Raw genomic sequence first — 57671 nt, 5'->3', positions numbered from 1 at the left:
GACCGCATGATCGCCACCAGCGAGCGCCCGGACATCAAGGTGATCGAGGCCAACGCCAACGTGCCGCTGCTGGCGGCCACCGGCAATGCCGCGCGCGGTGCGGGCAAGGTGGTCAACCCGCACACCTTCCTGTCGATCAGTGCATCGATTGCCCAGGTCAACAACATCGCCCGCGAGTTGGGCAAGCTCGATCCGGACAACGCCAAAACCTACACCCAGAACGCCCGCGCCTATGGCAAGCGCCTGCGCCAGATGCGCGCCGACGCCCTGGCCAAGCTGACCAGCGCCCCCAACCCGGACCTGCGCGTTGCCACGGTGCACGCAGCCTACGACTATCTGTTGCGCGAGTTCGGCCTGGAAGTCACCGCAGTGGTAGAACCGGCCCATGGTATCGAGCCAAGCCCCAGCCAGTTGAAGAAAACCATCGATGAACTGCGCGCCCTGGATGTGAAGGTGATCTTTTCGGAGATGGATTTCCCGTCCACCTACGTCGAGACCATCCAGCGTGAATCCGGGGTCAAGCTGTACCCGCTGTCGCATATTTCCTATGGCGACTACAGCGCTGAAAAATACGAAGTGGAAATGACCGGCAACCTCAACACCGTGGTCCGCGCAATCCAGGAGTCAGGGGCATGACCGCGGCGCAACAACTGAACGCCGTCAGCGTCGGCCCGACCCTGAACTTCGACCAGGTCTCGCTGACCCTGGGGCGCACCGTGATCCTCGATGACGTGAATTTCCAGGTACAGCCAGGCAGCATCCATGCGCTGGTCGGTCCGAATGGCGGCGGCAAAAGCTCGCTGATCAAGACCCTGCTCGGCCAAACGCCCCACCAGGGCCGTTTAAGCCTGGAGTGGCCGGCCGCGCCCGGCACCATTGGCTACGTGCCTCAGGCGCTGGAGTTCGACCGCGGCCTGCCGATGACCGTCGACGATTTCATGGCTGCCATGTGCCAACGGCGGCCTGCGTTCCTTGGCCTGTCCCGGCATTACGCAGCGGCGATCGGTGACGCACTTGAGCGCGTCGGCATGCACGACAAACGCAAGCGTCGCATGGGCGCGTTGTCCGGCGGTGAACGCCAGCGCGTGCTGCTGGCCCAGGGCCTGATCCCTGCACCGCAACTGCTGGTGCTGGACGAACCCATGTCGGCCCTTGATGAAGCCGGCATCCAGGTGTTCGAACGGCTGCTCAATGATTGGCGCCTGGCCGGGATCACCGTGCTGTGGATCGAGCACGACCTGGAAGCCGTCGGCCGCCTGGCTGACCGTGTCACCGGCCTGAACCGCCGCGTGCTGTTCGACGCCACGCCAAAAGAGGCGCTGACCCCAGACCGCCTGCTGACCCTGTTCTCCACTCACCCGCGGAGCCCGGCGCAATGAGTTATGAAGCCTTTCGCTTGATGGTCCAGGGCTGGGCGTCTTCCGGTTACCTGCCGGAAGCCCTGGCCTACGGGTTTGTGGTCAACGCCCTGCTCGCCGGCTTGCTGATCGGCCCGGTACTGGGCGGCCTGGGTACCCTGGTGGTGGTCAAGCGCTTTGCGTTTTTCTCCGAAGCGGTCGGCCATGCTGCGCTGACCGGCGTGGCCGTAGGCATCCTGCTGGGCGAACCCTACACCGGGCCCTATGGCAGCCTGTTCGGCTACTGCCTGCTGTTCGGCATCCTGCTCAACTACCTGCGCAATCGTACCGGCCTGGCGCCGGATACCTTGATCGGCGTGTTCCTGTCGGTGTCGCTGGCGCTGGGCGCCAGCCTGCTGCTGATCCTGGCCGGCAAGATCAACGTGCATATCCTCGAAAACGTTTTGTTTGGCTCGGTACTGACGGTCAACGGCAATGACTTGCTGGTACTGGCAATCGTCGGTTCGCTGGTCATGGCCCTGGCATTGCCACTGTACAACCGCATCATGCTCGCCAGCTTCAACCCGCAACTGGCAGCGGTGCGCGGTGTGGCGGTGAAGACGCTGGACTACCTGTTCGTGATCCTGGTGACGCTGATCACCGTGGCTGCGGTCAAGGTGATCGGCGCGATCCTGGTCGGTGCGCTGCTGGTGATCCCTGCCGCCGCGGCGCGCCTGTTGAGCCAATCGCTCAAGGGCTTCTTCTGGGTCTCGGTGCTGATCGCCACTGTGAGTACCCTGTGCGGCATCCTGCTGCCGATCATCTTCGACCTGCCGATCCCGTCCGGCGCCGCAATCATTCTGGTTGCCGGTATCGCCTTCGCCTTCGCCGCCATCGCCCGCGGCACCGTGCCCAGCCTCAAAGGGAATCTTGGATAATGCGCACTGTCTTTCGCCCAATGGCCCTGGCCATCGCTTGCTTGATCAGTACATCGGCACTGGCTGCCGTTGATGGTTTTGACCCGAAGGAATTCAAGGCCAATCACGGCCTCGGCCATGCCGCGCTGACCAAGGCCAAGTCGGTCAAACCGGTCAAGGTGCTGGCCTCGCTGCCCATTACCTACGGTTTGGCCGAAGTGCTGCTCAAGGATACCGACGTGCAACTTGAACGCGCCGCGCCAGCCAACCTACCTGGCTCGCGGCAGGTGTCCTACTTCACCGGCCGCGGCGCGGCGGCACTCAACACCTTGGCGCAGGACGCCGACGCCGCCATCGGCTTGCGCTCGCTGTGGGCCGATGATCCGCTGTACCCCGTGGCACGGCGCAGCAATATCCGCATCGTTGAAGTGGACGCTGCACGCCCGGTGGACGGTGGCTTGCCGGGCATTGCGGTACAACCGGGTGTCACCGATGGCCTCAACAGCCAACCCTGGCAATCGAGCAACAATCTGGGCCGTATGGCCGATGTATTGGCCGCCGACCTGAGCCGTCTCGCCCCAGGCGCCAAACCAAAGATCGATACCAACCTGGCGGCACTCAAGCAACGCCTGCTCAAGCTCACCGCCGACAGCGAGGCGCGCCTGGCCAAGGCCGATAACCTGAGTGTGGTCAGCTTGAGCGATCACTTTGCCTATTTGATCAGCAGCTTGAACCTGGAACTGGTCAGCACCGATGCTCGCCCAGACGCAGACTGGACGCCTGAAGCGCTGCAAAAACTCAGTGCGCAGCTCAAGGACAACGAAGTGGCGGTGGTGTTGCACCATCGTCAGCCGAGTGAAGTGGTAAAAGCAGCTGTCACTGCAGGTGGCTCCACACTGCTGGTGTTGAATGTGGACGGCGCCGAACCGGTAACAGAGTTGCAAACCAATGTGGATCAGGTGATCAAGGCGCTGACGCCATAACGTCTACCCCCACATGAATCGCATCATGGCGCCAGAACTCCAGGTCGCAGTCGATCAAACGCTGGTGCTGGTCATAGTTGACCCGGGCGATGCGCAAGCCCGGGCTGCCCACCGAGACGCGCAGCGCAGCGGCCGCTTCCACCGGCAGTGAGGTCGGCACAATCTCGAAACGCACCCGCCCGTAGTGCAAGTCATATTTGCTGGCATACAGCTCAGTCATCGACTGATTCAAATCACACGCCAGGATCCCCGGAAAATACTGCGGGTTCAGGTAGTGCTCCACGTACAACACCAGGCGTCCGTCAATCCTGCGGCCCCGGCAAATCTGGATCACGCTCGACAACGCCGGCAACTGCAACCACGCGCACACCGCCGCCGACGCCGGTTGCAAGCGTGCGGAAATGACCTGCGTGGAAGCCTCACGCCCCTGGTCGCTGACCATCGCGTGAAAGTGGCTGCGCTGCATCAGGTTATAGGCCAGCCGCGGTGGCGAGACGAACCAGCCCCGGCGCTCTTCGCGATAAATCTGTCCTTGGGCCTCCAGTTGTAACAAGGCTTCCCGCACGGTAATGCGGGTGGTACCAAACAACTCGCTGAGCTTGCGCTCGGCGGGCAATTTGCTGGCTGGCGGCAACAGGCCGTGGTCGATCTGCTCTTGCAGCGCCAGGCCGATGGAAGTTACCGCCTTGATTGCCTCATCCCGCATCAACGTTACCTATCTGGACTAGACCAGCACCGTTCAGGTGCACAAATCGCGCTCTATCTGGGCTTTTGCTGCTGCGAGCCAGCCTAGGCATTACAGATGACCGACAGATGACAGCCGGTATCCACCGCCTGCACCACACCCTGCAATACATCGGCCAAGTCCAGGGCCTGCGGGCTGTTGGGCATGGTCTACGCTAAGTCTGAACTGAGCGACACCCGTGCTTCAAAAACGACATCGACATGAAACTGTCATCCATCGGGCCTAAATTGGCTCAGGTATTGCTGACCTAGACCACACCCTCGCCAACGTTCGTATAAGACGCCGCGTGTAAAACGCCCAAAGGAGCTTCGGATGAAACAGCTTTTCCTGGCATCACTGTTAGGCTCGACCATTGCCATGTGCACCGCCGCCATGGCCGCTGATACCGATATAAAAACACTGGAAGCCGCCGCCAAGGCGGAAGGCGCCGTCAACAGCGTCGGCATGCCCGATGATTGGGCCAACTGGAAAGGCACCTGGGAAGACCTGGCCAAGACCTACGGCCTCAAGCACATCGACACCGACATGAGTTCGGCCCAGGAAATCGCCAAGTTCAAAGCCGAAAAAGACAACGCCAGTGCCGATATCGGTGACGTGGGCGCAGCCTTCGGCCCGATCGCGGTGAAGCAGGAAGTCACCCAGCCATACAAACCCTCCACCTGGGCGCAGGTTCCGGATTGGGCAAAAGACAAGGACGGTCACTGGGCCCTGGCCTATACCGGCACCATCGCGTTTATCGTCAACAAAAAACTGCTGCACGGCTCCGAAGTCCCGACCAGTTGGGCCGACCTGCAAACCGGCAAATACAAGGTGTCGGTGGGTGATGTAAGCACCGCAGCCCAAGCCTCCAATGCGGTACTCGCCGCCGCTATCGCCAACAAGGGCGACGAGAAAAACATCGCACCGGGCCTGCAGTTTTTCACCAGGATCGCCCAGCAAGGTCGCCTCTCACTGTCCAACCCGACCATCGCCACCATGGAAAAAGGCGAAGTCGAAGTTGGCATTGTCTGGGACTTCAACGGCCTGAGCTACAAAGCCAAGATGGCCAACCCGGATGACTACGTGGTGCTGATTCCATCGGATGGCTCGGTGAAATCGGGCTACACCACCATCATCAACAAATACGCCAAGCACCCGAACGCCGCCAAGCTGACCCGCGAATACATCTTCAGCGATGCCGGCCAACTCAACCTGGCCAAGGGCAATGCGCGTCCGATCCGTGCGGAAACCGACCTGAAGCTGCCGGCCGATATCGCCAAGAACCTGATCCCGGGCGAGCAATACACCAAGGCCAACCCGCAGCCGATCAAAGATGCCGATGCCTGGGAAGCGACGTCCAAGAAGCTTCCGCAGATGTGGAACGAGCAGGTCATCGTAGAGATGAAGTAATCGGTCTCTCTGATCGAAGTGCGGTCAGTGTGGGAGCTGGCTTGCCTGCGATAGCGGTCTGACATTCAACATTGGTGTCCACTGATACACCGCCATCGCAGGCAAGCCAGCTCCCACATTTGATCCGGTTTCAACCGAAAAAACGATATCTGCCCATCTGTCGCGGAGCCCCAGCCCCCATGAAGCACACTGTCATCCTTGTCGTGCTCGACGGCCTGAACTTCGAGGTCGCCCAGCACGCCATGGGACACTTGCAGGCCTACGTCGGCGCAGGACGCGCAGCCCTCTACAAACTGGAATGCGAACTGCCCGCCCTGTCCCGCCCGTTGTATGAATGCATCCTCACCGGCGTGCCACCGATTGACAGCGGCATTGTCCATAACAACGTCTCGCGCCTGTCCAACCAGCGCAGCATTTTCAATTACGCCACCGACGCCGGCTTGAGCACCGCTGCGGCGGCTTACCACTGGGTCAGCGAGTTGTATAACCGCACGCCCTTTCTCGCCGCCCGCGATCGTCACACCGACAACAAGGCACTGGCGATCCAGCACGGGCATTTCTACTGGACTGACCACTATCCGGATTCCCATCTGTTCGCCGATGCCGAGAGCCTGCGGCTCAAGCACGCGCCCAACTTTTTGCTGGTGCATCCGATGAATATCGACGATGCCGGCCACAAGCATGGCCTCGACACCCCGCAATACCGCAACAGCGCCCGTTCGGCCGACATTATCCTGGCCGACTACCTGCAAGGCTGGCTCGACGCCGGCTACCAGGTGCTGGTCACGGCCGACCACGGCATGAACAACGACCGCTCTCACAACGGCCTATTGCCGCAAGAGCGCGAAGTGCCGCTGTTTGTCCTCGGTGACGCCTTCAGCCTGGATGCTGACGCCGCGCCGAAACAAACCGATCTGTGCGGTACCGTCTGCGAGCTGCTTGGCGTGCCGCACGACAAACCGGTGTGCCGGGAGTTGCTCAAGTGAATTCGATGACCCGCGGCAAATGGCTGGCCCTGCTGTGCCTGGTGCCCTTCGCACTGTTCTTTATCGTGTTCGAGATCGCGCCGCTGGTATGGGTGCTGATCAACAGCCTGCAAACCGAAGAGGCCGGTTGGGGCCTGGAAAACTTCACACGGATCTTCAGTTCGAAGTTCTACCGGCAGGCGATTCAGTTTAGCCTGGAGATCAGTTTCTACTCCAGCATCTTCGGCATCGTCATCGCCACCTTGGGCAGTTATTCGTTGCGCCGGGTGGATTCGCCGCTGCGCAACTTCGTCACGGCCTTTGCCAACATGACCAGCAACTTCTCCGGCGTGCCCCTGGCCTTCGCGTTCATCATCCTGCTGGGCTTCAACGGCAGCATCACCATCATGCTCAAGCAGGCCGGGATCATTCAGGACTTCAACCTGTACTCCAAGACCGGCTTGATCATCCTCTACACCTACTTCCAGATTCCTCTTGGTGTGCTGTTGCTCTACCCGGCCTTTGATGCATTGCGCGAAGACTGGCGTGAGTCGGCTGCGCTGCTCGGCGCCAATGGCTGGCAGTTCTGGCGACATATCGGCTTGCCGGTGCTCACCCCTGCCCTGCTTGGCACTTTCGTAATCCTGTTGGCCAACGCCCTTGGCGCCTACGCCACGGTCTACGCCCTGACCACCGGCAACTTCAACGTGCTGCCGATCCGCATCGCGGGGCTGGTCTCTGGTGATGTGTCGCTGGACCCGAACATGGCCAGCGCCCTGGCCGTGGTACTGGTGGCGCTGATGACGGTGGTCACCGTGGTCCATCAACTGCTGCTCAAGAGGAGCTACCATGTCTCGCGCTGATGCCGGCCCGGCCTCCCTCTACCATCGGGTAGTGGTGTACCTGCTGTTCCTTATTCTGGTACTGCCGCTGATCGGCACCTTTGTCTACTCGATCTCCAGCAGTTGGTCGGCGACTATCCTGCCCGCCGGATTCAGCGTGAAATGGTACGTACAGCTGTGGAGCGACCCGCGCTTTCTGATGGCGTTCGGGCAATCGTTGCTGGTGTGTGTGGGCGCGTTGATCCTTTCGGTGGTATTGATTTTGCCGCTGCTGTTCGTGGTGCATTACCACTTTCCCAAGCTTGATGCGCTGATGAACATTCTGATTCTGCTGCCCTTCGCGGTGCCGCCGGTGGTGTCTTCAGTCGGTTTGCTGCAACTGTACGGTTCCGGGCCGTTGGCGATGGTGGGTACGCCGTGGATTCTGATCGGCTGCTACTTCACCGTGGCGCTGCCGTTCATGTACCGGGCGATCACCAACAACCTGCAAGCCATCAACCTGCGCGACCTGATGGACGCCTCGCAACTGCTCGGCGCCAGCACCTGGCAAGCGGCGATCCTGGTGGTGCTGCCTAACCTGCGCAAAGGCCTGATGGTGGCATTGCTGTTGTCGTTCTCGTTCCTGTTCGGTGAGTTCGTGTTCGCCAACATCCTCGTCGGCACGCGCTACGAGACCCTGCAGGTGTACCTCAACAACATGCGCAACAGCAGCGGCCACTTCACCAGTGCCATTGTGATCTCCTATTTCTTCTTTGTGCTGGTGCTGACCTGGGCCGCCAATATCTTGAACAAGGACAAAAGCCAATGAGCTTCGTCAGCGTCCAACATCTGCAAAAAAGCTACACCGGCACGCCAGTGTTCAGCGATATCAACTGTGAAATCGCCAAGGGCGAGTTCGTCACCCTGCTCGGCCCGTCCGGTTGCGGCAAGTCCACCCTGCTGCGTTGCATCGCGGGGTTAACCTCGGTAGACAGCGGCACAATCCTGCTGGATGGGCAGGACATCGTGCCCCTGAGCCCGCAGAAACGTCAGATCGGCATGGTGTTCCAGAGCTACGCGCTGTTCCCCAACATGACCGTGGAACAGAACGTCGCGTTCGGCCTGCGCATGCAAAAGGTCAACGCCGACGACAGCCACAAGCGCGTGCAGGAAGTGCTGCAATTGGTTGAGCTAACGGAACTGGCCGGCCGCTATCCGCACCAGATGTCCGGCGGCCAGTGCCAGCGCGTCGCCCTCGCCCGCTCCCTGGTGACCCGCCCGCGCCTGCTGTTGCTCGATGAACCGCTGTCGGCATTGGATGCACGTATTCGCAAGCACTTGCGCGAACAGATCCGCCAGATCCAGCGCGAACTGGGGCTGACCACGATTTTCGTGACCCATGACCAGGAAGAAGCCCTGACCATGTCCGACCGCATCTTTTTGATGAACCAGGGCAAGATCGTGCAGAGCGGCGATGCCGAAACCCTCTATACCGCCCCGGTGGATGTGTTTGCCGCCGGTTTTATCGGCAACTACAACCTGCTCGATGCCGACAAGGCCAGCCAGTTGTTGCAACGGCCAATCAAGGGGCGCATTGCCATTCGCCCCGAGGCCATCGAGTTGAGCCGCAGCGGCGAGCTCGATGCGCTGGTGCGCAGCCACAGCTTGCTGGGTAACGTGATTCGCTACCGCATCGAAGCCCGTGGCGTGGAATTGGTGGTCGACGTGCTCAATCGCTCGGCCGACGACCTGCACCCGGACGGCCAGCGCCTGGCACTTTCCATCGACCCCAGCGCCCTGTGTGAAGTAGCCTGACAGGCAGCGACCTATTGAGAGAGAACATGACGGATGGCATTGGTAATTTTTGATCTGGACGACACCCTGATCCACGGCGACTGCGCCACCCTGTGGAGCGAACAGATGGGCCGCCTGGGCTGGGTAGACCCTGAGTCTTTCATGCGCAGGAACAACGAATTGATGGACGCCTACAGCCGAGGCGAGTTGCGCATGGAAGACTTCATGGACTTCAGCCTGGAGCCGATGATCGGCCGCACCCCGGAAGAAATCGAGCATCTGGTGGAGCCGTGGGTTGAGGACGTGATCGAGCCGCTGATCTATAGCGACGCCACCAAGACCATCGCCCGCCACCGTGCGAATGGCGACCGGATCCTGGTGATTTCCGCCTCGGGCACTCACCTGGTCACGCCGATTGCGGCGCGTATCGGTATTGAAGAAGTGTTGGGGATTAACCTGGACGTCGGCCACGGCGTGTACAGCGGCAGCACCGTAGGCGTGCTGACCTATCGTGAAGGCAAGATCACGCGCCTGCTGGAATGGCTGGAGCAGGAAGGAGAAACGCTGGAGGGGGCGTATTTCTACTCGGATTCGCGCAATGACTTGCCGCTGCTGCTCAAGGTGGATCACCCGCAGGTAGTGAACCCGGACCCGGTGTTGCGCGCCCATGCCGAACAGGCCGGCTGGCCGATCCACCACTGGACCTGAATCAATAGAGATCAACCTGTGGGAGCTGGCTTGCCTGCGATAGCGGTGCAACAGTGAAGAATTCTTCATCTGGTGCACCGCTATCGCAGGCAAGCCAGCTCCCACACTGACTGCATTTCAATCCAGGATTCGGTCAGGCTGTTGGCAATATGGACTACATCGAATGTAGGACTGGGTTCTTCTAACCCTCCACATGCCCCTCAACGCCTTGCAATGCTTTCACAGTGCCTCCATAGTGAGTCTGGACTGAGCCCGTAGCAGTAGCGTCGGGCTTTTTGCATTATGCGACCGGACCATATGGAACCGGCTCCCTCAAAGACGGCCTAATATGCGTTATCAATTGCCCCCGCGTCGAATCAGCATGAAGCATCTGTTCCCCAGCACCGCCCTCGCTTTTTTCATTGGTCTCGGCTTCGCGTCGATGTCGACCAATACGTTCGCAGCCAATAGCTGGGACAACCTTCAGCCTGATCGCGATGAGGTGATTGCCAGCCTTAACGTTGTCGAGTTGCTCAAGCGCCATCACTACAGCAAGCCGCCGCTGGACGACGCTCGCTCGGTGATCATCTACGACAGCTACCTCAAGCTGCTGGATCCGTCGCGCAGCTACTTCCTGGCCAGCGATATCGCTGAGTTCGACAAGTGGAAGACGCAGTTCGACGACTTCCTCAAAGGCGGCGACCTGCAGCCCGGCTTCACCATCTACAAGCGTTACCTGGACCGCGTCAAAGCGCGTCTGGACTTCGCCCTGGGTGAGCTGAACAAAGGCATCGACAAGCTCGACTTCACCCAGAAGGAAACCCTTCTGGTGGATCGCAAGGATGCCCCTTGGCTGACCAGCACGGCAGCGCTGGACGACCTGTGGCGCAAACGCGTCAAGGACGAAGTGCTGCGCTTGAAGATCGCCGGCAAAGAGCCCAAGGCCATTCAGGAACTGTTGACCAAGCGCTACAAGAATCAGTTGGCGCGCCTGGACCAGACCCGTGCCGAAGATATCTTCCAGGCCTACATCAACACCTTCGCGATGTCCTACGACCCGCACACCAATTATCTGTCGCCGGATAACGCGGAAAACTTTGATATCAACATGAGTCTGTCCCTGGAAGGCATTGGTGCCGTCCTGCAAAGCGACAATGACCAGGTCAAGATCGTACGTTTGGTACCGGCAGGTCCGGCGGACAAGACCAAGCAGGTCGCCCCGGCAGACAAGATCATTGGCGTGGCCCAGGCCGACAAAGAGATGGTCGATGTGGTCGGCTGGCGCCTGGACGAAGTGGTCAAGCTGATCCGTGGCCCCAAAGGCAGCGTGGTGCGCCTGGAAGTGATTCCGCACACCAACGCACCGAACGACCAGACCAGCAAGATCGTGTCAATCACCCGTGAAGCGGTGAAGCTCGAAGACCAGGCGGTGCAGAAGAAAGTCCTCAACCTCAAGCAGGATGGCAAGGACTACAAGCTGGGCGTGATTGAGATCCCGGCCTTCTACCTGGACTTCAAGGCGTTCCGTGCCGGTGACCCGGACTACAAGTCCACCACCCGCGACGTGAAGAAGATCCTGACGGAACTGCAGAAAGAAAAAGTCGACGGCGTGGTCATCGACCTGCGCAACAACGGCGGCGGCTCCCTGCAAGAAGCCACCGAGCTGACCAGCCTGTTTATCGACAAAGGCCCAACCGTGTTGGTCCGCAATGCTGATGGGCGTGTCGACGTGTTGGAAGACGAGAACCCGGGCGCCTTCTACAAGGGGCCGATGGCGTTGCTGGTCAACCGTCTCTCGGCCTCGGCTTCAGAGATTTTCGCCGGCGCCATGCAGGACTATCACCGTGCGCTGATCATCGGCGGCCAGACTTTCGGCAAGGGCACCGTGCAGACCATTCAGCCGCTGAACCATGGCGAGCTGAAACTGACGCTGGCCAAGTTCTACCGGGTTTCCGGGCAGAGCACCCAGCATCAGGGCGTGCTGCCGGATATCGATTTCCCGTCGATTATCGACACCAAGGAAATCGGCGAAAGCGCACTGCCTGAAGCCATGCCATGGGACACCATCCGCCCTGCGATCAAGCCGGCGTCGGATCCGTTCAAGCCGTTCCTGACGCAGTTGAAGGCAGACCACGACACCCGCTCTGCCAAGGATGCCGAGTTCGTGTTTATCCGCGACAAGCTGGCCCTGGCCAAGAAGCTGATGGAAGAGAAAACCGTCAGCCTCAACGAAGCGGATCGCCGTGCACAGCACTCCAGCATCGAGAATCAGCAATTGGTGCTGGAAAACACTCGCCGCAAAGCCAAGGGTGAAGATCCGCTCAAAGAGCTGAAGAAAGAAGATGAAGATGCCTTGCCGACCGAAGCGGATAAAACCAAACCGGAAGATGATGCCTACTTGGCCGAGACTGGCCGGATCCTCCTCGACTACCTGAAGATCACCAAGCAGGTGGCCAAGCAGTAAATGATGGCAATTTAATGTGACCGCTCCACGCAGTGTCATCATATAGACATCATTCTGTCGTGAAATGAAAGGACCGCAGGCTTAACGCCTGCGGTCCTTTTTTTTCGATCGAGATCGCCATGACCGTGACCGAACCGCTGAATGCATTGGGCTCAATCCTGGCTCAAGGCAGTTTGCACACCGCAGGAAGCGCGCCTGATGTTGCCCAAGCCGGATAACACCACGACTGCCCTCAGCGATGAAGGCAGCGACCTCAGCGCCCTGCTGAACGAACAGCCAGCGGTGGATCAAGACACCGCCACGGCTCAAGTGCTGGAAGCGTTCCATCACCAGGCCAATCTCAATTCACTGGCGGTGCTGGATGGCGGCGGTCGCCCGATTGGAATTGTGCACCGACACTCGCTGTCGGACGCGCTGCTCAAGCCGTTCGCGACCGACTTGTTTGCGCGCAAACCGATCAGCCGCTTGATGAGCGATGATTTCCTGGCGGTGGAGTTGAGCCAGTCCTTGCAACAGGTCAGCCGTTTATTGACCAGCCGCGCACGGCAGCGCATCGAAGAAGATTTCATCATCACGTTGAACGGTGACTATCTGGGCCTGGGCCGGGTGATCGACGTGCTCAAGCTGATCACCGAACTGAAAATCCAGCAGGCGCGCTACGCCAACCCGCTGACTTTGCTGCCAGGCAACGTACCGATCCAGCAATGCCTGGCTCGGCTGTTGCAGCAACAGCGCGAGTCGCTGATCTGTTATGTGGATATCGACAGTTTCAAGCCGTTCAACGATATCTACGGCTACGGGCGTGGGGATGAAGTGCTGCTGTGCCTGGCGCAATGCCTGAACGACCAGGTAGACCCCAGCCGCGACTTTGTCGGGCATATTGGCGGCGATGACTTTTTGCTGGTGCTGGGCCCGCAGGATTGGCGCAAGCGGCTCAACCAGTTGCTGGACGACTTCCATACCCAATGCCGACGCTTTTACCGCGCCGAGCACGTGGATGCTGGTTGTTTCGTGTCACTCAACCGTCAGGGCGTGCGCCAGGAGTTCGCCTTGCTATCGCTGTCTATCGGTGTGGTGCATCTGTATCCACAGGCCTGTGCGCAACTCGATGCCAGCCAGTTGGCAGAACTGGCCTCGCAAGCCAAGCACCATGCCAAGGACGTGGCCGGCTACAGCATCCATGTGATCGACAGCCTGGACATGTACTCAGCAGCGCTTTAAGCCTCGGCGGACTCCGGGTATTCGTACTCGAACACCCGCACCACTTCCGAAGCGTGCCAGGACGCAGCCGCCACGCCATCGGAGGGTCCACTGAAGCGCCCTAGACGCTCCACACACTCAAAGAACCCGGTACGTGGCAGGCGGCTGGCACCCTGGCTGATCACCAGGGAACTGCGCAGCGGCTGCTCGGCCTTGGCATCCAGCGCCGCCAGGTGCTCCAGGGCAGCCGCCAGGGTCTGCATGGCTGGCGTCGGAAATTGCAGGCGCTCAAGCAGCGCCCGGTACGTCAACAAATGGCGCTGGCGACGCGCCTGATCCAATTCGTTGAGCAACCCATCCCAGTGTTGACGGCTGATACGTAGGCTCAAGACTCATCCCTCCAACCTGCCACGCCCAATTCCCAGGCCAGGCTGCGGCGAATGGCGGCATCCGGCTGGCGTTCACCACTTTCAATCAAACCAAGGTACGAGGGGCTGATCCCCACCGTGCGTGCCAGGGTCTCGATAGCCAGGCCCTTGGCTTCACGCAGGCCGCGCAGGTCTGCGAGCGGGCGCAGGTCCTGGTCGATGGCGGTAGAGGCGGCAGGAGAAGAAGCGGGTGTAGGTGGCTGCTGACCGGCAGCTCTTAGCAGTGCCTGGTACTGGTCCCATGGCAACACCGCATATTCGGGTGCGCCATCGCGTGAAATGATCTGAATATCCATGACTGCCCCGTAGGATAAAAACACTTACTAAGTAAGTTCTTTCCTTAGAAGTGTAATCCTAACAGCCGCGAAGGTCGCTGGGGGATCCCCGGCATCATTAGTTTTTTTGTGGGTTTTCCTGGGCCAGCAGCTCAGGCGTTGCAGGGAGGCGCTCAACCACCGCGAGTTTTTCCGGGCGTTGCGCATCCCGCCAGGCGCGAAAGGCGCTCAGTTCGCCGCTCAGGGTCTTCATGACCCATGCCAGCACCGCGATGTCGTCGAACATGCCGAACATCGGGATGAAGTCCGGGATCGCGTCAATCGGGCTCAGAAAGTACATCAACCCCGCCACCACCGAGATCAACGCCTTGGGGCTGATCGCTCGGTATTCGCCGCGCCAGTAAGCCAGGCAAAGGGCTTGGAGCAATTTGAGATCATCCTTGAGCTGGCCCAGGCGATTGCCCTGGCTTGAGCCTTTGGCCGCAACGGCAAACAGCAAGGTCGGCAAACGTCCACGGCCCAGCAGACGCGCGGCCATGGGCAGAAAACGGGTGAAGTTGAAGGGTGGTTTCATCAGGCACTCCAGTTCCAGGCGAGGTAAAAGGTTATCCACACAAATTGTGGATAACCTTGTGAACAGAGCCTGTTTTATCAGCTGAAAGCCACGGTCTATAAGGCTTACAGTCAGATCGGGCGTTTTTTGCGCACATAAAAAAAAACCCAAGATTTCATTGACTTGGCCTGTATGTGCGGCTACCCGTGCTCGAGTCTTACATCAGACTGCGCGCAATGCTGCGGGTTCTATCGGATTTACCCAGAAACAACAACGCCCCGTCGAGACGGGGCGTTGTGTGTTCAGGCGCCGATTACTTCTTGGCGGCTGGTGCAGCAGGTGCGTCAGCAGCTTCTGCCTTGGCTGGGTCCTTGATGCCCAGCAGTTCCAGGTCGAATACCAGCACGGAGTTGGCTGGAATCGCCGGGCTCGGGCTCTGGGCGCCGTAGGCCAGGTCGGACGGGATGTACAGCTCGACCTTCTCGCCAACGTGCATCAGTTGCAGGCCTTCGACCCAACCCGGGATCACGCCGCTGACCGGCAGGTCAATCGGGCTGCCGCGATCCACGGAGCTGTCAAAGGTGGTGCCGTTGGTGAGCTTGCCGGTGTAGTGAACAGTCACCACGTCGGTTGGCTTGGGCTGTGCGCCGTCGGCCTTCTTCACGATCTTGTACTGCAGACCGGAAGCGGTGGTGACGACGCCGTCTTTCTTGGCGTTGTCTTCGAGGAATTTCTTGCCGGCAGCTGCCGACTCTTCGCTCATTTTGGTCATGCGCTCTTCGGCACGCTTTTGCAGCGCGGCGAAGGCTTCAACCAGCTCGTCATCTTTGAGCTTCTGCTCTTTCTTGCCGACAGCATCTTCGATGCCTTGGGCTACCGCTTTGGAGTCCAGGTCATCCATGCCTTCTTGGGCAAGGCTCTTGCCCATGTTCAGGCCGATGCCGTAGGAAGCTTTTTGCGCCGGGGTTTTCAGCTCTACGCTGGTCTGCGAATCACAACCCGCAAGTACCAGGCTAACCAGGGCCACCGCCGCCGCCAACCGATGCTGTTTCATGCTATTTCCTTGTTCATGCGCCAAAAGGGCATTCGAATAAAGTCGCGAGCTTATCAGGCGGCCACGACCAATGGCTACCGGCATGTGAGCAGGAAACTTCTGATAAGTTCACGTGTTTAAAAGCATTTCCATTTATCATGGGGCACCGCGACGGATCGCGGGACCGCCTGCCAGCAGGCTCATCGCTACTTGCCGCACCTGTGGCGCAGTGGCATAACAACGCGACAATTCGACAAGGATAGTTATCTTGCGCACTTTTTCCCGTGTTTTACTCCTGATACTGATCGCCCTGGGCCTGATTCTGGCCGTGGTGCTCTATTACACCCTCAACCCCAAGCTACCGGACTACGTGCCAGTAAAGCAGGTGCACTACCAGGATCAATGGAGTGCCGCTGACCGCCAGACCTACTACTTCACGCCCCAGGGCACCCAGGTAAAGGGCCTGCACTACGATTGGTTCACGGCCCTGGAGCTGCCGTTCTCCGAGCAACGCTTTGCCGCGCCGGAGTACCTGGCGCGCTTTGGTTTTCTGGTCGACCCCAAGCAAGTGCCCACCCCGCAAAACCCTGGCAACCTGCCGGTAGGTTTTGCCCGACACCAGAACGCCGACAGCCAGGTTCAATACCTGGATATCACCTGTGCGGCCTGCCACACCGGTCAATTGCACTTCAAGGGCCAGGCCCTGCGTATCGACGGTGGCTCGGCGCAACACGTGCTGCCCTCCAGCGTACCCACCTTGCGGGGCGGCAGTTTTGGCCAAGCCCTGGTCGCCAGCCTTGCCGCTACGTATTACAACCCGTGGAAGTTCGAGCGCTTCGCCCGCAAAGTCCTGGGTGATCAGTACGATACCCAGCACAATCAGCTGCGCCAGGACTTCAAACAATCGCTGAACCAGTTCCTCAAAGTCGCCTGGAATGATACCCATCGCGGCCTCTATCCCACCGAAGAAGGCCCCGGTCGTACTGACGCCTTCGGGCGCATCGCCAATGCCAGCTTTGGCGACGCTATTTCCCCCGACAATTATCGTGTCGCCAATGCCCCAGTGGACTACCCGCAGTTGTGGGATATCTGGACATTCGACTGGGTGCAGTGGAATGGCTCGGCTCAGCAGCCCATGGCGCGCAATATCGGTGAAGCCCTTGGTGTAGGCGCAACCCTGGCCTTCTTCGACAGTGCCGGCCAACCGCTCCAGGGCGACGCTCGCTACCCGTCCAGCGTACGCGTGCGGGACCTGCACCTGATCGAAGAAACCCTGCAACGCCTCAAGCCGCCAACCTGGCCGGAGGACTTGTTCGGCGCCATCGACAAACCCCTCGCCGCCCAAGGCCGAGCACTCTTCGCCGAAAACTGTGCTGGCTGCCATATACCCGCGGTCACCGAGGAAAATGGCCGCCCGGTGCAGCAGTTGAAAATGCTGCCGGTGGACTACATCGGCACCGACCCCGGCACCGCCAGCAACATTGCCGACCAGCGTTATGACCTCAGCGCCCTGCAATGGGACCCGGCCGAACTGGCCCAACTCAATGTTGAACTACACCCTGCGCCCACCGCGCCACTGGATCTGAAAAAAATGTCCGTGGCCCAGGGGCTGGCCTACGTCACCGCCTTTGTCGAAGAACATGCCTACCGCGCTGCCGGCGTGACCCCGGCCGAGCGCCCGAGCCTGGACGGGTTCGGCCTGCCGATTGGCGTGCGCGAATTGCGTGCCTATAAAGCGCGACCACTGGCAGGCGTATGGGCTACCCCGCCGTTCCTGCACAACGGTTCGGTGCCGACGATCTACCAACTGCTTTCGCCCCAGGACGAACGCAGCACCACCTTCTATAAAGGCACGTTCAACTACGATCCACGCCATCTGGGTTTTGAAACCGCCTCGTTCAAGAATGCCTTCCTGTTCGATACCCGAATCACCGGCAATCACAACAGCGGCCACGAATTCCGCGCAGGCGCGCGGGGCAATGGCGTCATTGGCCGTGGCTTGCTGCCCCAGGAGCGCTGGGCGCTGCTCGAGTACCTCAAAGTACTGGGCGGCCCGCTGGAGCACCAACTGCCATGATTATTCGATCACAAAACAAGGAACGTTCCATGCTCGCTCGTCTCTGGCTGCGTCTCGGCGCTTTTCTCGGCAAGACCCTGTTGTGGCTGGTGGGCGTTGGGCTGTTGGGGTGGCTACTGGCGACCGTATGGTTCGCCTGGCAGCACAGTGGCCCGGTGTCAGCGGATGAACAGATCCCGCCGGGTGAAGCAGCGATGACCCAAGGCATCATCCAGACCGCCGTACGCATCGTTGACCAGCACCGCGAAGGCACTCGCTACCTGCGCGATGCCCATGCCAAGGCCCATGGTTGCGTGAAAGCCGAGGTCAGCGTTCTGGCGGATCTCGACCCGGCCTTGCGCCAGGGCGTGTTCGCAGAGCCGGGCAAGGTCTGGCAGGCGACGATGCGCCTGTCCAACGGCAACGCCTACCCGCAATTCGACAGCATCCGCGATGCCCGCGGCATGGCGATCAAGCTATTGGATGTGCCGGGCAAGCAACTGATGGCCGACCAGCAAGCCCGCACCGAGCAGGATTTCGTGATGTTCAGCCACCCGAATTTCTTTGTCAGCGATGTCGCCGAATACGCGCAGAACATCGGCGCGCAAGCGGATGGCAAGAAGGTCCTGGCGTTCTTTCCCAAGCTCGACCCGCGCAGTTGGCAAATACGTCACCTGTTTATCGCCCTGGCAACGCTGGCGCCCGCACCGGCCAGCCCGACGCAGACGACTTACTTTTCAGTGTCGCCCTACAAGTTTGGCGCGGCCAACGCCAAGTTTCGCGTCGCGCCCGACCCGCAAAGCTGCCCGGAATACGTACTGCCTAAACAGAACCAGGCCCTGCCGAACTTCCTGCGCAGCGCCCTCAATCAGCAACTGTCCACCGACCGCGTAGCGGCCTGTTTCGTGCTGCAGATCCAACGGCAGAACCCGCAAAAGTTCATGCCCATCGAAGACACCAGCATCGAATGGAAAGAAAGCGATGCGCCGTATGAAACCGTGGCCAAGGTCAGGATTCCTGCCCAGGATTTCGACACGCCGGCGCAGAACCTGGCCTGCGATAACCAGTCGTTCAACCCTTGGTTCGGTGTGGAAGCACACCGCCCCATCGGCGGCATCAACCGGTTGCGAAAGGCGGTGTATGAAGCGGTCAGCGACTACCGTCACAGCCGCAATACGCCGTAGCGGCCGTTGCGCGTAAAGAGCGCGTAACAATGGGCCCGGCGCCGTAAGGTTTGCGTCGGGTCTATTGAAGCCAGGAAGCCGAGGCCCTAGCGTGATCGTCAACTCAAATCTAAGCAGGAAATCACCGTGGAAAGCTCAACTCTCGGCATGCTCGTGCTTTCAATAATTGCAGTGTTCGGCACCGCGTCGTTTATTTTCGAACACTTGGCCGTTCGCCAGACACGCAAGAAAAAACTCAAATAACCCAGCAGTACTCGCCAGGCTTGGGAGTCAGCCGAACCTGTCCGAGGCAGACTTGCCCATACGCTCGAACTCCAACTCAAGATCATCGTCTGCAATAACCCCTGCGCAGTACAAGCGCAGCAGCATGTACAACGGAACAAGCATCCGCCCCGTCTTTTCAATTCGACTTCCTGAACTCTGGGTGACACCAAATTTCGCCCAGAAATCCGCCTGGGTCATCCCTTTTTTCGTTCGAAAAAAAATGACCTCATTCACAAACTTTGAACATCTATACATAAACGCCCAACTCCCGCTCAGAAGAAGGGGATCTTCACATACTCCTTGATATCAGGATACCTATCAACACTTATAGTTTAACGCTTATGCAATCTGCATAAAGCTATGCACTTCGAAGCCGAGGAAGCCAGCATGAAATATCTAATAGACAAACGCGAGAACATATCACCACGTTATCTGGAGGGCATGCATAAACTTCGGGCTTCAATCTTCAAGGATAAAAAAGGCTGGGATGTGTCGATAATTGCCGACATGGAGATAGATGGTTACGACGCCTTGGCCCCCACTTATATGCTGCTGATCGATGATATCAACGAAAACAAAGTGGCGGGCTGCTGGCGTATATTGCCAACCACAGGTCCCTATATGCTCAAAGACACGTTCCCCAACCTGTTGACCACTAAAAAACCTCCGCGTGCCGCCAACATCTGGGAGCTTAGCCGATTTGCCATAAGTGCCAGTGAGCGCGGCGGCTTCGGCTTTTCCAATACCGCCATGAAGGCCATTGGTCACCTCATCAGGCATGCGCACTCGCAGCACGTTGAAAAGCTCATCACCGTTACTTCCGTGGGTGTCGAAAAGATGCTGATGAAAGCGGGGCTGGAGTTGGTCAGACTAGGCCCGCCCCTGACTATCGGCGTAGAACGAGCCATCGCTGTTGAAGTTAACTTGAGCAACAAGACCCTGGACGCAGTCAATGCTATTTGATCTGAGTACTTGACGCCGCTGAAGAGTGAGGCGGGCTACGATGTCGCCAGGGCCGTGCAACTTCAAGCGAACGTGCAAGTTGCAGCAGCAAGGCCTCATTGCCCATCTTTGCGATGAACTGTGTGCCGATGGGAAGTCCTGTTTCGTTCCAGTACAGAGGCACACTCATCGCCGGTTGCCCGCTCATATTGAACGGTGTCGACCACCCCATATATTCCATGACAGTGCGCGAATGTTCTGCAAGGCGATTGCCCAGTCGCAGGGGCCAGTCCATTCCCCATTTACCTAATACTCTACGCGATAGGCGATCCTCCAACGGACTCAAGCGAAACGCTCCCACCTTCGATGCCAACTGGTTGGCTACCGGCGTCACCAGCACATCGTAGTGTTCATGAAAGGCGCTCATGATGCGCCCCTGATGAAGCGCCAACTCTCTCGCCCTGGCGAGATCGACCGCTTTGAGGATATGGCCCTGCCGGGCCAGGGCCCAGGTCCCGCTCTCGAAATCCGCGTAAGTCGCCACGCGATCAAGCATGCGCCCCGCGTTCTGCACCAGGCTCGCCATTTCCCCGCACACCAGGGTCAGCATGGCTTCGCATAATTGATCGGGGGATGCCAAGGGTGGATGGGCTTCAACCACCTCGTGCCCAAGGTCCGTCAACAGCTTCAAACTGCTTTCCAAAGCGGCGCGACAGTCGGGACTCAAATCCCCACCCAGAAAAGGCTTAAAGGTGTAAGCAATGCGCAGCCTGCCAGGCGCATCGCCGATACCCGCAAGAAACGATTGAGCCGGTGCGGGCCAACGGTAAGCATCAGCATCATCACTCCCCGCAATCAGGATATCGAGCATGGCAGCACTGTCGCGCACGCTTTTTGAGACCGCGTGTTCAACTACCAGACCCTGCCATAACTCTGAAAAATGCGGCCCGCAGGGAGACCGACCACGTGTTGGCTTGAGGCCGAAAACCCCGCAATGGGAAGCGGGTAGCCGAATTGAGCCACCTCCATCGCTGCCGTGGGCAATCGGGGTCATGCCCGCCGCGACCGCTGCACAGGCACCGCCGCTGGAGCCGCCCGGCGACAATTCCAAGTTCCAGGGGTTACGTGTGGCACCGGTTGCATCAGACTCGGTATAGGGATGCAAGCCCAACTCCGGCGTCGCGGTTTTACCGACAAAGATCAACCCCGCCTGTCGATAACGCTTGATCGTCTGCGAGTCCTCCCTGGCAACATAGTGCGCGAACAGCCGGGAGCCGTTACGTGTGGGGCAGCCCTGAATCTCCGCAAGCAGGTCCTTGACCAATAGGGGGACGCCGGACAACGGGCCGTCTGCCAATGGCACCTCGCATTGTGCCTTGGCCTCGCGCTCAAGAAGATGCACCACCGCGTTAATCGCGCCATTTCCTGCGTCGATCCGCTGAACGGCGGCGCTCACAAGCTCCAGAGGGGTTACTTCTTTAAGGCGCACCATCTCAGCCAGCGCAATGCCGTCCAACTGGTCGTATTCAGGAAAGTGGAACGCGCTGACCATAAGACCCCTTAATTGAAGGCGTTATCGATAATCCGCATCAGGGCGTGACCAGGCCGGAACGGATGCCGCTGATCACGGCGTGCTGGCGTGATTCAGCATTGAACTTACGCATAAAGTTGGTGACATGGTAATTAACTGTAACTTCTGCACAGGACAGAATTCGCGAAATTTCCCAAGAGGTTTTACCGGCGGCCACCCACTTCAGACATTCCAGCTCACGAGCGGTCAACTTCGGTGGTTTTTCGACCTCCTTTTCAGCAGCACTCTGTATTTTCTGGAACGATTCGATCAGATAATCACGCATCAAGGCAAATTGTGGCAGCCCCTTGGAACGAATGACGTCGGCCGGTGACTTCTCATCCGTAATAAAGTTCAACATTCCGAACTCTCCGCGCGGCCCATGGATGGGCATACACAGCCCCGAACAAACACCACTGGCACTCGCAGCCTCATACAATTGCTGTTCGGGCTTGTTAATAAAATTTTCCTTTGTCCAGACCAACGGCAATGAACTGTTCAAGCAATGAAACACAACAGGGTCGACTTCGTAATAGGCATTCGCGTCATAGATACTGCGCCATGACCTGGAATAATTACTGATGATGGTCGAAGAGCTGAAAGGCGTACTGATCGTGGGCTTAACCCCAAACAGCACCGAAGAAAATCCATACTCTTTCGCCAAGGCAAACAGCACTTTACTCCAGGCCTCCAGCGTCTCACACATCAGAATGTCTTCAAGCATCTTAACCTCCTTGTTATATGGGGACTATTAGTGGCCGCCCCACATTGAATGGCCACTATTCGAAGAGCAACGCTCACCTTGCCAGGCAGGTTGGATCCAATCCACTTCAAGAAGTAAGTTAACGAAAAAACATAGATTGTCAAATTAAACAAAAGTCATAATGGCGCGCATTAAGTCCCGTGACGAATGGTTCAATCGCGCCTGTCAAGATAGTGCATAAGTGTGTTATGGAAGTGCCGTATCCTGGATTCATGAAGATCGCTCAATACCAGCGGGTCATTGCTCAAGGCTTGCAGGCCCGCACGCATATTCTTGATATTGTCCATGTCCTGATCGTATACATAGCCTAACCAGTCAGGCAGTACACCGGCGTGCTCATAGGTGTCGTCCGGCCCCATTTCCACGGTCGCTGCAGGCTCGGGTCGCTGCGCGCCCTTGGGTATGTCGACCAAGTAGAAAAGATCGAAGATGCAGCTATTATGGTCGTTTTGGTTGGGGCGAAAACGCAGCACGGGCGGCAGAGAAATGCCGCGAAAGAAGATCATATTCGGGAACAGCGAATACTGCAGTACATCGACGGCTTCAGCGTCAGACAACCCACTGACATCCCTGCCACTGGCCAACCCGTATTGCAAACGCATCACACTGGCCATGTAGCGCCTTGCTGTCATGCCGGCCTGAAGGTGAGGGGCGTAGGGGCCGCTTTTCCCATTGAGTACGTTGCGATGAAATTGATCCATGATCGCCTGTTCGGACAGCGGCTCATGATCCTCGCAGACCGATAGCCCGACCGCGTGAAAACTGCGGCTCACATGACGCTCATCGGGTCGAACATCGTATTGCAGGGTATCGCTCAGATGGGCCCATGTATGCCCGTGCGTCTCGGGGGCATGCAACCCTTCCATGAAGGACTCCATGACGTTTTTCCAGTTCGCCGGGAGTATGTGCCGGCTGTGCCCCGCAATGTACTTGCCCTCATACTGATTGATGGCCAACTCACCGGGCAGGCTCTCCATATAATCGGCCAAAGGCTCGCAGGCAGGATCCATATTGATGAAAATGAAACCGCCCCAGGTGTCTGTCTTGACCTCCAGCAAACGGCGACCTTCCCAGTCGAGGTGGGCAAAATCCCATGCCGCCGGTATGCGCTTGAGGGTGCCATCCAGGTCCCAGGCAAATCCGTGATAGGGGCAACGCAGTTCTCGCACGCTCGAATCGCCCGAGCACAGGCGCCGGCCACGATGACGACAACTGTTGTAGTAGGCCTTGATTTCCAGTGCTTCGTTACGAACGAGGATGAAGGATAACTCGCCGATCTCGTAGAGCGTCAAATCCCCCGCCTCTGGAATTTGCTCCTCCCGCGCAGCCATCTGCCAAACTCGAGACCACATCCGATCCATTTCCAGTTGATGAAAACCGGCAGACAGATAGGCGTCGCGATCAACCTCCATCCTGTACCGGCCTGCGGGAAAATGCTCCCGCATATCGGCCGGGACACTGCTCTGATCGTCGCGTGCCAGGACCTCTTGATAATCGATGGGCATGGACAAGTCCGCGACGTGCTCGATCAATTTGCTTTTCATCTTCCCTCCTTTGATGCCGTGTGGATGAGCAGGCTGGACTTATGCATCCGCCTGGGAACCCGGCATCACCGGGCTGAGGTTCTTGATATACGCCGTCACCACCCCCAACAACCCCAGGTGGTTATACAAACCAAAATGATCCATGCCAGCGATTTCCGAATAGTCAGCACCCTCATGCAGTTCGATAAAGCGCTTTGACTCATGGGGGCTCACAGCTTCATCACAGGTGCCGGCGATGACATGGCACGGCACCCCGAGTTGCTCATCCTGCAGCGGGTACTCGCCGACTTGCAGCGCGGTAATAGCCCGGCTATAGCAATACAGCGACTCCGCGGATTCAAAGGGCAGGCTCGTCAGGTGGATAAGGTTCGGATCCGTCGCGTCGAGGATCTCGCTGGATTGGCGGCTCTGTGTCGCACTCTCGGTATTCTCACTGCCGGAGCGCGCAAAAAACGACGCGTGAAAGCGCTCTGCCTGGCTACGCGACTGTGAAATAAGCGGCAACACCTGCCGCAGGTTGCGCATGAAAGCGGTCTCCTCTTCCTCTGCGCTCACCAGGCCATACGCGCCACTGATAAGCGTCAGGCTCGCGACTTCTTTCAACTTGCGGGCGTGATAGGCGATGTAGGCCCCCGAACACCAGCCGATCAGATGTGCTTTTTCTATATTGAAGTAATCAAAAATCCGCTGCAGGTCGCCGATATGCGCCGCAACACTGACGTCAATGGTGTCGATATCATCCACGGGGCTGGGGATACCGCGGCTTTCCCAGGTAACAAAGCGGAAGTCATCTTCCAGGGCCTCCCTGAGGCGGTTGGCCAGTTCCAAAGGCATGCCGACTGCGTTGATGAAGACCACGGTTTCCTTGCGCTTGTCCGCCGAGGCATAGACATTGAGGGGCACCCGGTCTTGTGTATCGATCACGTATTGACGCAAGAGGTCAGGTTTGCGTTGGCTCAGCGCCACCACCCCACCCTTGATGTAGCCCTCGACGTCTGCAATCGTCAGCGCACAGCCGCCTCCATCGGCCCGAAGAAAGGTCTTGGTGTTGTGGATGTAGGGGTTGTAAAACACGGTTTTACGGGCCAGCAGTTTCTCGATGGCCGAGGGGTTTTCCAGCCCGCTTTCATCGATCTGCAAACCACTGAGCTCAATGGCCCGGGAAATAATATCGAGCAACACGCGCACTTCGATATTGGTCGACGACGTGGCGTGGAAGATGCCCCGCGGGCAACTCGCCAGATTGTCGTACACCCGCATGATGTCCTGGCACACCTGATCTACTGGCACCAGGTTGACCCTGGCGTGGGGCTTACCCGACAGGCGCACGGTTTGTTCAGTGTTGCGCATGGCGCGCTTGAGGCGGTTGACCTCCCTCAGGAACCCATACAGGCCAGTGGTGCTGCCACCTGCGGATTGAGTGGCCTGCGGACCGATAACAATCGACGGTCGGATAATCACCAACTCAATTCCACTGGCAGTGCACAGGCGGTCAATCAAGTGCTCGGCCGCACATTTGGTTTCTTCGTAATAGTTATTGAATTCAGTGCTCTGGTGCAGGCATTCCTCCACCTCACCCGAACCAACGCCTGCGGTATAAGCAGTCGAGATATAGAAAAACGTCTGGCAGCCCAACGCCTGTGCTGCATGGAACGCATGGGTCAGGCCGTTGATATTGTGCTCATAGATAATGTCGCGGTTCTTTTCTTCGAAATTGAGCGATGAAGCAAAGTGCAGGAAGACCGCCTGCTCCGAGGCCTGCGCCCGGGACTGAGCGATATCCATCCCCGCCAACGGCTGGGTGATATCGGCGCGCCGGGCTTTCAAGCCGGCAAAAGAGAGTCGCGCGTCAGTGGCAGGATAATGCTGGCCCGCCGAGAGCACCGCATCGCGGATACGATGTCGGCACTCATTGTCGTCGCGCCCCCTGACCAGGCAGGTCACATCGAACTCACCGGTGAGCAAATGCCGATAGATAAAATGGCTTCCCAGAAAACCAGTGCCGCCGGTCACATAGAGCTTTTTCATGTCGCCTTCCTCAAACGGTAAATGACGGGCCTGCTCAGGCCGGTTCATGGGCCTGTTGCAAAGCCATCTGGCGCAATTGATTTTTGGCAATCTTGCGCAAGCCGGCACGGGGAAAATCTTCCAGGAAAATAATTTCGCGAGGCCGCTTGAAGTCGGCCAGGCGCTCGCGGCAGGCCTGTTCGATATGCCGCCTGGCGAGCGCCTGGTCCTCACGACCGCTAGCGTTGAGCACGGCAAACAACACCGGTGTTTCCGTCAACAAGGGATCGGGACGCGACACTACCGCCACTTCGCTGATCATGGCGCTGGCGTACGCAGCGAACTCAATCTCCGAAGCCGATACGTTTTCCCCGCCCACCTTGATGATGTCTTTCAAGCGCACATCAAAAAACAGCACGCCCTCGGTAGTCTCGAAAAAGCGGTCGCCGGTGATGTACCAACCGTCCTCTGTGAAGGCGTCGCGGGTTTCGCCAGGCTTGTTGAGATAGCCCAGAAACAGATTCTTGCCGGGTTGCGCGTTGAACTGCAGATCGGCACTGATTCGCGCATTGAACGGCCCGGCATTCGTGACGGGATCGGTCAACCGATAGCGGTAGCCACTCACTGGCTTGCCAATCGAATAATTGAGGTCCGCGCTGTGCTGCTCGCTCGTCACACTGCCAATGGCAAACAGCTCAGTCATGCCCCACCACCCTACGGTCTTCACACCAAACAGCGCCTCCACGTCGGTGTTGCGGCTGGGAAAACCCCAAAACCTGAAGCTGTGTCGAACCGGTTTCTCCAGGGCTGCCAGGGCATGACAAACGAACGGCAGGATCGCGGCCCATGTGCATTCAAAGTGTGCCGCATCGCTCCAGAAGCGTTGGGGGTTGAACACCCGCCGCAGCACCATGGCGGCTCCCGAAAACAATGAGGTGAGCACTTGATAGGAAAAAGCCATGGTGTGGCAGAGCGGAAAAAACACCAGCGTCACATCGTTTTCGGTGACCTGCAGGTGCTCGATATTGGACTGCGCTGACCACACCAGGTGCGCGTGGGAGATGACGACGCCCTTGGGCTGGCTGGTAGTGCCCGACGTATAGAGGATCAGCGCTGGATGATCGCCTGCGACGCACGCCATGCCGACGCAGGCCCCCCGCATGGAGACGAGCTCATCGATACCAGGAAAAACGGAGCACTCGCCGGTGTCCTCGTCCGAGGCTGCCACCACTACCAGGGAAGTATGCAGGTCGCCGGCAAACAACCCCAGGTCATTGAGTGAGGTGACGACCATCTTCGGCGCAGCATCGCTGACGATGTAGCGCATTTCTTCCTGACTGAGGCGATTACCCACTACTACAGCGGTCGCTCCGAGATAGGCGCAGGCGAATACCAGGATCAACGCATGGGCTTCGACATCGAGGCACAGCACGATTCGATCGTCACGCTTGATACCCAGCCCGGCCAAGGCCACCGCTGCGTTGCTGATAGCTTGATGAAGCTGGGCATAGGACAGCTTCGCGGCACTGCCCAGATCCGGTAAGTGCAGCGCGGTACGCTGGGCATGCCGATCGCACACCTGCGCTAATGCCAGGCATACATTTGCACCGACGCCAGGGGTCAACTGTTCCATCTCACATTCCCTTGCCATACCAAAAATAGAAGACGCACATTGCCAGCCGCGGTGCCAGGCGAAGCAGGCTCACGTACCGCACTCCAGCCTGGCCTGTGCGCGTTGCTCGATCATCACGTCGCTGTCGATCAGATGCACCTTGTAGGTCGTCAGTGCGCAGCGGGTATGCGGCCCCAACGCCTCGCCCGTCTCCAGGTCGAACCTGGCGCCGTGGTGCGGGCAAATCAGTTGGCCGCGCCGGATCAAGGCGCCGTCCATCGTCTTACCCTGATGCGGGCAGCGGTTTTCCACGGCATAGACCGCCTGCCTGGCCTGGCAAAGCAATATCGCCTGCCCTTCTACTTGAACAGCCAGCGTGCCGCCTTCCTCCAGCGCATCCCGCTTCGCGGCGAACTGACAAGCGGGCGGATGCTCTACCAACGGCGACGACGCCTTCACGACCTCACTGCTCACGTTGGGCGAACCACTGGACGATCTGGTCGATACTGCAACCGTAGAGGCCAACTGCATCCTTTTGCGCAACGGTGACCTGGCTGACACGCTCAAGCTGCGCGAACAGTGCCATCATGGTCAGCGAGTTGATTTTCAATCGAGTCTCGATCAGTGGCACATGTGGCTCGACCGTCACGGCTCGGCCCAGGGTGGCCTGCAACGCGTCCTGGACGGTCTGGCGAGTGATCTGCATCTACGCCTCCTGTGGATGCCGGCGACCCGGGCATCGGTGCGGATTGGATTTTTATATTCCCCATCTTCCTGGCGGCCATCAACCTATAAGCCTTATGGGGAGACATCTTCCCGCGCCCATGAAAAACTTACCGCACGCGGGCTTTCAGTCTTCAACTGGCCAATAGCGTTGACGGGCGAACGGATACGTGGGCAGTGACAGTTTCTGTGCCTTTACCAAGCGGTAATAATCCAGCCAATCAAAGCTGATTCCGGCCTGCACAACGTCGCAGGCAAAGCGTTCCACGTCAGCGAACGTCAGCATTTCCTCGGCCAGATGCACGCAACGCCCGGACGATGGCACGGTTACAGCCCAGGCCTGGCGGCTGACGACGAGCACTGCAACCTGGGCCGAATCAGGCCAGCCAGGGGAAGCAAGCTGGGCGGCGCCCTGCCCCTCCTGCACAAACGCGCTCAACCACTCAGGGCTAGCGTCTAGTGCCGACGATGCGCCGCACCCGAGCTGCAGACAGCGGTTGATCCAGTGGCCGTAACCCCTGTCGATCACGGCCTCGAACACCATCCCCCAGCGCACCAACTGTTGATACAGCGCCACTTCGAACGCCAGTTCGGCGCAGCGAGCCGCCGCTTCAACGGTCTGTGGCGTACTGGAGAGACGGCCCAGGCACTCTGCGTAATCATCGGCCATGCGCTGGTATCTCGGCGCCGCCAGCCATGCCTGCCGACTGGCATCGTCAAGGTGCTGCGGCTGCTCGCACAGGTAATACACCAGGCGCGGCGTGAACGTCGCCGGCGCATCCAGCACGCTGTGTGCGGCCTCTTCAAAAAACCTGTCCACGTCTATGCCTGCTTTCAACACACCAGCGAACCGCTCGCGATGTGCGCTGCGGCTGATGTTTATGGTATGCGCCAGCGCCAGACGATCAATTGGCCCGCTGTCACGGACGAAATGGGCGAACCGCAGCAGGTATTGGCGTAGTTGCTCTCGCGTTGCGGCAGACAGACAAATCGGCACGTCCACCGCTGCGTCGGTCCCGCGCACCAGAGCTGGCGCAACGGACTGCAGCACGCTGAACACATTGGTGCCGCCGATCCCCAGGCAATTGATCGCTGCCAACCGCGCAGTGTCGGCGGGTTGCTCCAGCGCCTGCGACCACACCCGGGTGTCCTGGCTGACCCGGAACGGCGAATGCTCGAAATCGATGCGCGGATTGGGCGTGGTGAAATTGAGTGAAGGCACCAGGGTGTCGTGCTTTAGCATCAACGCCACTTTGATCAGGCTGGCGATGCCGGCTGCCTGTTCAAGGTGACCAATATTGGATTTGACACTGCCTATCGCACAAAAACCGTGGTCCTGGGTATCCAGGCGGAAGGCTTTTTCAAGCGCCTTGATTTCCAGAGGGTCGCCCAGGCTGGTGGCGGTACCATGACACTCCACATAACTGATCTGCCGCGCATTGGCGCGCGCCAGCGTGATCGCCCGCACCATGGCTTTGGCCTGCCCTGGCACACTGGTGGCGGTGTAGCCGATTTTCATCGCCCCATCATTGTTGACATGGCTGGATTTGATCAGCGCATACACATGATCACCATCGCGTATCGCGTCGGCGTGGCGGCGCACGATGACGCTCGCCACGCCGCTGCCGAACAACGTGCCGCTGGCATCACTGGAAAACGGACAGCAACGACCGTCGCGAGACAATAACGGGCTCTGTCCGAGGGGATAACCGGTATGGTGCGGAATACGAATGGCGGCTGCCCCCACCAGCGCAGTGTCGACCTCCCCCAGGCGCAGAGCGTTGCAGGCCAGGTGCAACGCCACCAGCGAACTTGAACACGCGGTCTGCACGGTCATGCTCGGGCCTGTCAGGTTGAGCTTGAAGGACAGGCGCGTGGCGAGAAAATCCTTGTCGTTACCCTGGTGAACCAGGCTGGCGGTTTCATGATGCAAGGGGTCGAGACGGTCACCAAACTGATGCAAATAGCTGGTGGTGATGCCCCCCATGCATGCATAGACACCCGTCACGCCGGCTTGAGCCGCCTTGACATGCCCGGCATCCTCAAGCGCCTCATACCCCACCTCCAGCAACAGTCGATGCTGCGGATCGAGCAATATGGCCTCGCGCGCGGAAACCCCGAAGAACCGCGCATCGAACCATTCGATGCCTTCAAGCACCGGGCTGCGCCGGATATAACCAGGCTCGCTCCATTGCTCGCGGGTGACACCCGCCGCGCTCAGTTGCTGATCGTCAAGGTCAACGATCGACTCGCGGCCCTGGCGCAGGTTCTCCCAGAACACTCGCTGGTCAGGTGCACCCGGAAAGCGGCATGCCAACCCGACAACGGCCAGGTCGCCCAGATGGCTCTCTAGGGCCTGGCTCACAGTTGGCGCAGATCACGCAGTTGGGCGTCCAGCGGGTCCGGACTCGGCCCCGGCACACCCTGTTGCGCATACGCTCGACACAAGTCCGCAACGGTCACGATGCTGGTGATCGCCACGGCATCGGCGAAGGGGTCTGTTCCATAAACCGCTTCCAGGTTGCTGATCAGCGTCGCCAGGTCCAGGGAGCTCAGGCCCAAGTCGCTGAAGCGGCTGTCAATTTCCACCGCCACCAAAGGCCCACCCTTCGCCCCCAGAACCTGAGCGATCTGGTGCTCTACTTGATCGAATACTTGATCCATGACTTGATGATTCAGCATGTGAAACCTCCATCGACTGCAATGTTTTGACCGGTGACAAAGGTGCCCCGGTCTACCAGGTACAGGATCAGATCCGCCACTTCCTGCTGGGTACCCAGACGCCCCAACGGTGTGCGGCGCTCGATCCTGCTGAGTGTCTGGGGGCTCAGGTCCTTGACCATGTCACTGGAAAAGTAGCCAGGCGAAACCGAGTTGACGCGAATGCCCCGTGGGCCCAGCTCCTTGGCCAGGCTGCGGGTCAAGCCATCCATCGCGGCCTTGGTTGCGCTGTAAACCGTCAGGCCGGAATGACCCCGCAGGGCATTGATAGATGACACATTCACCACGCTGCCCGCGCCACGCTTGAGCAGCTTGGCCGTGACCAGCTTGGTCAGGTACAACTGGCCCTTGAGGTTGATATCAAGCGCACTGTCGATGTCCGCCACGCGCATCGTGCTGAGGATGCCTTCAACACCGGTGGCGGCATTGTTGACGAGCCCGTCGAGGCCACCGAAGCGCTTTTCCACCTGCTGGACGAAGGCGGTGAGCGCTGAGTAGTCGGTGCAGTCCAGTGCCTGCCAATGAAAGTCGGCACGCTCGCTCAACTCCGTGACAGCCGGAGACTCTCGACGACTGAAGGTCGCGACGTTATAGCCTGCCTCCAGGAAACATCGGACCGTCGTCAATCCCAGGCCCTGGCTACCGCCACTGACAATGATGGTGCCCTTTACCGCAGATGGAGCGCTGTCATGGCGAGTGTGTAAAGCGTCAGAAACTGCATCAGTCATTGCGAGGCCACCTTGATTTTCTTGAATCGATCGCTGTGCAGGCGCCCGGTCACAAATTCGATATGACGCGGCACCTTGAAATCTTCCAACCCTTGCTGGCAATGCAGCATGATCTGGCGCTTGGTGTCGTCGGTGTCCAACTCACCCTCCAGAACGACCGTGGCGGCCACGATCTGCCCGGTGACCGGACTCTTGCGCCCCCATACCACGGCATCCTTGACGAAGGGGAGGCTCAACAGCCGACTCTCGACTTCTACCGGCAGCACTTTGAGCCCTCCCACATTGATCAGGCTTTCTCCACGCCCGAGGATGCGGAAATAATCGCCACGGGTTTCAACCAGATCCCCCGTGCATAGCCAGCCCTCCTGATCGATCACCGACGGCGCGTTCAGATAGCCGAGCATCGCGGTGCGGGTCTTGATCCACAGAATCTGATCAACCACCTTCACCTGCACATCGTCAGTGGCAATTTGAATCCACAGCGAGTCACTCGACTCCGAGCGCGTGGAGAGGATGCCCAGCTCGCTCATGCCATAGGTCTGCTTGAAACGCACAGCCGGGAACACCTCGTTCAGCGCGGCCAGGGTCGATTCGGGCATGGTCTCGGTGCCGTAGGTCACCAGTTCCAGGCTGGAAAGATCGTAGGTCTCGTACGCCCGTCCCCATAGCAGCATGTTGAGAAATGTAGGGGTGGCGGGAAGGAGCTGGATCCGGTGTTCAGCAATCTGCCGGCAAATGCTCACGGCGTCGCGGGAATCGAGCTTGACCAGTGTCGAGCCGCTGAATAAACAGTGCAGCAACGTATTGAAACCGCCGATATGGTCCAGCAACAGGAATGCAGCCGTGGTACGAGGCCTTGAGCGCGGCGCATCGCGGTATTTGGCAAAAAGCCTTTCGAGGCTGAGCAGGATGGCCTTGGGCTCGCCGCTGCTGCCTGAACTGAGCAATATCAGACCGGCTTCTCGGCGATCGAACAGGCCTGCCACCAACTCGTGGGTGGGCAACTGTGTGGTTAACGCCTGCAGATCGCCGGAGTGATCGGCGTCGATGATCCAACTGGCCCCTGTCGTACGTGCCACCGCCGCGCAGCGTTCAGACGAACTGCGATTGAGTGGCACCACCACGCAATGCCGGGTGTACAAGGCCAGAATCGCCCCCACCATCGCGCAGCTATAATCACCATTGATGATTACCGTGCAGCACGCGATGTTCTGGTGCGCCAGAAGCGCCTGCCAGGACATCATCGCTTGCCCTATGGCGTTGAAGGAGGACTGCTGCCCATCGGCGATCAGCGCAATGCCGTCGCCGAACGAAGCCAGGCGGTCGCTGATCCAATTACGTTCCTCTCTCATGTCTGCCTGTGCTCCTGTTGCTGTTTGCCAAAACACCGCACGAACGCTCAAGGCGATGCGCGAGCCATCCTGGCCGACAACCCGACCAGCCCTCCAATCAGTAACCGCGCCAGCCTGGCCAACCTTCCGGGAGCGCGAAAGCCCCAGATGGCATCCATCCAGGCGGGCAATTGCAGCAACTCCACCGACAGCCCAGCGCGGCTGCGCAGGTACACCACGTGGGATAACCCACCGCCAACCGGCGGCGTGCTTGAGCTGAAGCCTTCACGCAGCACGCGTCGGTAAAGGGCATTGAAGTGGCTTGGGCGGCGTACGCCCAGGGCGACATTCATCAGTCCGGGTTCATTGAGTGGTCGTACGGCGCCCACGCCTTGGCGGTGCACCAGTTCGATCCAGTGCTCACCCGCATCCAGGGCGCAGCGCGGCGTGTCGCAGCTGACCGTGGCCGAGGGCTGGCACGCCGACAGCGGCAGCCCCAGCGCCCGATGAAAATAATCCACGGCGTCCTCCAGATCTTCGACCACCAGCCGTACGCCGATAATGCGCCCGACCGCGCCGCCAGCCTCAGCCTCCACCAGTTGCACCGGTACGCCATCGGGGTCGCGCAGCACTGTGCCGGCGAGGTCGACGGGTATACCGGCCGCCTGCAAGCGCGCCACGGCGGCGTCTATATCGGCTACCGCGACAAACAAGCGCTCGTAGCCGCTGCGTGTGCGCGTTGCCGCCGGCAACCGGCACGGTTGGCTGAACTCGAAGAATTCAAGCTGAAAAAATGCCTGTGCGTCAGCCATCCAGTAATTGACGCCCTGCACCACCGTCATCTCGAACAGTCGGGCAGCCATGGGTCCGCGAACCTGAAAACTGCCGGTGGCACGCAAACCCAACAACGCGGCATAAAACTGCATGCTGGTGGTGGCGTCGGCGGAGCAGATTGCGACCTGGCACAATCGCGGTGGCGCAAGTTCGGACCTGCTCACGGGCGATTCCGTGGCGTAAAGGAAATGGCAAATCGCTCGCTCAAGCCTGCGGCGGGGTTGGAGAAATCCATCTTGATATCGCTGAGCTTGCACGCCGGGCGCAAATCGGTGTGATACAAAAACAGCGCCAGGTTCAACGACAACAGGATATTGGCCAGCCCCGCCCCGATGCAGGTGTGCGGCCCACGACCGAAGGGTGCCCAGGCGCCGCTGGCGCGGTGTTCAAGCCGCGGCTCTTCATAGCGAGTGATGTCGAAGACCTGAGGGTTCTTGAACCACGCAGGATCCGTGTGGTTGGCAGTGGTGAATAGAATGATGTCCTGCCCTTTGTCGATCGAGTAACCCTGGAACTCGAAGTCTTTCGCTGCCGTACGGCGCACGGCGTAGGCCGTTGGATAAAGACGCATCACCTCGCGGATGAAGTTCTTCAGGGTCTCCATGTTTTCCAGGCCATCAGCGTCCGGCAATCCCTGGCTGAAACAGGCATCCACTTCATCACGCAACGCCTGGTGCAAGTGCGGCTGCTTGAAAAGCTCCAGCAACATGAAGCTCAAGGTGGCACCGACGGTGTCGATGCCTGCCAGGTAGGAGATGATGGCGTGGTTGCGCATATCTCCTGGGGTAAACCACTGGGGCTGGACCATCTGCCCTTTTTCCTTGAGCGTCTGGAAGTAACCCTGGGTTTGCTCCTGGGTCCGTTCCGACTCGATAATCCGGTCGGCCAGCGCCTGCACCTGCTTTTTCGCCGCCCGGTAACCCGGCAGGCGCAACGCCAGCCGCGGCCACTTTTTCAGGGCACAAACGTTCATCGCGGTATTCTGATACCGCATCAGCGCCTCGACTTCATCCGGCGTGGGTTGATAACCCTGCAGTGATCCACCAATCTGCTGCGACAGCACATGCCGAAACAGCGCCGACACCTTTTGATCAACGCCGTAGCGCGCTTGCAGGGTATCCGTGAAGATCTGCGCAAGCATGGGAATGCGCTCGTTGAACGCCGACTTGGAGAACAGCGGCTTCATCAGGTTGCGCTGGAAGCGATGGGCATCACCATCCACGCCGATGAACGAATGCGGGCATTGCATCTCTTGCAAGGTCGCTTCCCAGAACCCGCTTGAGACAAAGCAATCCTTGCCCTTGTCCGCCACGAATCGGTTCGCCTCCATGCCGGCCAATACCACGAAGTTCATATGCGCGGCCTTGACCCGGTAGACATCGCCATAGGTACTGCGCGTGGTTTGCAAGAAGCCCAGGGGGTTGCGGATCAAGGCAAGCGCACTGCCGAGCAGTGGCCAGCCCTTGACCACGGGAAGCTGGCGGTTGCCGGCCCCACTCGAGACCTCTCTTTCCCACGATGTCATCGTTGCTCTCCCGGATGGCGTTTGGTCTATGCATTGCCGCGCCCTGCCTGCGACACATCAGTGCCCAGCGAAAAAAGCATAACCAAAAGCGGCGCGATCCAAACCTATAAGCACTGATAGGTAAATTAGCCGAGGTCGATCTCGGGTGTGGCGCAGATGCCCGGCAGCCTCCATGGCGGCGTCACCGTGTGGGGGGCCGCTTGGCGCCGACACAGGCAGGCCAGGTCGAGGGTACGCACGCGGGGAATGACTTCCTGCACGCGCAGGCAAAACCTGGCCCGAGGCGATTCATGACAGGCAGCCACAGCCAGGCAGTAGCGCGCCAGCAGCAGTGTTGACCAGAATTGCCAATGCCGGGCGTCGGTTGTCGGTGGGTTGAATTGAAGGGAATGCCCGCAGCTTGGCCCCAGCCGGAAGGCAAAGCTGTCGAGCGGTACAGCAAGACCTTCGCCGCGGGCCTTTATGTAGGCTTCCTTGAGTGTCCATATCTCGAAAAATCGCTGCGCACGGTGCGCTGCGCCACACTGCTGCAGGTCGTGGCGCTCGGCGGCCGCAAAGAACGTATCGGCCACCGAAACGCCGTCGCCCTGGCGCTGCAGGTCTTCAACATCGATGCCGATTGCCTGTCGCGACACGGCCATGACGATCAAGCCATCGGTATGGGAAACATTGAAGTGCAGGGACTGCGAGGGGTCCAACACCGGATCGATACACGGCTTGCCGTGATCGTTGTAGGCAAAGCACCAGTGCTGCGGGGGAATACCGGGGCGATACATCGACAACACATGACGCACAAGCGCCCGGGTAACCAGGTACTGATGGCGATGTCGGGCAAAATGAAATTGCGCCATCCGCTGGCGCTCACTGTCACTGAGCACCGCGGCATATTCGGCCAACAGGTCAGCCGCGACGATCAACTCATCACGACAGACCCACAACTGGATATCGCCCGGTGGTAACGGCCACTCACGATCCATCGTGACTCCAGCGGCACCACCTGGTGCCGCTCGACAGCGCGGCACCAGGTCGGCATTGCCTCAGGCCAGTACGCTACGGCGCAGTTGAATACGCACAGGGTCGCCCTCGGGCAGCTCGACTTCGTCCACTGCCAGCGGCGCCTCAAGATCGCTGCGCAACAAGCTCTGGACCAGTAACTGGCTCTTGAGCCAGTCCTCGTGGTGCACCAGGATCTCATCGACATAGGCACCGCCGAGCACGGCGATGTCGACTTTTTCGGTGTAGCCCAGCTTGGCTTTCTTGCGCAGGTCTTGCAGCCTGCGGTTGAGCTCACGTACGGCGCCTTCGCGCTTGAGCGAGGCATCGATGTCCAAGTCCAGCCAGACCACCATGTTCTCGACAATCCCGACGTTATTGAGCGTGTCACGCACGGTCAGGCGACGCTCGAACTCGTGGGGCTGGATCGTCTGCCCTGCGGCAACCAGCCCCCCCTGTTCATCGATTACATACTCTCCAGCCTTCACCGCTGTGGTGACCGCCTTCATCGCCGGGCCCAGTCGCTTGCCGAGCAAGGAGAAGATCAATACCACCACGGGCTGCGCCCACTCGTCGGCATCGGCGGCCCACTGGACCTGCTTGACGTTGAGTTCCTCCTCGAGGAACTGTGCATAGCGCTCCAGTACGGCCTGTTCGATACCCGCGACGCGAATGCTGCGCAACGGAAACTTCTGCGAAACCCCATTGGTTTCGCGCACATTGCGCACGCTGGCGATCAAGTTACGCAGGCTGCTCATTTCATCGGCCAGCTCGTACGACAGGTACTGGCGATCGATGCTCGGCCAGTCTTGCAGGTGCACAGAGTCGGCATACCCCAGTTCGGTGTAGACCGCCTCAGCCAGAAACGGCATGAAGGGCGCCAGCAGACGAGCAAAATTAGATAACGCGTAGTGCAGCACTTCATAGCACTGGCGCTTGTCGTCATCCAGGCCATCGCGCCAGATGCGTGCCTTGTTCAAGCGCAGGTACCAGGTACTCAAGACGTTGATGAACACTTCGATACGCGAATAGATCTTGGAAAAATCCAGAGACTCCATCCACATCTTGATATCCGATTCCAGCGCCGCCAACTCATGCAACAAGTAGTGGTCCAGGACATTGTCCAGGGGCTGGCCAAGGTCGCCGGAAGGACTGAACTGGTCGATTTCGGTGAACGTTTTATAGAACTGCAGGCAATTCCAGAACAGCAGATGGTAGCGGCGCACCACGTCGCGCACCGACTCTTCACTGAACTTGATGTCCTCTCCCTTGCAGACCGGCGATGCCAGCAAGGCCACGCGCAAGGCGTCCGAACCGTGGGTCTGCATGAGATCCATCGGGTTGGGGTAGTTCTTCAGGCGCTTGGACATCTTGCGACCGTCCTTGGCCAGAATCACCCCGTGGCACATGGCGTTCTTGAAGGGGTTCTGCTCGAAACAGCCGGTGGAGATGACCATCATCGTGTAGAACCAACCGCGGGTCTGCGCAAGGTACTCGACGATGAAGTCGGCAGGGAAAGTCTGTTCGAACTCCTGCTTGTTTTCGAACGGGTAGTGCCGACTGGCGAACGGCATTGCGCCCGATTCGAACCAGCAATCGAAGACACCGGTCACCCGACTCATGGTGCCCTCGCAGCACTGGCAGGCGAAACGATGCTCGTCGATATGAGGCACATGCAGGTCTTCGACCTTGCGCCCGGAACGCGCTTCGATCTGCGCGATGCTGCCCATCACCTCGACGGTGCCGCACTGGTCACAGCGCCATACCGGGATGGGCGCACCCCAGAAACGGTTGCGTGACACCGCCCAATCGCGGGCATTACGGATCCAGTCCCCGAAGCGCCCTTCCTTCACATGCTCGGGCACCCAGTTGACCTGGCTGTTGTTTTCCACCAACTGCTCGCGCAGCGCCGACGCGCGGATGAACCAGGACTCTACCGCGCGATAGATCAGAGGGTTATCGCAACGCCAGCAGTGTGGATAGTTGTGTTCGATCTGTTCTTGCTTGAACAGCAAGCCACTGCTCTTCAGATCTGCAAGGATGCGCGGCGTGGCCTCGAAAATATTCTGCCCGGCATACTGCGCCACCGCATCGGAAAAGGTACCGTCGTCGCGAACAGGGTTAGGTGCAGGCAACTCGTATTGCTGCCCGAGCAAGGCGTCGTCCTCACCGAACGCAGGGGCAATGTGGACAATGCCAGAGCCATCGCCCATCTGTACGAAGTCGGCGGTGACCACGCGATGGGCCGAGGCATCGATCACCTCGCCGACCACCGGCAGATAACGCAGCCCAGCCAGCTCTGCGCCGGTACAGCGTTCCAGGATCACCGGCTCATCGAACAAGCCGCCCAGGCAACCTTCGGCCAGCCATAGGCGCTCTTCGCCGTGCTCGATGCACACATAGTTTTCATCGGCGGCCACGGCCAGTGCGACGTTGGCAGGCAACGTCCAGGGTGTGGTGGTCCATGCCAGGAAGAAAGTGTCCGGGCGGTCTTGTTGCCTGAACTTGACATAGGCGGACATATCGCGGCGCGGGCGGAAGGCGTCGTCCAGGCGCGCCTCGAAATTCGACAACACCGTCTGGCAACGCACGCAGTAAGGCACGATCTTGCCGCCCTCGTAGACATGCCCCTTGTCATGCAAGGTTTTAAAGCCCCACAGCACCGACTCCATGTAGTCGTTATCCATGGTCTTGTAGGCGCCATCGAAATCGACCCAACGGCCCATCCGGTTGACAAAGCCACGCCAGTCATCGGCGTACTTGAGCACCAGCTCTCTGCACTCGTCGTTGAACTGCTCCACGCCAAACTCGAGAATATCGCGCTTGGACTTGAAGCCCATGGCCTTCTCGACTTCGAACTCCACCGGCAAGCCGTGGCAATCCCAGCCCCAGCGGCGTGGGACCTGTTTGCCGAGCATCGTCTGGTAACGCGGTATGACGTCTTTGATATAGGAAGTCAGAATATGGCCGTAGTGCGGCAGGCCGGTAGCAAACGGCGGGCCGTCATAAAATACGTACACCGGCTTACCCTCACGGGCGCTGATGGATTGCTCGAACGTCTTTTCTTTTTCCCACCGCTCGAGTACCGCATCTTCCATTGCCGGAAATCTAACCGGCCCACTTCCTTCCGTACTCATCAGTCACACCTGTCAGTAAAAACAAAAAAAGCACCCCCTCGGGGCTTTACCTTACCTGGCGGTCTGCCGCCGCCATCGCCCGTCAATCCACGTCTGCCTCACCCTGTCGACTGGCGGCCGATACAACTGACGGCGCACAAAAAGGGGTGAGAAAAGCAGGTGGCACGGTACGACAGTCAAACGCTTCCAGCGTTTGCAGAAACCCCAGCATAACCTTGGATACACTCTCTTGTGTATCAGAGAAAAGCGTGTAGTGCCCCCAATCGTCCATGATGCGCACCTGCGCATTGGGCAGAATCTCTCCCAGGCTCAGTGAGTCCTGGAACGACACCATGGTGTCTTGCCGCCCCCCTATCACCAGGACTGGCACGCTGATCGGGGCACACCACTGGCGATCCACTTCAGGCTCAGCGGCGCTTTGGATCAGGTACATATAGCGCAGCAATGCCTGGGGGCCGCTTTTGAAGGGAGCCTCCACCAAGCCGCGGATGCGCGCATCGGCCAGCCCTGTGAGGCGGGTGGCTGTCTGTTCCGTGTTATTGGCGAAGATGGTGTGGTACATGAAATCGAGCTTGGACTCATCTTCGACCAATATGCGACTGACCTTGCCAATGGCATCGCCAGCCACTGCGCTGTAGCGGCTATTGAAGAAATTCGGGCTGTTGAACAACAGCAGCGCCTCCAAGCGTGCGGGCCATCTGCGCGCATAAGCCAACGCGGTATGAATGCCGGTGCACCAGGCGGCCAGTACCACCGGGCCAGGAGCGAGCATGACCATCAGGTGTTCCAGGTCGCGCACCTGATCGTCCAGCGCATATTCGCGAAACCTATCGTCATACGCTCCCGGCAATCCGCGCCGTTCCCAGGTGACAAAGCCAATACCGGCCGCCTGCAGCGCCTGGGCCACGCCCTGCGTCACGGCGTTGCCGATGCCCAGGGCATTGACGAACACCACGGTGCCACCCGGCGCCTGCGTGTGTAGCACCTCCAGGCTCAAGCCATCGTGCGTGATCAGTTGCATGCTGTGTGTCCCTCTCTTCACTGTGCCTGCTTGCCCCAAGGTGCCTCATGTACCGGTTTGTCGCTGCCCCGCCACGCCTGCTGCCAGATTGTTGATCTCGTCCCAGATGTGCAGCGAACGGCTTTGCCATGCCAACGGATAGCGGCTGGCGGCGGCCTGATAGAAATCCGCCGCGGCCTCCCGATCCGTCGCAGCCCGCCGGCAATACTCGTTCAGGGCCCAGCCATAGGCCGAAATCGCCAGGCCCGAACCCAGGCCGGCGTTGGGCGAGCCGGTGCCGGCTGCATCTCCTACCAACAACAGGTTGCCATCAACTACCCGTTCGGCCCTGCTGTGATGCACCGCAATACGTTGCGTCAACCAGTTGATCCCCTGGTGCTCGACGCCCCAGCTTTTGGCGAAGAAGTCAGCTTTGTCCAAAAGCAGCTCGAGCGCCGGTGGCGTCGGTGTGCTGCTGTAGAACGCCACGCCAAACTCTTTGCGCACAGGGTAGGCCAGGCCAAAAGCGCAGTGATCGAGACGCCCGCGCGAATCGAAGGCGAACTCATAGCTCAAGCGTGACGTCGCAACCTCACTGGCGCAGTGAAACACATACCAGCTCTCACTGCCCTGAGGGGTCTGCAGCAGCGTGCACTCGATGCCCGCGGCCTGGGCCACGGCACTGCGCGCACCGTCAGCGACCACAACCAGATCGGCATCGAGGGGGAATGACGGCGCACCTGCCGTTGCACTCAGCAACACTTGCCAGGTAGCGGGCCTGCTGTCGTCGGCGACCACCGTCGCCTGATGGTCGGCGATAAACCGCACGCCCCGCGCGCAAGCCTGCTCCATCAACACCGCCTGCAAGTCGGCCAGGGAAATGGCCATCACCGACTCACCCACGAACAGCTCGGCGACTGTCTCGTCTCCATACGCCATGCTTGCATCGATACTGTCGAGAATGCCGGCCGGCAACTCGCGGGAGAAATACCGGGTGCGCTGCCCGGCGCTATTGAGGTAGAAATCGTGTCGCACGATCCGTGCGGCGCGCCGTGCCACGGCATCCAGCACCCCGATGCTTTTCAGGTAGGGCAAGGTGTGAGGGTAAAGCGTGACCATTTGCATACGGTTGATCGCGGTACGCTTTTCGACCACATACACCTGCTCGAAACCATTGGCCGCCAGGGTCAGGGCTGCCACCAGGCCAGCCGGCCCGGCCCCCAGCACCACACCGCGTTTGCCGGCCCATGCCCGCTCCGGCAGCGCGGCGGGTTGGTGGGCAAAATCGAAGGCGTAGCCGTTGCGGTGGTATACCTGCAATTGTTCCGGCGCAACATAGTTACTCGCCGCAGGCACACTCGGCACGATCGGCGTAGCGGTCGACGGCATCGGCTCGCTGACCGGAGGCGGCGTGGGAGCGAGCATTTGCTCAAGCTGTTCGATCAGCGCGCCGGCTGTCCTACACAGCACTAACTGCGGGCCGTCACGACTCTCATCCAGCCCCTCCAATGCCTGGCAAAGGCAAGCCGCCAGCACCAGCATGGTCACTGAATTCAAACCGTAATCAAGCAACGGCTTGCCCAATTGCAACGTGTGCGGATCGATTTGCGTCAGTGCGGCGATTTGCGCACGCACCACCTCATGCACATCCTCGGCGTTCGCCTCCAGCGCGATGGCTATCGCAGGCGCAGGCGTGGCGGATGTGTCAACGGTCGGCAGCCAACAGTGAACCTTGGCAAACGGATAAGTCGGCAGCTCGACGATGCGGCGGCCAGCACGCAGGCTGGCCTGGCGAGACACCTGTTGCAGGCTGATCTGTCCAACGACCCAGGCCCGGGCCTGCTCTTCCAGGCTCAACGTCTGGCGCTCAAGGGGCGCGGTATCCGGCACCTCGACCTCCTCAAGGTCACCATAGTGAATCACCACGCCGTCCACACTGCCCTGTTGCCGGTGAACACAGGCCAGCGCCGCATCCAGAGTGTCGAGCAAGGCGCCAGGTTGGCGCTGCACCCATGCCACCCGGCAGTTCATGGCTTCACGACCCTGGCTGAGGGTAAACGCCAAGTCATCCAGGGTGAGCGAAGGGGTGGCAGCCAATGCTTGCCGAGCACTGCCAAGCACAGCCTGCAGGCGCTCGTTAGTCGCTGCGGAAAAAACCAATAGCCACGGGCCTGGCGTTGAGACCGGCTCAACGGCGGCGGGTGCAGCGTCGTACGCCTGCAACAGCAGGTGGGCATTCGCACCGCCAGCGGCGAATGTATGCACAGCGGCACGGCGCGGTGTCGGCCAGGGCATGCCGCCAGGTGCATCGCTGGGATGGTGCCAATGCTCCAGGCTGCGCTGGGCCCGCAGCGGCGCCTCATCAGCGCGGGTTTGTGGATTAAGCGGTTCGGTCAGGATCGACGGCACCAGCACCCGGTCACGCAGTTGCAACGCCACCTTGATCACCTGCGCCAGGCCAATCGCGGCTTCTGCATGGCCAATGTTCGACTTCACCGAACCCAGACGGCAGTGTGGCAAGTGCGTATTGCGCGGCCCATAGACGCTTCGCAACGCCTGGAACTCAGCGACATCGCCCAGGGTTGCACCTGAGGCCGAGGTCTCGACGTAATCGACACTCCGGGGGTCGATGCCCGAGCGCTGGAAATGCCGCGACAGCAGGGTCTCGAACGCAGCAGCACTCGGCACGCTGTAGCCGGGTGTATAGCCTTTGTGGCTGATAGCGGTGGACTTGATCACCGCAGTGACCGTGTCACCTTCTTCAATCGCCTGTTTGAGCGGCTTGAGCAGCACCGCAGCCACGGTTTCACCGGGCAGGAACCCGTCTGCCTGCCCGTAGGCTCGAACCCCCGGATGACTGGCGAGCAGTTGCCCCTGGCACAACGCAATATATTTGAACGGGTGGATAGACAGATTCGTCGCCCCCACCACCGCCAACCGGCAACTGCCGCTGCGCAGGCTTTCGCAGGCCAGATGCAGCGCCGTTGCCGCCGAGGAACACATGGTGTCGAGCGCCAGGCTGGGACCCTTGAGGTTGAAAAAATGCGAAATCCGGTTGGCCATGCTTGCGGTCGATGACAAGGCTACCGTGGCCTTGCGCGGCACATCGGCGTCGAACGCGTGGTACTGCTGATACATCGAACCGGTAAACACCCCGACCTCGCCGTCGCAGGACTCAGCCAGGTAATCGCGGGTGTAGCCGATGCGTTCGAACAAGGTCCAGACCTCCTGCAAAAGCAGGCGCTCCTGAGGGTCCATCAACTGGGCTTCGCGCGGAGAAATGCCGAAAAACAGTGAATCGAAACGGTCCACATCCTCGATGAACCCGCCCCATCGGCAATACGCCCTGCCCGGCTCACCCTTTTGTGCACTGAAATACGTGTCGGTATCCCAGCGGGTCGCCGGCACTTGCGTAATGCTGTCTACGCCAGCACGCAAATTGTCCCAGAACTGCTCCACCGACGCCGCACCAGGAAAGCGTCCCGCCATGCTGATGATGGCAATATCGCCAGCTTCCACCGCCACGGGATCAGGGGTTTGCGCCGTCGGCTGGGGTGCCGGCAGCATACGCAGGCGTGCCTTGGCCTGCTCGATGCTCAGCCGGCCCTCGCGCAGTTCGTCGAGGATGGTCTTCAGGGTCATAAGGGTCTCTCTCACCGGCCAAACAAGGTTGAGATTCGCTCGCCGACTTCCGGCTGATGCATTGTCAACGCGTGCATCGCCAGCTCACGCTCAATGACCGCGGGGAGGTCTTCGCGCAGCTTGCGATTTAGATGGTGCTTGAGCGTGACCAGCGACAACCGGGGCTTGTCGGCCAACTCCATCGCCAACTCCAGGGCGTGGGCCAGCACCTGGGCACGCGGTAACACTGCAAACGGCGCGCCGCGTGCTTCAAGTAGCGCACCACTGTAGCTCTGCGCCGCCAGGAGCATTTCCTGGCCGAGGCTACCGAGCCGGGAGGGCAGGATATAGGTCGCGCCCATGCCGGGGGTAAAGCCGTACTTCATGAAGTTGGCGGTATACAGGCTCTCGCGGGACAACACCACGATGTCGCAGAACAAGCCCATTACCAGGCCGCCGCCGATAGCATGCCCCTGCATCGCGGCGATCACCGGGATCTTGCATTCAAATGCAAGGCTGTAGACATTGGCATCGGTAAAATCGCCACGCGTCTGGTTCAAGGCAAGCAGCCCTTCGCGGGTGCCGCCACTGCAAAAAAAACTGTCGTAGCCCGTGATCACCACTGCCTTGTAGGCGTCGCTGGCGTTGATTCGCGCATAGGCCTGTATCAATCCGTCGATCAACGCCGGCGTGAAGGTATTCTTATGCTCACGGTCCTGGAGCGTGAGCACCACTACCCCGTCGTCACGCGCCTGAAAATCGATGACACTGTCCATCGGCACTCCTCTTTGCAACGATTCGCCAGCCATGGGCGCGCCCGTCAGGCACATCAATCAGGCTCCCATGGGAACAGGCCGTGGCTGACATAGCGGTGGATGTTTTCGCGGGTGCGCGGGTTGCTGAATACCTGGTGATTTTGCTCGATGGCCATCTGTCGGGCGTCGAACGGTAACGTGGACAGCCTGTTCATATAGCCCTTGTATTGCTCGACGCCATGCTTGGACAGGCGCCGCAAGCGCAACAGGTGGCGGCGCAGCAACGCATCGCTATCGCTTGCCACGTCGTCCGCCAGCCCCCACTGGCTGGCCTGTGCCGCACTGACCGGCTGGGTCGACAGCGTCAGGTAATGCGCGCGCTGGAAGCCCACGCGACGAATCAGAAACGGCAACACACACGCCGGCATTACGTCAAAGATGAGTTCCGAGAGGCTGAACTGGGCATCGGTATGGCTGAGAACGATGTCACTCGCAGCCACGAAGCCCATGCCCCCGGCGTTGGCCTTGCCCCGTACATGACTCACCGTGATGAACGAACCGGTAACCATACGCTGCCAGATTTCATAGAGCCGCTCTGGTTGATGGCGTTCGCTGGCGCCGCGCACGGCGTCGTCATGCATGCCTTGGAAATCTGCGCCGAAACAAAAAACCTCGGGCCCGCCTTCAAGCACCAGCACGGTCGAATGCGCCTGGCAGTGTTCCAATACCCATAGGCATTCGTCGACCATTTGGCGGTTGATCGTATTGTTCGACTCAGGACGCGCAAAACGCAGGAATGCCAGGCTGCCTTCAGTGCGAAACTCGGTGGCCTGGAAGTTCATGGCTGGAAACTGTATTCGCGGTGGTAACCGTTGATCGCGCTTAACAGTAACTTGCCCGACAACCCTCCCGCCGCGATTACGCTGTCGGTGACTGGACAGGCGACGGTGTGGTCGCGGGTACCAAACCGCACGGCGTCATTGCCCAGCAGGATTGACTCGTACTCAGCCAGGCTCAGGCTATAGCGACTATCGAGTTGTTGTGCGATGGCCTGGGCAGACAGATGATCACGACTCTGGGGCGTGACCGTACCGCTGAAAAACTCCGAGCAGCAACCCGAGCCATAGGAAAAGCATCCAATACGCCGAGGCTCATCGAACCGCGCGGTGCTGATGATGCCGGCCAGGGACAGAAACATCGTGGCCCCCATGATATTGCCCACGCGTTGGCAGTACGCCAGCCCGGGCGCCACACGCTGGGCGAAATCAGCTTCGATGGCTGGCGGGTCGGCTGGCGCGAACTTGCGCATCATCAAGCGGTGCGCGCCTTTGACCATGCCACCAAAAGGCGTGTGAAACGCCAGGTAGTCGAACGTGCGAGCATAGTCCACGTCGTCGACCCGAAGGCGATATTCATTGAAGGTTTGCTCACAGCAATCCAGGTACGACATCAACGATAGATCGGCGTCCCCGGCTTCGCTGTCGGGCTCCGGCCGACAGGTGTCCATCACCTCGAAGCTGTAATAACCACTGGCGCCGATGTCGAGGCTGAATACATGCGGCTTGTCACTGATCAACATGGCCACTGCGCCCGCACCGCCACTGGGTTCCGAAAAAGCCCAGTCCTGCGCCGCGGCGCCGCCTTCACCAATCATCAGGAAGCGACACAGGTCCACTGCGACCACCAGTGCCTTGGCATTGGGCGAGGTCTGGGACAACACGAACTGCACCGCGCTATGAAAACCGGCAGTGCCCGAGTAGCAGGCCTGCTTGAGTTCGAAAACCCGGCAGTTTTTTTTCAGCCCCAAGTAGTCATGCACATAAGTACTGACGGACTTGCCGAAATCGATTCCCGACTCGGTACAGGTAATCAACAACTCAATCTGATCGCGCTCTTGCGGGCTCAAGGCATCGATCAGTGGCTTGGCGGCATTCACGGCAAACGTCACCGGGTCTTCGCTGTGCAACGCCACGCTCTTTTCGTGCATCAACAGGTTGCCGAAACGCTGGGAGTCCAGCTTGCGGTGTCGCGCAAGCATGGTCACATCCAGGCTCGCCGCGCCGCCAAATACGTTCATTGCCTCGATACCCACTTGCCTCGTCATTGCAGCCTTCCTGAGTTTTCCAGACACAACGCTGTATTGATGCCGCCGAAGCCATAGCTGAGGTTGAGTGCACAGCGCAGGGCGTGCTGTTCAGCGCGGTCGCAGACCCATGCGAACCCGGTATCCAGGGGGTGATCCAGGTTGCGGTTGGGGTGCAGTTGCCCGGCCTTCATTTGCAGTACCGTGGCTATGGTCTCCACCAGCCCGGCAGAAGCCAGGCCATGACCGATGAGGGACTTGGTCGCGTTGATCGACGCCTCGCGCAAGCCGCAATGAGCCAAGGCACGCAGTTCGGTTTCATCACCCAGTACCGAGCCACTGCCGTGCGGGTTGATATAGTCCACCTGGCGCGCCTGCCAGCCCGACTTGTCCAGGGCCTGGCGGATCACACAGGACTCCCCGTCAAACGAAGGGTTGGGGTTGCGATTGCCGTCCATCGCCACTGACCAGCCGGCAATCCGCGCATACGGCGAAACGCCACGGCGGCGCACGCTGGCCTCGCTTTCAATCACCACGACTGCACTGGATTCACCGTAGATGAACCCATCGCGATCACGGTCAAAAGGGCGGCACGCCAGGGCCGGACTCTCGGCAAAACGGTCCGAGCCCATCGCCCCCAGGGAGCGAAAGCCATGGCACTCCCAATACGACAGATCCATCACCGGCGCCAAGGCAATGCACACGTCCACATCCCCGGCTCGCACAGCCTGGGCCGCATTGATAATCGCCATCTGCCCACTGGCCGACGCAGCCCCCAGAGTGTAAGCGAACCCCCGAATGGGGAAGCGCTCGGTGCAAACTCCACACAGGTCGGTATCGAGAAACTGCGTCGCGTAGCTGGGCTTGATGAAGTACGGGGTCAGCGCGCAAGGCGCATGGGCCTGCTCGATGGCGCGCTGCTGGAAGTTAGAGCCACCGACCACCAGGCCGATACGCGTCGGGTCACACTGATCCAGCTGCGCATCCGCCCACGCTTCTGCCAAGGTCGCCAGGGCAATGCGCGCAGAGAACGACATACCCCGCGAACCGGATTCCAGGTTGGCGCCGGCTTGCTCGTCCACATCGATTTCAGCACCGATGAATGTGCTTTCCAACTGACGACCCGGGCGGCGCATCATCGAGAAAGCATGATTGCCAGCCAGCAAGGCCTGGATAAAGTCATGCTGACCGGTGCCGATGGACGAAGCCACGCCCAGCCCGCTGATCAACAGCCCTTGCGTGTCAGAGCTTGCCATGAAGCAACTCGGCCAATTCGCCGATATTGCGAGCGGCCTGCGTCTGCACCATTGGCATGCGCAACCCAAGGGCGCTCAAAGTCATGGCGACGATGTCGGCGCGGTCCATCGAATTGGCGCCCAGGTCCACCAGGCGGTCGTTCCGGGCGATGGGTTGTTGAAGCTCAGGGAGGGTTTCGCGGGCATGCTTGACGATCAAATCGAAGACTTCGGCCTGGGTCATTTATCTATCCTTTAGCCGGCTCAACCGGTAGTTGCTCAGGGGGTGCAGCGACTAACTTAGCGGATCGAAATCGGCGGGAAACCTATAAGACCTTGTAGTAGTCAGTGATCGCGGTCTGGGCTATACCCAGCAACCGTGTGAACACCCAAGGATCGCTACCGATGCCCCGACACATCTGTATCACCGGCGCCTCAGGCTTTCTGGGCAGCCATATTGTGGAAAAGCTGCTGCACCACGGCTGCACCGTCGACGCCCTGTTGCGCCGCCCCACTGCGCATTTGCAAGGCCTGGCAGCCCGCCACGCGCAACTGCGCCTACACGTAGTCGACCTGGCGCAGCCAGGCGCGTGCAATGCCCTGTTCAGTGAGTGCGACACCGTTATTCACTGCGCCGCCAGCGTCACTAACAACGCCCGGCCTGGCTCGCGGCTTTGGCAGCAAACCCTGGAAATGAATGTCAACGGCACGCAAAACGTAATCGACGGCATACGCCAGGCCGCCAGCGTGCGCACCTTCGTGTACACCTCGTCGATGGCGGCCATTCTGTCGCCAGACATGCCAGCCGGGCACGCCTTCAGCGAGGCCGACTGGAACCATGCCTCCCTGGAAGCCAGCGACCCATACTGGTATTCCAAGACAGCCGCCGAGCGACTGGTGACGGACGCCTTCCAGCCCTGGCCCTGCGAGCCTCGCGTGGTGTGCATCAACCCATCGGTGATCATCGGGCCGGTGCTCGACCCCCGGCATGCTGCCACCAGCATTGCCATCCTCCATGACCTGCACACGGGCAAGACACCGGCCTGCCCGGACCTGAACTTTCATTTCGTGGATGTGCGCGACCTGGCCGAACTGCATGTGCGCGCGGCGCTGGATGACGTCATTGAGGGGCGCTTTATCGTGCCGGGCCATGAGGCTTCGATGCTGGAACTGGCCACAATGATCAAGCAGCGCTTTCCCGACAGCAAGGCACCCCAAAGACGAGCACCCGACTGGTTGATGTACCTCAGCGCGATGCTGAACCCACGCCTGTCGCGTCGCTATCTGCGACAGAACCTTGGCGTGCGCCGGGTATTCGATGACCAGCGCGCCAGGCGCGCCTTTCAATTGAGCTATCGGCCGCTGGAACACAGCGTCGCCGATACCCTTCAATCATTATCCCCGACAGCACCCTGAATCAAGGTAGCGCAGGGCACCTAGCCATGCGCTACCAGGAGATTGACCAGATCGCCTACGGTGTCAAACTTGTAGGCCTCGTTGTTCAGTTGTGCAAACTGGAAATTCGAGCGTTCCTGCAAGCGCGTGAGCAATATCAGCTTGTGCAGGGAATCGATGCCCAGTTCACCCTGCAAGTGCGTTTCAGTCTCGATCGACGCCGTCTCCCATCCCGGCAACTTCAACTCACGGATCGACTCACTGACCGTTTGCTGCGCCACGTTGATTTCCATCTTCACCTCCTCCTACAAGCGACAAAAACGCCGGCGCGTGCAGGCGCCGGCGCGGATTAGAATTGCAATACGATCTTGCCGAACACATCCCGCTCGCGCAGGCGCTGCAAGCCACTTTCGAAACCGGCCACCGGCATCACGCAGTCGATCACGGGCAACACGCCCTGCTGGATCAACGCCAATGCATCGCGCAGCCCACTCAAGGGCGCACCGAAAGAGCCATGAATGTGAATTTGCTGATTGAACAGGTGCATCAGGTTAGTGGGCGCCTCCACGCCTGTGGTCGAGCCGCAGATCACCAGGCGGCCGCCACGCGCCAGGCTCAGGAGACTCTGCTCCCAGGTATCGGCCCCCACATGCTCGAACACCACGTCGACCCCGCGGCGTGCCGTCTGCTCGCGAATCACCCGCAGGAATCGTTCCTCACGGTAATCAATCACATATTCGGCGCCCAATGCCCGGGCACGCTCAACCTTGTCGGCACGACCAACCGTTGCGAATACCGTGACGCCCAGGTGACGGGCCAGGCGAATGGCGATTGAGCCGATCCCGCTGCCTCCCGCGTGCACCAGCAGGGTTTCGCCGCTCATCAGGCGTGCGTTGTCGATCAACATATGGTGCACCGTGGCGAAGGTCACCGGCGCGCAGGCCGCCATGTCCATGGGCACGCCAGCAGGTATCGGCACCAGCATACGCAGCGGGACATCGACGTACTCGGCGGCAACCCCGTCGCAATGAAACCCCATTACGCCGGGCGAGTCGGCGCACAGGTTCTCCCGGCCGGCTAGACAGGCCGGGCAGCACCCACAAAATACACTGGGGTAGATCGCCATGGCCTGCCCGATCAGTTCGGGGTCACTACCTGGCCCCACGTCCTGCACAAAGCCTGCGCCTTCGGCACCCACCGTGACAGGCAATGTCCGTCGTGCGAAGGCCATCCCGCGGTAACCGAAAAGATCCAGGTGATTAAGCGTCATGAACGCCATGCGCACCCGTGCGTGACCCGGCGCGGGCCTGGCAGGCAACACCAGCTCGCGCAGCGCCAGGCGCTGTTTATCAACCAGTTGAAGCGCCCGCATCAAACCTCCTCATTACAGGTTGGCTAGCCGGCCATGCTGCGTGACAGGCCACCATCGACGGTGAGATGTTGCCCGTTGATGTAGCTGCCGGCCTCTGAAAACAAAAACGCCGCCAGCCCCGCCACTTCTTCCGGCGAACCATAGCGACCCGCTGGGATCCGCCGGTCGATGGCCGAACGCTGTTCGGCGTAGCGATCCAGCAGTGCCGTCTCGATAAAACCCGGCTCGATACAATTGATCGTGATAGCGCGCGAGGCGACTTCGGTCATGCTCGAACGTACAAAACCCCGCAGCGCTGCCTTGCTGCTGGCGTACAACGCATTTCCCTTCATACCGAAGTCGGCTGCGACCGAGCCGATGCACAGGATTCTGCCTGCGCGGCGCATGGACATGGGCCGCACCAGGGCCTGGTACAACTGCACAAATGCCCAGAAATTGACTTGCATCATGTGCCGCGCGGTATCCAGGTCCGCAACGGCGGCCAGGCTGTCCTGGCTGACGCCCGCGCAATGCACCAGACCATAAATGTCTTCTGCCTCCAGCGAGCGGCACAGGCCCTCCACGGCCAAGGCATCGCCCAGGTCGCAGCCAACCCAGCGTGCGCTGCCTGCGCCGTATCGGGCGTCCAGCTCTTCGCACAAGGCAACGCCCGCGCTGATGCCACGGTGCCCGACAATCAATACGACAAACCCGGCCTGCACCAACGCCGTGGAAATACTGGCGCCAATGCCTCGGCCGCCGCCGGTAACGACTACCTGCCTACGCATGCCTGAATCTTCCGGGGCCAACCGACGGCCCAGGTATCACTCATGCCGAGGCTGCCGCACGAGCAGCGATCTGGGCAACGAAGTGTTCCATCACGAAGTAATCAGTCATTGCCGCGTTGCCTTCGTTGACGGCACTCATCCATTGGCCCACCGGGATACGGATGTCGTAGTGCTTCTCGATGCAGAACACCGCATCGAGAAAATCCACGCTATCGATCCCCAGATCGGCGAACAAGTTGGTGGTCGGTTCGATATCGCCGGGTTGAACCTTGCAACTGGAAGCCAGCGTACTGACTACGAACGTATAGATTTCTTCCATGTACATGTTCCGCCTTTCAGGGTTCATGGGAGGGACTGTCGGGCGCAATGTACAAGAGTGCCCAAGGGCTGCCACCTATCAGCGCTTATAGGTTGAGCACTGCGTACTGCGCTTTTTCCTGGCGCAGGCGGCAAAATCCAGCAGGGTCTTGCCCAGGCTGAGCCACTCGCTCAGGCCGGGCTTAGGCAACTGGTGGCGGGCCATACGTTGCAATTGATGTTCGTACCACGACACATCGAGCGTCGCGATGCGGTCCAGGGCGGCAAAGCCTGTACTCAAGGGCCGCAGGTCGACACGGTAAGTGGCTTCGGACAACAGCTTGACCGGCATGTCCGGCTCCAGCGCCAGTGGACGTGCCAGCCCAATGAAGTCGGTGGCCGCGTCTCGCAGCGCCGCGGTCATCGCAGCGCCAGAGCGGAAACCACCGGTGACTACCAACGGCAGCGTACTGACCTCGCGCACCCTGGCCGCGTAATTGAGAAAGTAGGCTTCGCGCTCGCGGGTGCTGGCGGCCTGGTTGCCGACCATCACCGGGCTTTCGTAGGTGCCGCCGGATATTTCCAGTTGATCGAGCCCCAAATTGCCAAGGGCTACCACCACCTGCAACGACTCCTCTTCGGTAAAGCCACCCCGCATGAAGTCCGCCGAGTTGAGTTTGATCCCCACTGGAAACGCGTCACCCACCACGCTGCGGATCGCCTGGTAGACCCGGACCAAAAAGCGCATGCGGTTGGCCAGGCTCCCGCCCCACTGGTCGCTACGCTGATTGTGCAGCGGTGACAGGAACTGGTTGATCAGATAGCCATGGGCCGCGTGGATCTGCACGCCAGTGAACCCGACGACCTTGGCCAGTCGCGCACTGGTGGCGAACTGCGCAATGATCTTTTCGATGCCGTCCTCAGTCAGTGCGCGCGGGCAATTGAAGTGTTTTTCCAGCCCGCTGCCCAGGCTGATGGCCGATGGCGCCACCGGCTCGTCGCACAGCAGCTTGATGATCTGCTTGCCCGGATGGTTGAGTTGGGCCCATAGGTGCGTGCCATGGCTACTGCCTGCCAGGGCCCAGCGCCGGAATGCATTCAGGTCGCTGTGGGCATCCAGCACGACGTTTCTCAACTCGCCGATGGCATTGCGATCGACCATGATGTTGCCGGATATCGACAAACCTATGCCGCCCTGTGCCCACTGGCGGTAGAGGTTCTCCATGCCAGGCCCTGGATCATGGCGTCGATCTCCGAGCTGTTCGCTCATGGCGGCCTTGACCAGGCGGTTTTTCAGGCGCACGCCATTGGGCAGCACGAAGGAGCTGCCCAGATCGGGCAGCGCTGGACTCTGGTCCATGGTCACATTCCTTGAGAGTGAAGAGTGATCGGTCATTGGGTGGCGGCCTCGTTCCGGCTTTGCAGGAATTCGGCCAGGGCACGAATGGTGGCGTGCTGTACCAGCCAGCGCGGCTCCACCAGCCAACCCAAGGCCCGACTCAATGCCGAAGACACCTGCATGGCGCCCACCGAGTCCATGCCATACCGGGAAAACGCGGTGTCCAGGTCAGGCTCATCAACCACCAGCACCCGCTCAATCACTTCGCGCACTTGCTCAAGCAGTGCACCCGCGCCGACCGTTGCCGGCCGGGGTGCGCTGGGGAAGAACAAGCGGTCGAGACGGTCAATGGTCGCCTCATCCAGAGCGTCGAGTTCAAAGCGGCTGAGCACTTTGCACCATTGCGCGGCATCCGGCGTCGCCCCGGCCTCGCACGCCTGTTCCCAGGCGTGCAGTTGGGCGTGCAAGCCGATGGCATCGCCAGCCGGCGGCACACTCGACGCGGGTAAAGGTTCGATGCCCAGACCGCGACAGGCCAGGGCCGGATCGAGCACTTTCATCGCGCCGACCACACCCGGTTCGGCGCCGGTATGCAGGTACTCGAACGCCGACTGCATGTCGATCAGCCCTAACCCAAGGGCCTGCAAATGCGCCGGGCGATTGGCCGGCATGTATCGATCCACGCACCAGGCACCCCAGGTGCAAGCACTCGATACGCCATGACGCTTGCCCTGGCGCTCAAGCGTCTGACGGTAGCGCACGAAAGCATTCTGGAACGCGGCGGCATACCCGTAATCGGCTGAACCACGGATGCCATAGGCTGCCATGGACGAAAACACGGTGAAAAACGCCAGGGGTTGATCGGCAGTGGCCAGATCCAGGTTTATCGTGCCCTTGACCTTGGCCCCAATCGAGCGTTCGAACGCCTCCCACTGCTTGGCCACAATCAAGCCGTCATCCACTAGCCGCGCCAAGTGAATCACACCCTGCAAAGGCCCGGCCGCCTGCACGCGACGCTCGACCACCTGTTGCAGCGCCGGCAGGTCAGTGATGTCGACGCTGCTGTAATCGACCGTGGCGCCCAATGCGCGCAGCACATCGCAGCGAGCCTGTTGCTCGGCGTTCGGCGCCGAGCGCGAGACGATGCTCAGGCGCGCCTGGAAGGTGCCCGCCAGTTCCTGGCACAACAACTCGCCCACCGGCCCCAGCCCGCCCACTACCAGGTAATGGCCATCGCGGCGAAAGCGCGGGGCTTGCGCCTCAGCCGCCTCACGCTGAACCAATAGCCGGCGCAAACGCTGGGTACCCTGGTACTTGACCACGGCTGGCGCACTGCCCTGACGGTCGGCAGCCAGCCATTCACGCACAATCAACTGTAAATCGCTGGCGGGGCCGGCCACGGCGTCACATTCCAATAACGTCCAGCCGTGCCGAGCATTCTCCAGGCTCGCGGAAGCCGCAAAACCGCTGATTGCCTGGGCGTCACAGTCGCTGCCGGAACCGCTTGCGCGATACACGTGGAAGCACTCCACGGCATGCTCCCAATCGGTCGCCATCAGATGCCGGCTGACCTCCAACACTTGCTTGATCGCGTCCAACCCTCCGGGTGGCGACGCCCTCCCGTCGCTGGAGTTCTCACCGATGAAGAAGATCACCTCGGGTAACGCCCCCCGAGCCGGCAGTGCATCCGGCAGCAGGCGCTGGACGGACGGCGGCGGGCTCCCTGCCTGCGCCCACAGCGTGCAGAGCAGTTGGCTGAAGGCATCGAAACGCGCTTGTTCACGGGTGACCACCGCCACGCGCGCGCCAGACCTGGCCTTGATGCTTGCTGCCCAGTCAAAGTTGCTCGGCAGGTCGTGAGCCCGCCATTGCTCCGCGCAGAACAACCACTGGCCCGCCACCTCCTCTGCCGGTACCGCCGTCGGCTCCTCGACCTCGGGCGCCGATACCCAATAGGACTGACGCAAGAACGGATAGGTTGGCAACGGCACGCGACGCCGCTCATCGGCCATGAACAGGCTGGAATAATCCAGCTCATACCCTTGTACAAACGCTTGCGCCAGGGAGGTCAATGCCTCGCCACGTGTCGATTGATCGCGATTGCCCATCAGACGAATCAGGCACTCGCGGGCCGCCTGCAGCACCTCCTGTTGTTCAACGAAACGGCGTACGTCCCAATGCCCGCTATGCACCGTCGCCTCGTCGCGCCCCTGCAACCAGCCTTCAAGACTTTGCTGCAATTGCCCGGCGTCATGGGTGACCATGGCCAGGCGCCATTCGTGGTGCTTGCGCCCCGCCATCAGCGTATAGGCCATCGCTGCCATGTCCAACCGTTGCACGGCCACACAGTGGGCAGCCAGATTGCTCGCCTGCTCGCGCAATTGCTGCGCGGAGCGCGCCGACAGCACTACCAGCCAGGGCCCGGCCCCGGACGCGCCGCGCTGTTGTGGAAGCGGCGCCTGCTCCATCACCAGGTGAGCGTTGGTACCGCTGAACCCGAAGGAGCTGACCGAGGCACGCCGTGGCACACCGTCGAGTGTGGCCCAGGGACGCAGTTGATCCGGCACATAAAAGGGGCTGCCCTGAACGGCGATGGCCGCATTGGCCTGGGTGAAACCCGCTGCCGGAGGCAACTGGCCGTGGCGCAGCGCCAGCGCCACCTTCAGCACACCGGCGACTCCGGCCGCAGTCACACAATGCCCAAGGTTGGATTTGATCGACCCCAGGGCACAGTAGCCTGCCTGCTGCCCAGGTCGGGCGAACGCTCGCGTCAAGCCTTCGAATTCGATCGGGTCGCCAAGCGGTGTACCCGTCCCATGGGCCTCCACCATCGAAATCGTACCCGGCTCAATCGCGAAGTCACGGTGCACCTGGCGAATCAGCCGCTCCTGGGATTGCGCGCTCGGCGCAGTGATGCCATTGCTGGCGCCATCCTGGTTACTGCCAATACCACTGATCACGCCATGAATATAATCGCCATCCGCCTGCGCCTGGCGAAGGCGCTTGAGGATCAGCACACCGACGCCTTCGGCGGGGACGAAACCGTCGGCACGCGCATCGAACGCGTGACAATGCCCGCTGGGCGAGAGCATGCCGGCGGTTTGCGCCGCCTGATAAAACCCGGCGGTTGACTGCACGAACACACCGCCGGCCAGGGCCATGCCGATCTCCTCGGTCCAGAGCGCCTGGCATGCCAGGTGGATCGCGACGAGCGAACTGGAACAGGCGGTATCCACGGCAATGGCCGGGCCCTGTAAATCCAGATGGTAGGCGATACGTGCAGGAATGATCGAGCTGGCGTTGCCCCAGAAGGCTTGCGCGGGCGCAGCTTCAGCGAACAGGCTGCGATAGTCGCTGGCACTGGCGCCTACATAAACCCCCACCGGTTGCCCCTCAGTCGCCTGCCCTACGTAGCCGGCATCTTCCAGTGCCGTCCAGGCCTGCTCAAGGAACAGCCGCTGCTGCGGATCCATGCAAGTGGCTTCAAGGCCAGAGATGTTAAAGAACGACGCGTCGAACTCATCGATCCGGGATAACAGGCCACCGCGCTGGCACAGGCCCTTTCCTGACACATCGGCTTGGGAGCCGCGCAGGTCCCAGCGCTCGACCGGGGTGGTCAGGTCGCGGCCTTGGGCCAGATGTTCCCATAATTGCTCGAGGGATTCGGCGCCGGGAAAGCGGCCGCTCATACCAATGATGGCAATGGGTTCTCGCACGAAGGACTCGGGCGACTGAACCCTTGGCGCCGGGGCGGCGGCAGGCGAGGACGCTGTCGGCACTGCAACGGCCAAGGGCGCGACCGGTGCGGCTGCCGCACGTGTTACCGCGGGCTGCGGTAAGTGCGCGCCATGTTGCTCGACAATATGCCGGGCCAGACGCGTGGCGGTAGAAAAGTCGAAGAGTGCCGTAGTGCCCAGGTCGATACCCAGGCGCTCATTCAATACCCGTACCAGGTTGACGCCGGTGATCGAGTCAAGCCCGTAATCGGAGAATGACTCCTGTGGATCGATCACCTCCAGGGCGACCTTCAATGCCTTGGCCACACTGGCCATGACTTCCTGGCGCACCTGGGTAAATTGATCCGCGGCCGCGGCCGGTACCGGTGCCGCCACGCCGTGTTGCGGCGCAGCAGCAGGCTGGGCGGCCAAAGCCACCTTCGGCGCCGCTGGTTGGCTGACACGCCGAGGCACCTGCACGACCCCGTTGCTGCGCGCCATCACCACTTGCTGGCCCAGCCCATGAAACGCCTGGCACGGGAACATCACCCCGCGATAACCCGCCT

General features: G+C 60.2%; 49 protein-coding genes and 1 pseudogene (1 of these 50 running past the window's edge). 16 read left to right on the top strand and 34 right to left on the bottom strand.

Annotation, left to right across the window (positions count from 1 at the left end; all coding sequences use genetic code 11):
• The 4 genes in view from E4P01_RS06745 to E4P01_RS06730 are tightly spaced (each overlapping or abutting the next) and all read left to right on the top strand, a layout consistent with a single transcriptional unit that may run on beyond the window.
• Positions 1 to 636, top strand: the 3' portion of a protein-coding gene (locus tag E4P01_RS06745) for a metal ABC transporter substrate-binding protein (protein WP_078820797.1). Its footprint begins 285 nt before the window's first position; only the last 636 of its 921 coding nucleotides appear in the window; its start codon lies off the left edge, out of view; it ends in the stop codon at positions 634 to 636.
• Positions 633 to 1379 carry a metal ABC transporter ATP-binding protein gene (locus E4P01_RS06740; protein WP_078820796.1) on the top strand — a complete coding sequence of 249 codons (747 nt, stop codon included), beginning with the start codon at positions 633 to 635 and terminating at the stop codon, positions 1377 to 1379. Before E4P01_RS06745 ends, E4P01_RS06740 begins: the two co-directional genes overlap by 4 nt.
• Positions 1376 to 2275, top strand: coding sequence for a metal ABC transporter permease (locus E4P01_RS06735; RefSeq protein WP_005786732.1), 900 nt, complete (start codon positions 1376 to 1378; stop codon positions 2273 to 2275). The genes E4P01_RS06740 and E4P01_RS06735 overlap by 4 nt, the downstream gene beginning before the upstream one ends.
• A complete protein-coding gene (locus E4P01_RS06730; RefSeq protein ID WP_216090997.1) occupies positions 2275 to 3237 on the top strand; it encodes a zinc ABC transporter substrate-binding protein in 963 nt (320 codons plus the stop codon). The genes E4P01_RS06735 and E4P01_RS06730 overlap by 1 nt, the downstream gene beginning before the upstream one ends.
• Here the strand turns inward: E4P01_RS06730 and E4P01_RS06725 are convergent.
• On the bottom strand, positions 3218 to 3943 hold the full coding sequence (locus tag E4P01_RS06725; RefSeq protein WP_032876981.1) for a UTRA domain-containing protein: 726 nt from the start codon (positions 3941 to 3943) through the stop codon (positions 3218 to 3220). The genes E4P01_RS06730 and E4P01_RS06725 overlap by 20 nt on opposite strands.
• A gap of 351 nt (positions 3944 to 4294) precedes the next feature.
• Here E4P01_RS06725 and E4P01_RS06720 point away from each other — a divergent pair, with 351 nt between their 5' ends.
• From E4P01_RS06720 to E4P01_RS06685, 8 genes and pseudogenes are all read left to right on the top strand, one after another.
• The gene (locus E4P01_RS06720; protein ID WP_216090996.1) at positions 4295 to 5371 is read left to right on the top strand and encodes an ABC transporter substrate-binding protein; all 1077 of its coding nucleotides are present in this window, start codon (positions 4295 to 4297) and stop codon (positions 5369 to 5371) included.
• A gap of 179 nt (positions 5372 to 5550) precedes the next feature.
• On the top strand, positions 5551 to 6357 hold the full coding sequence (locus E4P01_RS06715) for an alkaline phosphatase family protein (RefSeq protein WP_216090995.1): 807 nt from the start codon (positions 5551 to 5553) through the stop codon (positions 6355 to 6357).
• A 5-nt stretch (positions 6358 to 6362) separates the two neighbouring features.
• The gene (locus E4P01_RS06710) at positions 6363 to 7199 is read left to right on the top strand and encodes an ABC transporter permease subunit (RefSeq protein ID WP_177464543.1); all 837 of its coding nucleotides are present in this window, start codon (positions 6363 to 6365) and stop codon (positions 7197 to 7199) included.
• On the top strand, positions 7186 to 7986 hold the full coding sequence (locus E4P01_RS06705; protein WP_216090994.1) for an ABC transporter permease: 801 nt from the start codon (positions 7186 to 7188) through the stop codon (positions 7984 to 7986). The genes E4P01_RS06710 and E4P01_RS06705 overlap by 14 nt, the downstream gene beginning before the upstream one ends.
• Complete coding sequence (locus tag E4P01_RS06700; RefSeq protein ID WP_032876992.1) at positions 7983 to 8972, top strand: ABC transporter ATP-binding protein; 990 nt, start codon at positions 7983 to 7985, stop codon at positions 8970 to 8972. Before E4P01_RS06705 ends, E4P01_RS06700 begins: the two co-directional genes overlap by 4 nt.
• 33 nt (positions 8973 to 9005) lie before the next feature.
• Positions 9006 to 9659: an HAD family hydrolase gene (locus tag E4P01_RS06695; RefSeq protein ID WP_032876994.1), complete on the top strand. Its 654-nt coding sequence runs from the start codon at positions 9006 to 9008 to the stop codon at positions 9657 to 9659.
• A 361-nt stretch (positions 9660 to 10020) separates the two neighbouring features.
• The gene (locus tag E4P01_RS06690; RefSeq protein WP_228309648.1) at positions 10021 to 12102 is read left to right on the top strand and encodes a carboxy terminal-processing peptidase; all 2082 of its coding nucleotides are present in this window, start codon (positions 10021 to 10023) and stop codon (positions 12100 to 12102) included.
• Between the two features lie 180 nt (positions 12103 to 12282).
• A pseudogene (locus E4P01_RS06685) lies at positions 12283 to 13323 on the top strand (GGDEF domain-containing protein); the annotation flags it as partial.
• Here E4P01_RS06685 and E4P01_RS06680 read toward each other — a convergent pair.
• The 4 genes from E4P01_RS06680 to E4P01_RS06665 all read right to left on the bottom strand — a co-directional run bounded on the left by E4P01_RS06680 (position 13320) and on the right by E4P01_RS06665 (position 15612).
• Positions 13320 to 13691 (bottom strand): hypothetical protein, encoded by a 372-nt coding sequence (locus tag E4P01_RS06680; protein WP_005786715.1) that lies wholly within the window; start codon positions 13689 to 13691, stop codon positions 13320 to 13322. The pseudogene E4P01_RS06685 and the gene E4P01_RS06680 overlap by 4 nt on opposite strands.
• On the bottom strand, positions 13688 to 14026 hold the full coding sequence (locus E4P01_RS06675) for a helix-turn-helix transcriptional regulator (RefSeq protein ID WP_078820792.1): 339 nt from the start codon (positions 14024 to 14026) through the stop codon (positions 13688 to 13690). The genes E4P01_RS06680 and E4P01_RS06675 overlap by 4 nt, the downstream gene beginning before the upstream one ends.
• A 97-nt stretch (positions 14027 to 14123) precedes the next feature.
• On the bottom strand, positions 14124 to 14579 hold the full coding sequence (locus E4P01_RS06670) for a DUF1232 domain-containing protein (protein WP_005786711.1): 456 nt from the start codon (positions 14577 to 14579) through the stop codon (positions 14124 to 14126).
• 292 nt (positions 14580 to 14871) lie between these two features.
• On the bottom strand, positions 14872 to 15612 hold the full coding sequence (locus E4P01_RS06665; RefSeq protein ID WP_005786709.1) for an FKBP-type peptidyl-prolyl cis-trans isomerase: 741 nt from the start codon (positions 15610 to 15612) through the stop codon (positions 14872 to 14874).
• Between the two features lie 247 nt (positions 15613 to 15859).
• On the opposite strand from E4P01_RS06665, the gene E4P01_RS06660 reads away from it, so the two are divergent.
• Complete coding sequence (locus E4P01_RS06660) at positions 15860 to 17668, top strand: di-heme-cytochrome C peroxidase (RefSeq protein ID WP_148852238.1); 1809 nt, start codon at positions 15860 to 15862, stop codon at positions 17666 to 17668.
• A complete protein-coding gene (locus E4P01_RS06655; protein ID WP_148852239.1) occupies positions 17665 to 18831 on the top strand; it encodes a catalase family protein in 1167 nt (388 codons plus the stop codon). Before E4P01_RS06660 ends, E4P01_RS06655 begins: the two co-directional genes overlap by 4 nt.
• Before the next feature lie 270 nt (positions 18832 to 19101).
• Here the strand turns inward: E4P01_RS06655 and E4P01_RS06650 are convergent, their stop codons facing one another.
• On the bottom strand, positions 19102 to 19293 hold the full coding sequence (locus E4P01_RS06650; protein WP_050549313.1) for a hypothetical protein: 192 nt from the start codon (positions 19291 to 19293) through the stop codon (positions 19102 to 19104).
• A 189-nt stretch (positions 19294 to 19482) separates the two neighbouring features.
• On the opposite strand from E4P01_RS06650, the gene E4P01_RS06645 reads away from it, so the two are divergent.
• Positions 19483 to 20058: an acyl-homoserine-lactone synthase gene (locus tag E4P01_RS06645; RefSeq protein ID WP_050549314.1), complete on the top strand. Its 576-nt coding sequence runs from the start codon at positions 19483 to 19485 to the stop codon at positions 20056 to 20058.
• Here the strand turns inward: E4P01_RS06645 and E4P01_RS06640 are convergent.
• The 22 genes from E4P01_RS06640 to E4P01_RS06535 all read right to left on the bottom strand — a co-directional run bounded on the left by E4P01_RS06640 (position 20051) and on the right by E4P01_RS06535 (position 48463).
• Positions 20051 to 21589 (bottom strand): amidase, encoded by a 1539-nt coding sequence (locus tag E4P01_RS06640; RefSeq protein WP_078820789.1) that lies wholly within the window; start codon positions 21587 to 21589, stop codon positions 20051 to 20053. The genes E4P01_RS06645 and E4P01_RS06640 overlap by 8 nt on opposite strands.
• A 37-nt stretch (positions 21590 to 21626) precedes the next feature.
• Complete coding sequence (locus E4P01_RS06635; RefSeq protein WP_050549315.1) at positions 21627 to 22331, bottom strand: LuxR family transcriptional regulator; 705 nt, start codon at positions 22329 to 22331, stop codon at positions 21627 to 21629.
• 191 nt (positions 22332 to 22522) lie between these two features.
• Complete coding sequence (locus tag E4P01_RS06630) at positions 22523 to 23914, bottom strand: aromatic ring-hydroxylating dioxygenase subunit alpha (RefSeq protein WP_032877002.1); 1392 nt, start codon at positions 23912 to 23914, stop codon at positions 22523 to 22525.
• 39 nt (positions 23915 to 23953) lie between these two features.
• Positions 23954 to 25942, bottom strand: coding sequence for an alpha/beta fold hydrolase (locus tag E4P01_RS06625; protein WP_050549316.1), 1989 nt, complete (start codon positions 25940 to 25942; stop codon positions 23954 to 23956).
• 34 nt (positions 25943 to 25976) lie between these two features.
• Positions 25977 to 27554, bottom strand: coding sequence for a class I adenylate-forming enzyme family protein (locus E4P01_RS06620; RefSeq protein WP_158254352.1), 1578 nt, complete (start codon positions 27552 to 27554; stop codon positions 25977 to 25979).
• Between the two features lie 69 nt (positions 27555 to 27623).
• Positions 27624 to 28007 (bottom strand): Rieske (2Fe-2S) protein, encoded by a 384-nt coding sequence (locus E4P01_RS06615; protein WP_216090993.1) that lies wholly within the window; start codon positions 28005 to 28007, stop codon positions 27624 to 27626.
• Positions 27997 to 28239 carry a hypothetical protein gene (locus E4P01_RS06610; RefSeq protein WP_032877005.1) on the bottom strand — a complete coding sequence of 81 codons (243 nt, stop codon included), beginning with the start codon at positions 28237 to 28239 and terminating at the stop codon, positions 27997 to 27999. The genes E4P01_RS06615 and E4P01_RS06610 overlap by 11 nt, the downstream gene beginning before the upstream one ends.
• A 144-nt stretch (positions 28240 to 28383) precedes the next feature.
• On the bottom strand, positions 28384 to 30621 hold the full coding sequence (locus tag E4P01_RS06605) for a polyketide synthase (RefSeq protein ID WP_078820784.1): 2238 nt from the start codon (positions 30619 to 30621) through the stop codon (positions 28384 to 28386).
• Entirely contained in the window at positions 30618 to 30938 is a 321-nt protein-coding gene (locus E4P01_RS06600) for an acyl carrier protein (RefSeq protein ID WP_032877008.1), read from the bottom strand. Before E4P01_RS06600 ends, E4P01_RS06605 begins: the two co-directional genes overlap by 4 nt.
• Positions 30932 to 31705: an SDR family oxidoreductase gene (locus tag E4P01_RS06595; protein WP_078820783.1), complete on the bottom strand. Its 774-nt coding sequence runs from the start codon at positions 31703 to 31705 to the stop codon at positions 30932 to 30934. Before E4P01_RS06595 ends, E4P01_RS06600 begins: the two co-directional genes overlap by 7 nt.
• Positions 31702 to 33057: a fatty acid--CoA ligase family protein gene (locus tag E4P01_RS06590; RefSeq protein ID WP_216090992.1), complete on the bottom strand. Its 1356-nt coding sequence runs from the start codon at positions 33055 to 33057 to the stop codon at positions 31702 to 31704. Before E4P01_RS06590 ends, E4P01_RS06595 begins: the two co-directional genes overlap by 4 nt.
• A gap of 47 nt (positions 33058 to 33104) precedes the next feature.
• The gene (locus E4P01_RS06585) at positions 33105 to 34034 is read right to left on the bottom strand and encodes a VOC family protein (RefSeq protein WP_216090991.1); all 930 of its coding nucleotides are present in this window, start codon (positions 34032 to 34034) and stop codon (positions 33105 to 33107) included.
• Positions 34031 to 35395 carry a cytochrome P450 gene (locus E4P01_RS06580; RefSeq protein WP_032877012.1) on the bottom strand — a complete coding sequence of 455 codons (1365 nt, stop codon included), beginning with the start codon at positions 35393 to 35395 and terminating at the stop codon, positions 34031 to 34033. Before E4P01_RS06580 ends, E4P01_RS06585 begins: the two co-directional genes overlap by 4 nt.
• Positions 35396 to 35520: 125 nt before the next feature.
• On the bottom strand, positions 35521 to 36372 hold the full coding sequence (locus E4P01_RS06575) for a 4'-phosphopantetheinyl transferase superfamily protein (protein ID WP_078820780.1): 852 nt from the start codon (positions 36370 to 36372) through the stop codon (positions 35521 to 35523).
• A 60-nt stretch (positions 36373 to 36432) separates the two neighbouring features.
• Positions 36433 to 39525, bottom strand: coding sequence for an isoleucine--tRNA ligase (gene ileS / locus E4P01_RS06570; RefSeq protein WP_078820779.1), 3093 nt, complete (start codon positions 39523 to 39525; stop codon positions 36433 to 36435).
• Positions 39526 to 39607: 82 nt separating this feature from the next.
• Positions 39608 to 40546 (bottom strand): alpha/beta hydrolase, encoded by a 939-nt coding sequence (locus E4P01_RS06565; protein ID WP_078820778.1) that lies wholly within the window; start codon positions 40544 to 40546, stop codon positions 39608 to 39610.
• 45 nt (positions 40547 to 40591) lie between these two features.
• Positions 40592 to 44167, bottom strand: a complete 3576-nt coding sequence (locus E4P01_RS06560; protein WP_216090990.1) for a beta-ketoacyl synthase N-terminal-like domain-containing protein — start codon at positions 44165 to 44167, stop codon at positions 40592 to 40594.
• A gap of 11 nt (positions 44168 to 44178) precedes the next feature.
• Positions 44179 to 44922 (bottom strand): polyketide synthase, encoded by a 744-nt coding sequence (locus tag E4P01_RS06555; RefSeq protein WP_032877017.1) that lies wholly within the window; start codon positions 44920 to 44922, stop codon positions 44179 to 44181.
• Between the two features lie 53 nt (positions 44923 to 44975).
• On the bottom strand, positions 44976 to 45743 hold the full coding sequence (locus tag E4P01_RS06550; RefSeq protein WP_032877018.1) for an enoyl-CoA hydratase/isomerase: 768 nt from the start codon (positions 45741 to 45743) through the stop codon (positions 44976 to 44978).
• Positions 45740 to 47005 carry a hydroxymethylglutaryl-CoA synthase gene (locus E4P01_RS06545; protein WP_032877019.1) on the bottom strand — a complete coding sequence of 422 codons (1266 nt, stop codon included), beginning with the start codon at positions 47003 to 47005 and terminating at the stop codon, positions 45740 to 45742. Before E4P01_RS06545 ends, E4P01_RS06550 begins: the two co-directional genes overlap by 4 nt.
• A complete protein-coding gene (locus tag E4P01_RS06540; RefSeq protein WP_032877020.1) occupies positions 47002 to 48240 on the bottom strand; it encodes a beta-ketoacyl synthase N-terminal-like domain-containing protein in 1239 nt (412 codons plus the stop codon). The genes E4P01_RS06545 and E4P01_RS06540 overlap by 4 nt, the downstream gene beginning before the upstream one ends.
• Complete coding sequence (locus E4P01_RS06535) at positions 48227 to 48463, bottom strand: acyl carrier protein (protein WP_032877021.1); 237 nt, start codon at positions 48461 to 48463, stop codon at positions 48227 to 48229. Before E4P01_RS06535 ends, E4P01_RS06540 begins: the two co-directional genes overlap by 14 nt.
• Before the next feature lie 161 nt (positions 48464 to 48624).
• On the opposite strand from E4P01_RS06535, the gene E4P01_RS06530 reads away from it, so the two are divergent.
• A complete protein-coding gene (locus E4P01_RS06530) occupies positions 48625 to 49635 on the top strand; it encodes an NAD-dependent epimerase/dehydratase family protein (RefSeq protein ID WP_078820775.1) in 1011 nt (336 codons plus the stop codon).
• A 20-nt stretch (positions 49636 to 49655) separates the two neighbouring features.
• On the opposite strand, the gene E4P01_RS06525 is transcribed toward E4P01_RS06530, so the two are convergent.
• From E4P01_RS06525 to E4P01_RS06500, 6 genes are all read right to left on the bottom strand, one after another.
• Complete coding sequence (locus E4P01_RS06525) at positions 49656 to 49907, bottom strand: acyl carrier protein (RefSeq protein ID WP_032877023.1); 252 nt, start codon at positions 49905 to 49907, stop codon at positions 49656 to 49658.
• Positions 49908 to 49963: 56 nt separating this feature from the next.
• Positions 49964 to 50986, bottom strand: coding sequence for a zinc-binding dehydrogenase (locus E4P01_RS06520; protein WP_216090989.1), 1023 nt, complete (start codon positions 50984 to 50986; stop codon positions 49964 to 49966).
• Between the two features lie 23 nt (positions 50987 to 51009).
• Positions 51010 to 51753: an SDR family NAD(P)-dependent oxidoreductase gene (locus E4P01_RS06515; protein WP_032877026.1), complete on the bottom strand. Its 744-nt coding sequence runs from the start codon at positions 51751 to 51753 to the stop codon at positions 51010 to 51012.
• 40 nt (positions 51754 to 51793) lie between these two features.
• Positions 51794 to 52072, bottom strand: a complete 279-nt coding sequence (locus tag E4P01_RS06510; protein ID WP_032881025.1) for a phosphopantetheine-binding protein — start codon at positions 52070 to 52072, stop codon at positions 51794 to 51796.
• Positions 52073 to 52150: 78 nt separating this feature from the next.
• Positions 52151 to 53410, bottom strand: coding sequence for an NADH:flavin oxidoreductase/NADH oxidase family protein (locus E4P01_RS06505; RefSeq protein WP_216090988.1), 1260 nt, complete (start codon positions 53408 to 53410; stop codon positions 52151 to 52153).
• A 32-nt stretch (positions 53411 to 53442) separates the two neighbouring features.
• A partial coding sequence (locus E4P01_RS06500; RefSeq protein ID WP_248129951.1) for a beta-ketoacyl synthase N-terminal-like domain-containing protein occupies positions 53443 to 57671 on the bottom strand: 4229 nt, incomplete at its 5' end.

Origin of the sequence: Pseudomonas sp. NCIMB 10586, from assembly GCF_023127895.1 — a bacterium.
GTDB lineage: Bacteria > Pseudomonadota > Gammaproteobacteria > Pseudomonadales > Pseudomonadaceae > Aquipseudomonas > Aquipseudomonas synxantha_A.
Note: the sequence above shows the minus strand (reverse complement) of the source record. Positions and strands in the feature narration are given on the sequence as shown.

What these genes read in the sequence shown, in the direction of transcription:
- E4P01_RS06740 (WP_078820796.1), top strand. Translation starts at nt 633, where the DNA reads ATGACCGCGGCGCAACAACTGAACGCCGTCAGCGTCGGCCCGACCCTG.
- E4P01_RS06735 (WP_005786732.1), top strand. Translation starts at nt 1,376, where the DNA reads ATGAGTTATGAAGCCTTTCGCTTGATGGTCCAGGGCTGGGCGTCTTCC.
- E4P01_RS06730 (WP_216090997.1), top strand. Translation starts at nt 2,275, where the DNA reads ATGCGCACTGTCTTTCGCCCAATGGCCCTGGCCATCGCTTGCTTGATC.
- E4P01_RS06725 (WP_032876981.1), bottom strand. Translation starts at nt 3,943, where the DNA reads ATGCGGGATGAGGCAATCAAGGCGGTAACTTCCATCGGCCTGGCGCTG.
- E4P01_RS06720 (WP_216090996.1), top strand. Translation starts at nt 4,295, where the DNA reads ATGAAACAGCTTTTCCTGGCATCACTGTTAGGCTCGACCATTGCCATG.
- E4P01_RS06715 (WP_216090995.1), top strand. Translation starts at nt 5,551, where the DNA reads ATGAAGCACACTGTCATCCTTGTCGTGCTCGACGGCCTGAACTTCGAG.
- E4P01_RS06710 (WP_177464543.1), top strand. Translation starts at nt 6,363, where the DNA reads ATGACCCGCGGCAAATGGCTGGCCCTGCTGTGCCTGGTGCCCTTCGCA.
- E4P01_RS06705 (WP_216090994.1), top strand. Translation starts at nt 7,186, where the DNA reads ATGTCTCGCGCTGATGCCGGCCCGGCCTCCCTCTACCATCGGGTAGTG.
- E4P01_RS06700 (WP_032876992.1), top strand. Translation starts at nt 7,983, where the DNA reads ATGAGCTTCGTCAGCGTCCAACATCTGCAAAAAAGCTACACCGGCACG.
- E4P01_RS06695 (WP_032876994.1), top strand. Translation starts at nt 9,006, where the DNA reads ATGGCATTGGTAATTTTTGATCTGGACGACACCCTGATCCACGGCGAC.
- E4P01_RS06690 (WP_228309648.1), top strand. Translation starts at nt 10,021, where the DNA reads ATGAAGCATCTGTTCCCCAGCACCGCCCTCGCTTTTTTCATTGGTCTC.
- E4P01_RS06675 (WP_078820792.1), bottom strand. Translation starts at nt 14,026, where the DNA reads ATGGATATTCAGATCATTTCACGCGATGGCGCACCCGAATATGCGGTG.
- E4P01_RS06670 (WP_005786711.1), bottom strand. Translation starts at nt 14,579, where the DNA reads ATGAAACCACCCTTCAACTTCACCCGTTTTCTGCCCATGGCCGCGCGT.
- E4P01_RS06665 (WP_005786709.1), bottom strand. Translation starts at nt 15,612, where the DNA reads ATGAAACAGCATCGGTTGGCGGCGGCGGTGGCCCTGGTTAGCCTGGTA.
- E4P01_RS06655 (WP_148852239.1), top strand. Translation starts at nt 17,665, where the DNA reads ATGATTATTCGATCACAAAACAAGGAACGTTCCATGCTCGCTCGTCTC.
- E4P01_RS06650 (WP_050549313.1), bottom strand. Translation starts at nt 19,293, where the DNA reads ATGACCCAGGCGGATTTCTGGGCGAAATTTGGTGTCACCCAGAGTTCA.
- E4P01_RS06645 (WP_050549314.1), top strand. Translation starts at nt 19,483, where the DNA reads ATGAAATATCTAATAGACAAACGCGAGAACATATCACCACGTTATCTG.
- E4P01_RS06640 (WP_078820789.1), bottom strand. Translation starts at nt 21,589, where the DNA reads ATGGTCAGCGCGTTCCACTTTCCTGAATACGACCAGTTGGACGGCATT.
- E4P01_RS06635 (WP_050549315.1), bottom strand. Translation starts at nt 22,331, where the DNA reads ATGCTTGAAGACATTCTGATGTGTGAGACGCTGGAGGCCTGGAGTAAA.
- E4P01_RS06630 (WP_032877002.1), bottom strand. Translation starts at nt 23,914, where the DNA reads ATGAAAAGCAAATTGATCGAGCACGTCGCGGACTTGTCCATGCCCATC.
- E4P01_RS06625 (WP_050549316.1), bottom strand. Translation starts at nt 25,942, where the DNA reads ATGAAAAAGCTCTATGTGACCGGCGGCACTGGTTTTCTGGGAAGCCAT.
- E4P01_RS06620 (WP_158254352.1), bottom strand. Translation starts at nt 27,554, where the DNA reads ATGGAACAGTTGACCCCTGGCGTCGGTGCAAATGTATGCCTGGCATTA.
- E4P01_RS06610 (WP_032877005.1), bottom strand. Translation starts at nt 28,239, where the DNA reads ATGCAGATCACTCGCCAGACCGTCCAGGACGCGTTGCAGGCCACCCTG.
- E4P01_RS06600 (WP_032877008.1), bottom strand. Translation starts at nt 30,938, where the DNA reads ATGCTGAATCATCAAGTCATGGATCAAGTATTCGATCAAGTAGAGCAC.
- E4P01_RS06595 (WP_078820783.1), bottom strand. Translation starts at nt 31,705, where the DNA reads ATGACTGATGCAGTTTCTGACGCTTTACACACTCGCCATGACAGCGCT.
- E4P01_RS06590 (WP_216090992.1), bottom strand. Translation starts at nt 33,057, where the DNA reads ATGAGAGAGGAACGTAATTGGATCAGCGACCGCCTGGCTTCGTTCGGC.
- E4P01_RS06580 (WP_032877012.1), bottom strand. Translation starts at nt 35,395, where the DNA reads ATGACATCGTGGGAAAGAGAGGTCTCGAGTGGGGCCGGCAACCGCCAG.
- E4P01_RS06575 (WP_078820780.1), bottom strand. Translation starts at nt 36,372, where the DNA reads ATGGATCGTGAGTGGCCGTTACCACCGGGCGATATCCAGTTGTGGGTC.
- ileS (WP_078820779.1), bottom strand. Translation starts at nt 39,525, where the DNA reads ATGAGTACGGAAGGAAGTGGGCCGGTTAGATTTCCGGCAATGGAAGAT.
- E4P01_RS06565 (WP_078820778.1), bottom strand. Translation starts at nt 40,546, where the DNA reads ATGCAACTGATCACGCACGATGGCTTGAGCCTGGAGGTGCTACACACG.
- E4P01_RS06560 (WP_216090990.1), bottom strand. Translation starts at nt 44,167, where the DNA reads ATGACCCTGAAGACCATCCTCGACGAACTGCGCGAGGGCCGGCTGAGC.
- E4P01_RS06555 (WP_032877017.1), bottom strand. Translation starts at nt 44,922, where the DNA reads ATGGACAGTGTCATCGATTTTCAGGCGCGTGACGACGGGGTAGTGGTG.
- E4P01_RS06550 (WP_032877018.1), bottom strand. Translation starts at nt 45,743, where the DNA reads ATGAACTTCCAGGCCACCGAGTTTCGCACTGAAGGCAGCCTGGCATTC.
- E4P01_RS06545 (WP_032877019.1), bottom strand. Translation starts at nt 47,005, where the DNA reads ATGACGAGGCAAGTGGGTATCGAGGCAATGAACGTATTTGGCGGCGCG.
- E4P01_RS06540 (WP_032877020.1), bottom strand. Translation starts at nt 48,240, where the DNA reads ATGGCAAGCTCTGACACGCAAGGGCTGTTGATCAGCGGGCTGGGCGTG.
- E4P01_RS06535 (WP_032877021.1), bottom strand. Translation starts at nt 48,463, where the DNA reads ATGACCCAGGCCGAAGTCTTCGATTTGATCGTCAAGCATGCCCGCGAA.
- E4P01_RS06530 (WP_078820775.1), top strand. Translation starts at nt 48,625, where the DNA reads ATGCCCCGACACATCTGTATCACCGGCGCCTCAGGCTTTCTGGGCAGC.
- E4P01_RS06525 (WP_032877023.1), bottom strand. Translation starts at nt 49,907, where the DNA reads ATGGAAATCAACGTGGCGCAGCAAACGGTCAGTGAGTCGATCCGTGAG.
- E4P01_RS06520 (WP_216090989.1), bottom strand. Translation starts at nt 50,986, where the DNA reads ATGCGGGCGCTTCAACTGGTTGATAAACAGCGCCTGGCGCTGCGCGAG.
- E4P01_RS06515 (WP_032877026.1), bottom strand. Translation starts at nt 51,753, where the DNA reads ATGCGTAGGCAGGTAGTCGTTACCGGCGGCGGCCGAGGCATTGGCGCC.
- E4P01_RS06510 (WP_032881025.1), bottom strand. Translation starts at nt 52,072, where the DNA reads ATGGAAGAAATCTATACGTTCGTAGTCAGTACGCTGGCTTCCAGTTGC.
- E4P01_RS06505 (WP_216090988.1), bottom strand. Translation starts at nt 53,410, where the DNA reads ATGGACCAGAGTCCAGCGCTGCCCGATCTGGGCAGCTCCTTCGTGCTG.